Below are 57,671 nucleotides of genomic sequence, written 5' to 3'. Positions count from 1 at the left end.
CCACCCGGGTGAGGTCGTCGCTGTCGTCGGCGAATCGGGCTCGGGAAAATCGGTGACCTCGCTCTCGGTGCTCGGCCTTCTGGCCTCCAACGCGCGGGCGAACGGCAGCATCCGGTGGCGCGGACGCGACCTGCTGGGCTCCAAGGAGAGCGAGCTGCGTTCGCTGCGCGGCGAGGAGATCGCGATGATCTTCCAGGAGCCGATGACCGCGCTGAACCCGGTGCACACCGTCGGCGCACAGATCATCGAAACGCTGAGACTGCACCGGCCGCTGTCGAAGGCCGAGGCCCGCAAGCGGGCGATCGAGCTGCTCGGCATGGTCGGCATCCCCTCCCCCGAGACTCGTGTCGACCACTATCCCCACCAGCTCTCAGGCGGACAGCGCCAGCGCGCCATGATCGCCATGGCGATCTCGTGCGAGCCGAAGCTGCTGATCGCCGATGAGCCGACCACCGCGCTCGACGTGACCGTGCAGGCCGAGATCCTCGAGCTCCTTCGCTCACTGCGCGAGCGGCTCGACATGGCGATCCTGCTCATCACGCACGACATGGGGGTCGTCGCCGACCTCGCCGATCGGGTCGTGGTCATGCGCAACGGCGAAGTGGTCGAGGAGGCCGAGGTGCACCGACTGTTCGAAGCGCCCCAGCACGAGTACACGCAGGCGCTGCTCGCGGCGGTTCCCCACCTGGGCCAGACCCTGCAGACGAACGAGCGCGACGCCTCTCCGGATGCCGGCACCGCATCCCGCGATGCGGCGACCGAGCCGGCGCTCGTGCTCGAGAACATCGTGGTCGAGTACCCGGGATCGCGCGGCAAGGAACCGTTCCGAGCGATCGACGACGTGTCGCTCACCGTTGCCGCCGGCGAAGTGGTGGGACTCGTCGGCGAGTCGGGGTCGGGCAAGTCGACGCTCGGGAACTGCGCCGTCGGGCTGGTGCCGGCGGCATCCGGACGGATCCTGCTGCACGGCACCGACGTGACCGCGCTTTCGCCGGCGAAGTTCCGGCCGCTCCGCCGCGATATCGCCATGGTGTTCCAAGATCCGGGCTCCTCGCTCGACCCGCGGCGCTCGATCGGTGACAGCATCGCCGAACCCATGCGCGTGCACCGCACCGCTCGCGGCGCCGAACTGGATCGACGCGTCGGGGAACTGCTCGACCGCGTTCGCATTCCCGCGGCTTGGCGCAACCGCTACCCGCACGAGCTGTCTGGCGGCCAGCGCCAGCGGATCGGCATCGCGCGAGCCCTCGCGCTCAAGCCGAAGCTCCTGGTGGCCGATGAGCCGACATCCGCGCTCGATGTCTCGGTGCAGGCTTCGGTGCTCGACCTCATCCGTGAGCTGCAGAGCGAGCTGCGCTTCTCCTGCCTGTTCATCACGCACGACCTGGCAGTGGTCGAGCTGCTCGCGGACCGCATCGCCGTCATGCGCAGCGGCCGACTCGTCGAGCTGGGAACCACGCAGGAGATCCTGCGCGCTCCCGAAGAGGAATACACTCGTCGCCTGATCGCATCTGCCCCGGTACCCGACCCGGTCGAGCAGCGAATGCGCCGAGAAAGGCTGGTGCTCGCACCGTGACCGATTCCCGCACCCTGTTCGTGCGGATCCGCGCTGCGGTGCCCTCGCTGCGCCCATCCGAGCGGCGCATCGCCGAGTTCGTTCTCGAGCATCCTGAGCAGGCCGCGTCGCTCTCGATCACCGATCTCGCGGAGGCGTGCTCGACGTCGACGACGACCGTCGTGCGCTTCACGAAGAGGCTCGGGTACGACCACTACCGCGAGCTGCGCATCGACCTCACGCGTGAATCGACTCGCGAGACCCTCGAGCGCAATGCGCCGCCCGAGATGTCGAGCGACATCAACCGCACCGACACGCTGCCCGACATCATCGCGAAAGTGGCGATGAACGAGACGCTCTCAATCGGCGACACCGCGCAGGCGATCGATGTCGTAGCGCTCGAAACCGCCATCAGTGCGTTGGCCGGCGCCTCGCGCATCGATATCGTTGGCGTGGGCGCGAGCGCGTTCGTGGCCGCCGACCTGCAGCAGAAGCTCATCCGGATCGGCTTCGCGGCGTTCGCCTGGCGCGATGCGCACTCCGCGTGGACCGCGGCCTCACTGCTGGATGACAAGGCCGTCTGCATCGCCATCTCGCATTCGGGAACCACGATCGACACTGTGAATGCACTCCGCATCGCAAAGGAGTCGGGCGCGACCACCATCGCCATCACGAACTTCGGCGGGTCGACGCTCGGCGAGGAGGCCGACATCCTGCTGACGACAGCCGCTCGCGAGACGCAGTTCCGCTCGGGAGCGCTCGGCAGCCGCATCGCGCAACTCATGGTGGTCGACTGCCTCTTCATCGGCGTCGCCCAGCGCGCGTACGACGAGTCGCTCTCGGCCCTGCACCGCACCTACCGCGCGGTGCAGAGCCGCAAGCTCGACGCCTGAGCACCAAGGGCCTCTCAGCGGCCGGAACCTCCATGCCGTGGTGCATCGAGAATCGCTCGAAGCATCACCGCGAGCTCCCCAGCGCTTCCGGCGACCGCCTCGGCCCCGGCCTCGGTGAACCCGCCGGCGCCCTGATGGTCGACCGCCCACACCCGGCATCCGGCAGCGACCGCCGCCGTGACGCCCACAACGGTGTCTTCGATCGCCAGCACGCGGTCGGCAGGATGCCTGAGCAGTGACACCGCACGCCGATACACCTCGGGGTGAGGCTTGCCGTGCGTGCAGTCCGCACCCGTGATGATGCCGGCGAACGTGTGAGCGAGCGGGCCGAGCAGCGCATCGACCACATGCGGCGGCGCACTCGTCGCCACAGCCAACGGCAGCGCCGCGGAGAGGTCGTCGAGCACTGGACTCAATTGCGGGAAGACGAGGTCGACGCCTCTGCTGCGCTCGAGGAAGCGCTCGTGCAGTCCGGCGACGATCGCGTCGATCTCGGCCGGGGGCAGACGATGCCCCAGCACTTCACCCAGCACATCTCGCGAGCGCCGCCCCGTCGCCCCTGGCGCGAAGGCGCGCAGCTCATCCCACGGCGCATCGCGCACGAAGTCGAGCCACACGCCACGGTGCACCGACGGGGTGTCGACGAGCACGCCGTCCATGTCGAACACGATCGCGTCGATCGCCTCGAGCCCCGCCACTTCCGCGAGCCCGCCCCCGTGCATCTCCCCCTCGTGCACGGCAGAGACGGGAAGCAGTCCCTGTCCCTCATCCGCACGCTCACGCATCGCGACTCCCGACACCGTGTCGCCTCACGCCTCGGCAGGCACGGCGCCGGCGGAGCGCCGGAGCTCACCGTACACAGCCGTGTAGTCGGCATCCGGATCGTGCTTCGCCGCCCGTGCGAACAACCCGGCGAGCGCGGGCGCGACGGCCAGCCCTGCCTCGGCCTGCTCGTTGAGCACCGACAGCAACGCGAGGTCCTTCGCCGCCAGACGCAGGGCGAACCCCGCCTCCTCGGGCGGCTGGAGCATGGTGCGGCCGATATCAGCCAGCCCGACCCCACGGCCGCCGGTCGCACCGAGCGCGTCGAGGAAGACCTCCTGGTCGACCCCGAGGCGGTGCAGCAGCGTCATCGCCTCAGCCATGGCCGCGACCTGTGCTGTGAACAACTCGTTCGCCGCGAGCTTCGCTGCGTGTCCCGCGCCGGTCTCACCGAGGAAGAAGCAGCGCTTGCTCACGAGTTCGGCGACCGCGGCGAGGTCGCTGCCTTGGGGGCAGCCGAGCAGCAGGAGCAGCGATCCGGTGCGTGCCAGGGGCGGGTTGCCGAGCACACCGGCATCGGCGTAGTCGATTCCGGATGCCGCGAGCTCTGCGGCGACGCTTCTGCTGACGGTCGGGTCGCTCGTCGTGAAGTCGAGGACGCCGCGCACAGTACCGTCAGCGGCGAGGATCGCGTCGACGGCCTGGCGTACTTCGGTGGGCCCGGGCAGGAACAGGAACACCCAGTCGGCCGCAGTGCACAGCTCCGAGATGGATGCTGCGACGGGACGCCCGGCATCCCGCGCTCGCGCGCGCGTCGACTCGAGCGCGTCGTACTCGATGGTGTCGCGCCCGCTCTCGAACAGGAAACGCGCGACGCCGCCGCCCATCGCGCCGAGGCCGACGATGCCGATGCGCCCGCCGATCATGCGAACTCACCCGCCTCGGCCATCTCGCCGATCTGCTCGGCGATGGTGTCGAGCGCGCCGAGCCACTCGGCCTCGTCGATCACGAGCGGCGGCATGAGGAGAAGGGTCGAGGTGTACGCGGAGGGCTCGGCGAAGATGCCGCGCTGCAGCAGCCGGCGGGTGAGGGTCTCCATCGGCGGCCGCGGCAGCGGATCGCCCGACTCGTCGGTGAACTCGATGCCGAGCTCGAGCCCGATACCGCGCACGGCGGCGATACTCGAGTGCGCGTCAACGAGGGGTCGCAGGCGCTCCAGCGCCAGCTCTCCGAGGTGACGGGCTCGCAGCGCGAGCTGCTCGTCCTCGAGCACGTCGAGCGAGGCGGTGGCGGCTGCGCAGGCGAGCGGCACCCAGCCGAAGGTCGACGAGAACCCGGGGCCCGACACGGCGTCGGCGAGTTCACTCCGCATGAGGGCGCCGGCCATGGGAACGGCTCCTGAGGTGAGCGCCTTGGCGACGACCACGATGTCCGGTTGCAGCCCCCAGTGCTCGAACCCGAAGGTGTGGCCCATGCGGCCGAAGCCGGTACCGACCTCGTCGATGATCAGCAGCGCCCCAGCCTCGCGCGCCGCCGCTTGCACGGCCTGGTAGAACTCGCGATCACCGTGGATCACTCCGGGGTTGGTGAAGGCGGGTTCGAGCAGAATCGCCGCGGGCGGCGGGCCGCTGAGCAGCGCCTCGCGCACCAGGGCAGCGTAGTCGCGGCCGTTCGCGCGCAGCATGTCGGGAATCGGCGCGTGCCGGTGGAACTGAGAGGTCGGCACGTCGACGCCCTGCACCTGGGGCACACCCCCCGCCTGAAGCGCACCGAGCGTTCCGCCGTGATACGCCTCGGTGAACCCCACGGTCGCCTGCCGACCGGTGGCACGACGAGCCACCTTGAGCGCCGCTTCGACGGCTTCGCTGCCCGTCGCGCCGCTCAGGGCTTTGAACTCGCCGTCGACACCGGAAGCGGTCGAGAGCATGCCGCTGAGACGTTCGGCGACGCGCGAGCGGGCATCGTGTGTGCACCACGGCGGCGCGAACGCCAGTTCCTTCGCCTGTTCCACAACCGCGGCGACGATGCGAGGGTGGTTCCAGCCGGCGTTCGCGACGTTCCAGCCAGAAGTCAGATCGAGCACGCGCCGGCCGTCCTCATCGATCAGGTGCGCGCCCTCTCCGCTTCGCACTGCGAGCGGGATGCGGGTGGTCGGTCTGGCGACGAAACGGCGGTCGCGATCTGCGAGCCGTCGTGAGATTCCGTCGAGCGCGTGGACATCATCGAGCACGGTGGTCATCGTGCACCTTCCTCATCTGTGACTGGTCGGTCAGTGGTCGTTCGGTCTGTGGTCGTTCGGTCAGTGGTCGTTCGGTCTCGGTCGCGTGTCGTTGCGCTGGCCGTGTGGCCCCGGCACCGGTCGCGGCCACAACCGCGAGCGCGGCGAGCGAGACGAGACCGGCGCAGCCGAGCGACCAGGCCGCAGCGCCGGCCCCGGCCGCATCGATGAGCGCCCCCATGACGGGCCCGCCGAGTGCTGCGCTCAAGGCTTTCGCAAGCGATGCCGCCGTCGCCTGGCGGAGCGCCGCCACCGCTTCTGAGGCGAGCGACGCGACCATGGTCACTTGCGCGCTCGCCCAGAACGCGACGGCGAGGGCGTAGACGGCGATTCCTGCGCCCCGCACCAGCGGCTCGGACGAGACGACGATGAGCATCCAGGCGGCGACGAGTGCCGTGAGCGACGCCGCATACGCAGCGATCGGGGTGAGTCGTCTGCGCAGCGCGTGAACGATGAGGAAGGCAGGGACCTCGAAGACGGCGAGCGCCATCAACGTGACGAACGGCAGCGATGGCACCACGAGCCCGAGCTCAGCGGCCGCCGTCGACGAGAACAACGTCAGCACGAACGCCGAGACCGGCACAGGCAACCCGATGATGACGAACAGCACGATGCGCCCGCTGGGCGGTACTTGGGTGCGGCGCGCGGCGGTGGTGGCAGCGGTGCGGGAGAGCGCGAGCGCTGCGAAGCAGGCGGCCGCTACCGCGAACGCTGCCGCGGGCGCCGCTATGCCGAATGCGGTCGTCGCCATGGCGAGGCCGGCGATCCAGCCGATCGAACCGAAGACTCGGATGCCGGAGTAACCCGCGAGACGTCGAGCGCGCTGGAGCCGCGCTGACAACAAGGGCTCCACTCCGCCGGCCGAGAAGCCGAAGACGACCAGCACGCTCGCGAAGAGCAGCGGCAGCACGAGTTCCGCGGGGCTCGATGCGGTCGCGGCGGGTGCCGTCGCGATGACGGCCAGCGCGGCGCAGGCGCTCGCGGCGAGGAATCCAGCGACACGCATTCCCCGCCCGGGTGCCCGGTCATCCATCCGGCCCCAGAGGGGCGCCCCCGCGACTCCTGCGAGCGTTGACGCGGCGAGGGCCGCGCCCGTGAGCGGCGCAGGCGTTCCCCATACGAGCATCAGGTGAGCGCTGCCGGGCACGGCGATCGCCATGCCCGCGAAGAGAGCCGCGAAGCCGGCGCGATGCCCGTGGTCGCCGGCCGTCGGCCGCTCGATGGCTCGCGCCGGCACCAGCGCGGAGGCGGGCGAAGCCGACACGTCCCGCTGCTGCGCAGCGCCGCGCACGGGCTCCGGTTCGCCCGACTCAGTAGGCGCGGTCACGGGTGATCTTCGTCAATTGCAGGCCCGACTCGTCGCAGAGGTAGTCGTAGCCGACGGATTGGTACTCGGCATCCGGGTCGACGGACTGGTAGCGCTCCATGCGTGCGCGGCGGTCATCGGCATGCAGCATCTTCAGGTGGTAGAGGTCGAAGTCGACCTTCTGGATGCGGTCGGTGCCGTGGCACTGCATCGGATACCACTCGCCATGCCACTGCGCGGGGTCGAACTCGTGGTCGTCGCCGAGATTTCGGAACACGGCCGCCTTGCGCTTGAGACCCCAGAGTCCGTCGCTGCGGTAATGATCGGGCTCATCCCACACCTCGCGCAGGGCGAAGTCGAGCACGTCAATGCCGTGCCGGTCGGCGTCGGCGAGCAGTTGCGGCATCCGCTCCCAGAGTCGCCGTTCAGGCCGCTCGTCGGCGTCGAAGGCGATGAACCACTCGCCCTTCAGCTCCTGGCCCGCTCGCACCAGGCGCTCGCGATTGAGGGGCTCGTTCCAGCCGACCTTTTCGGCCGGGTCGACGGTGAGCAAGCGCGTGACGCACGGCGCTGCCCGCAGCAGCTCTCGTGAGGCGTCGGTGCTGCCGTCGTCGAGCGCCACCACGGCGTCGACCTGCGAGCCGACGCGGTCGAGCCAACCGGCGAGGTAGCGAGCGTCGTTGAAGACGGCCAGGAGCGCGACGAGGCGCGGGGTCATACGAAGGTGGGGTCGCTGAGCGGTGTACGACGAGCGGATGCCGCTTCGACCGCCACGAGCCTGGTTCCCGCCTGCGTGCTCACCCGGTGCGCCTCCCCTGCGCTGATGAGCGCCACATCGCCGCTGCGGAGCGTGGTGGGGCCGTCGATCGTGTCGACAGTGCAGGCGCCCTCGATCACCACGAGCAGTTCGTCGCTGTCCTGCGAGTGCCAGGCTCCGTCGAGCTCCCCGCCCCCGCTGTGGATGACGGTGCCGGTGTTGAGATGCCCGATGAGCGCGTTCGTCCACGCGGGAAGCGCAGTGGGCGGCGACTGCGCGATGCTTTCGCCGACATTGAGAATCGTGGCCATGAGTTCCCCCTCGAACTGTGACTGGACCCCGCTGTTGGAACGTTGCCGGAAGCGACTTCCGTGACCGTTGCCGAAGACCCCAGGTATTTTTTGTACCAGCAGAAACCCTAGCAGGGCAATGATTCACCATCGAGGCCTCGGCCGCCCCTCCGAGCCAATACCCTTGAGGGGTGACCTCGACTGCCCCTCACGCGGCCGCCGCCGCAGCGCCTTGGCCCAATCACTGGATCCTCACTCTCGTCTGCGACGACCAGCCGGGAATCGTCCACGCCATCAGCGGGGCCATCGTGCAGGCCGAGGGCAACATCACGGAGTCGCAGCAGTTCTCCAGTGAAGACACCGGGCGCTTCTTCATGCGCTTGCAGGTGGAGTCTTCGACCGACCGCGAGCACTTCGAACAGGCGCTTCGGCCGGTGACGGAGCGCTACGACATGACTTGGGCACTCGACGTCGTCGGGCGTCCACTCCGCACGCTCGTGCTGGTCTCCAAGGCGGGGCACTGCCTCAACGACCTGCTCTTCCGACAGCGTGCCGGCCAACTGCCGGTCGAGATCCCGCTCGTCATGAGCAACCATCCAGACCTCGGCGAGCTCGCGGCATTCTACGGAGTGCCGTTCGAATCGGCGCCAGTGACCGATGCCTCACAGAAGGCCGCCTTCGAGCGACGCATCCTCGAGGTCGTCGAGCAGCACGACATCGAACTCGTCGTGCTGGCCCGCTACATGCAGATCCTCTCCCCGGAGCTGTGCGATGCGCTCGAGGGCCGCGCCATCAACATCCACCACTCGTTCCTGCCCGGCTTCAAGGGCGCGAACCCGTACCGGCAGGCGCACGCCCGCGGCGTGAAGCTCATCGGCGCGACCGCCCACTTCGTGACCAGCGACCTCGACGAGGGCCCGATCATCGAGCAGAACGTCGTGAGGGTCGACCACTCGCAGAGTCCCGCCGAACTCATCTCGATCGGGCAGGACGAAGAGAGCCGCACGCTGACGCAGGCGGTGCGCTGGTTCGCCGAGCACCGCGTGCTGCTCGACCGCCACCGCACCATCATCTTCAAGTAGCGCGTCTACGACTGGCGCGCCACGGCCGAGCTGTGAGCGGCGGATGCCGGAGGCCGAGCCCCCGGCATCCGCCCTCGCTCAGGTCTGCGAGGTGGTCCCCGTCAGCGTCGGCACGGCGCCGGTGGGCGCGCCCGCGCCCGTGTCGGCTTCTTCACCGCCGCGGAACTGCGACATGTAGAGGTCGTAGTACGCACCGCGGCGCTCCAGCAGCGTCTCGTGGTCACCCTGCTCGACGATGCGACCCTGCTGCATCACCAGGATCGTGTCGGCGTCGCGGATCGTCGACAAGCGGTGGGCGATCACGAACGAGGTGCGATCGGTGCGCAGCGCGGCCATGGCGTGCTGCACGAGCAGTTCCGTACGGGTGTCGACCGAGGAGGTGGCCTCGTCGAGGATCAGCAGCGACGGATTCGCGAGGAATGCGCGCGCGATCGTGATGAGCTGGCGCTCGCCGGCCGACACGCTGCCTCCCTCGGCGTCGATGATCGTGTCGTACCCCTCGGGCAGCTGCCGCACGAAGCGGTCGACCATGGTGGCCTCTGCCGCTTCGACGACTTCCTCATCGGTCGCGTCGAGGCGGCCGTAGCGGATGTTCTCGCGGATCGTGCCGCCGAAGAGCCAGGCGTCCTGCAGCACCATGCCGATGCGCGAGCGCAGGTCATGCCGCGAGAGGTCGGTGATGTCGACGCCGTCGAGCAGGATCCGCCCGCCGGTGAGCTCGTAGAAGCGCATGACGAGGTTGACCAGGGTCGTCTTGCCGGCACCGGTCGGCCCGACGATCGCGATGGTGTGCCCCGGCTCCGCCGAGAACGAGAGGTCTTCGATGAGCGGATGCTCGGGGTCGTACGAGAACGTCACGTGCTGGAACTCGACGCGGCCGTCGGTGCGGGCGGGCAGCGTCGCGGTGGCGGTCTCAGGCTGCTGCTCATCGGCATCCAGCAGTTCGAAGGTGCGCTCGGCCGAGGCGACACCCGACTGCAGCATGTTCGCCATGCCCGCCATCTGACCGATCGGCTGCGAGAACTCGCGCGAGTACTGGATGAACGCGGTCGCGTCGCCGAGCGTCATCTGCCCCGAAGCCACCCGCAGCCCGCCGACCACGGCGATCAGCACATACGACAGGTAGGAGACGAAGGTCATCGATGGCATGATCATGCCCGACACGAACTGGGCCCCGAACGACGCCTTGAAGAGCGACTCGTTGCGGCGGTCGAACTCCTCGAGCATCTCGCGGTCACGGCCGAAGGCGCGAACGATGTCCTGCCCGGAGAACGATTCCTCGATATGACCGTTGAGCGCTCCCGTGTTCTTCCATTGCGCGGTGAACAGCTTCTGCGAGCGCACCCCGATCACACCGGCGATGATGCCGGAGAGCGGTAGGGCGATCAGCGCGATCAGCGCCAATTGCCACGAGACGATGAACATCATCGCGGCGATGCCGACGACCATGAGCACCGATTGCACGAGCTGCGAGAACGCCTGCTGCAGCGCGGCCTGGATGTTGTCGACGTCATTCGTCACGCGCGACATGAGGTCGCCGCGCTGTCGGGTGTCGAAGTAGCTCAGCGGCAGCCGGTTCAGCTTCTCCTCAATGTCCTGCCGCAGGCCGTAGACGGCGCGCATCACGAGTCCGTTGAGCAGGTAGCCCTGCAACCACATGAGCACCGACGCGACCGTGTACATGGCGAGCACGACGATGATGAGCCGGCCGAGTACCGCGAAATCGATGCCCTCGCCGGGCACGACCGATGTGCCCTGCAGCATGTCGGCGAACTGGCCGTTGCCGTTGGCGCGCGCCTGCTCGATGACCTGGTCGAGAGTCAGGCCCGCGGGCAGTTGAGCTCCGATGATGCCGTTGAAGATGGTGTCCATCGCCATGCCGAGGATCTTCGGCGCGATGACCGTGAGCACCACGGAGATCGCGACCAGCGCGACCACGACCAGCATCGCCGCGCGCTCGGCGCGCAGCAGGCCGAACAGACGCTTCGCCGAGGGCCAGAAGTGCTTCGGCTTCTTCGGCGGAGTGCCGCCGAACATGTCGCCGTCGGCCTCGGTCGGCACGAACTCCTCCGCGAACTCCTCACCGGCACCGTCGGATGCCGCATCCTTCTCGGTCTCGTCGATCACCGTGTCGCCGCCCACGCTTGAGCGACGGCCGCCGTTGCGCATGCGCCTGGCCATGTCACACCACCTCCGCGCTCAGCTGCGACTCGACGATCTCCTGGTACGTCGGGTTGTCGGCGAGCAGTTCCTCGTGAGTGCCTGAGCCGACGATGACGCCGCCGTCGAGCACGATGATCCGGTCGGCATCGACGATCGTCGAGACCCGCTGCGCCACCACGATCAGTGCGGCCTCGCCGGTCACGCGACCGAGCGCCTCACGCAGACGCGCGTCGGTGGTCACGTCGAGGGCCGAGAATGAGTCGTCGAACAGGTACACCTTGGGCTTCGCGAGCAGGGCACGAGCGATCGACAGCCGCTGGCGCTGGCCGCCGGAGACGTTCGAGCCGCCCTGGGCGATCGGTGAGTCGAGCCCCTTCGGCATATCGCGCACGAAGTCCTCGGCCTGCGCCACGCGCAGCGCCTCCCAGAGGTCGTCATCCGAGGCGTGCTCATCGCCCACGCGCAGATTCGACGCCACCGTGCCCGAGAAGAGATACGGCTTCTGAGGCACCAGGGCCACCGTGTCTGCCAGTTGCCTGCGGGTGAGCTCTGCGACGGGCACGCCACCGATCGTCACCTCGCCCTGCTGGGGATCGTAGAGGCGGGGCACGAGCGCGACCAGCGTGGTCTTGCCCGCGCCGGTCGAACCGATGATGGCCGTGGTGCGGCCGGGTTCCGCCACGAAGCTGACGTCATCGAGCACGGGGCGTTCGGCGCCCGGGTAGCCGAAGGTGACATTGCGGAACTCGACCCGTCCCTCGGTGGGGCTCGGCACCCGTTCCGTCTCAGGAACGACCTGGTGCGTCTCGGTACGCAGCACCTCGTCGATCCGCTCGGCGCAGACGACGGCGCGCGGAATCATCATCACCATGAAGACGCCCATCATGACCGCCATCAGGATCTGCAGCAGGTACTGCAGGAACGCGGTCAGGGCGCCAACCTGCATCTCGCCGGCATCCACCCGCTCGCCGCCGAACCACAGCACCGCTGCGGTGGCGAGGTGCAGGATCATCATGATCGCCGGGAACATCAGCACGAACAGGTTGCCGACTTTCACCGACACATCGGTGATCGCCTTGTTCGCACGGCGGTAGCGATCCGACTCGAACGGCTCTCGCACGAACGCCCGCACGACGCGGATGCCGGTGATCTGCTCACGCAGCACGCCGTTGATGCCGTCGATGCGGTCTTGCATCAGCCGGAACAGCGGCATCAAGAAGTAGACGAGCACGCCGACCACGAGGGCGAGCGTCGGCACCGACACCCACACGAGCCACGACAGGCCGAGGTCTTCGCGCAGCGCCATGATGATGCCGCCGATGCACATGATCGGGGTCGACACCATGAAGTTGAGCGTCATCAGCACCAGCATCTGCACCTGTTGCACATCATTCGTGCCACGGGTGATCAGCGTTGCGGCGCCGAACCGGTTCACTTCGAGCGCGCTGAGGGAATCGACCTTGCGGTACACCCAACGGCGAAGGTCGCGCCCGACAGCCATGGCCGTGCGAGCGCCGAAGTAGATGGCGGTGATCGCTGCGGCGGCCTGCACGAGACACACGGTGAGCATCAGCATCCCCGTGTTCCAGATGAACTCGAGGTCGCCGGAAGCGATGCCCTTGTCGATGATCTGAGCGTTCAAGCTGGGCAGATAGAGCGCGGCGATCGTCGCGATGAGTTGAAGGACCACGACCGCTGCGATCCACGCGGCGTACGGGCGCGCGGCACGCAAGGTCAACGAGAGCAGTGCCAAGAGTGTTCCTCGAGAGTGAGCGCGAGAGCGCAGCGCTGGTGATGGTGTGGGGACCGCGCATTGGAGGCCGCGCGGCCGTGCGGCCCAATAACACTACTGCGGAACCGAGCGCAAGGCTCGGATTCCGAGCGCGCTCACAATGATCTCTCTACTCTCGTAGCAAGCGTTCCCCAGACGCTGTGGAGGTTGGTCTCCGGTGCCGCAACCGCTCGCTTCGCAACGGCCCGAATGGCACGCGCTCGACGGCGAGCGCGTGCGGGAACTGCTGCGCACGCCCGATAGCGGTTTGACAGCGGTGGAGGCCGAAGAACGACTCAGCGACTACGGGGCGAACGCGCTGCCGGTCGCCCCGCCGACCCCATGGTGGCGCGTGCTGGCTCGACAGTTCGTCAGCCCTCTCATCGCCATCCTGGCGATCGCCGCAGCCATCACCGCCGCTCAGCAGCACTGGGTCGATACCGCGGCGATCGGGATGGTGCTCGCCCTGAATGCCGCGCTCGGCTTCGCGCAGGAGCGGAAGGCGGAGCACGACGTACGCGCTCTTCAATCGCTGGCGAGCACCAATGCGCTGGTGCTCCGCGATGGGGTCGAGCACGTCATCGAGTCGGCAGCGCTCGTGCCTGGGGACCTCGTGAAGCTCGAGAGCGGCGCTCAGGTGCCCGCCGATCTCAGACTGATCGCCGTCAACGGCCTGAGCATCGATGAATCGATGCTCACCGGTGAGTCCATCGCGGTCGCCAAAGGGGCCGACCCGGTAGCCGCCGATGCGGCGACGGGCGACCGCCTCAGCCTGGCGTTCAGCGGGACGTTCGTCACCTCGGGCCGCGGCACCGGGATCGTGGTGGCGACTGGCGCCGAGACGCAATTGGGCGCGATCAGCGGCCTCGTCGTCGGCCGCGCGAGCAAGACGCCCCTGCAGAAGCTCACTCATGCACTGGAGCGCCGTATCGGACTGATCGTGCTCGCCACGATCGTCTTCGTGTTCGGCGTCGGGTTGTTGAGCGGATACGCCGTCGACGAGATGTTCCGCACTGCGGTGGCGCTAGCCGTCGCGACGATTCCGGAGTCGCTGCCCATCATCCTCACGGTCGCGATGAGCGTCGGGGTCTCCCGGATGGCGAGACGCGGGGCCATCGTGCGCACTCTTCCCTCGGTCGAGACGCTGGGGTCGACCACGGTCATCGCGTCTGACAAGACTGGCACGCTCACCCAGAATCGATTGACGGTGGAGCAACTCTGGACCGCGCACGGCTTCGAGTCGCCCACGGGGCCGCTCAGCGACCTCGCGCTGCAGACTCTGCGTGGCGGCGCGCTCACGAACGAAGCCCAGCGCGGTCACGACGGAACGCTCCACGGGGATGCTGTCGACGTGGCCATGGCGGAGGCGGCGCTCGCCACGGGCGCCGTTCATGAGACCGAGCGCGCGGCCGATCCTGTCGCTCACACTCCATACGAACCGCAATTGCGCTACTCCCAGACGGTGCGACGACGAGCCGACGGCCGATCCGTGCTCTACGTCAAGGGGTCGCCCGAGACCCTGGCAGCGATGAGCACATCGCTCTGGGGCGAGGAAAACGGGTACTCGCCCGGCAGGGTGCTCGAGGCGAACGAGACGATGGCGCAGGAGGGGTTGCGCGTCATCGCGGTGGCGTTCCGGGTTCTGGAGCCTCATGAGGACGCGACGGCCGCGCTCGCCGACCCTGCCGGGCTGACCTTGCTCGGCATGGAGGGCATGGCCGACCCTCCTCGGCCGGATGTCGCAGCCGCCATCGCCGACTGCCGTCGTGCGGGCGTCGCTGTGAAGATGATCACGGGGGATCATCCGATCACGGCAGAGGCCATCGCCCGGCGCCTGGGCATCGAGACATCCAGCCCGCCCCTCACCGGCGCCGAGATCGCCGTGCTCAGCGATGACGAACTCGCTGCTCGCTTGACGAAGACCAATGTCGCAGCGCGCGTCTCGCCGCAAGACAAACTGCGCATCGTGCGCATCCTCGAGGACGGCCCGGACACCGTGGCCGTGACCGGCGACGGCGTGAACGATGCGCCCGCCCTCAGGGCCGCGGCGATCGGGGTCTCCATGGGGCGGTCGGGCACTGACGTGGCCCGGGAGGCATCCGATCTCGTGCTCACTGACGACAACTTCACCACGATCGTGCACGCCATCGAGCAGGGTCGGGTCACGTTCGCAGCGATCCGAAAGGCCACGTTCTTCCTGCTGTCGAACGGCGTGGCCGGTGTCGTCGCGCTCTCCATCAACTTGATCCTCGATCAACCGCTGATCTTCCTGCCGGTGCAGATCCTCTGGATCAATCTCGTCACCTGCGGCATCCAGGACATCGCGCTCGCGCTCGAACCCGCGGAGGGCCGCGAGTTGCATCGGCCACCCCGTTCGCGAACCGAGGGCGTGCTCTCGCGAACGCTGTGGATCCGCACCTTCGTCACGGGAGTGTGGATGGGCGCCTTCGTCGTGCTCGTGTACGGGTGGGCGCTGCACCAGGGCTACGACGACCAGCGGGCGCGAAGCCTCGCGATGGTGACGTTCGTGCTCTTCAACTTCTTTCAAGTCGGCAGCGCCCGCGCCGAGTACAAGTCGCTGTTCGCGCTCAGCCCCTTCCGCAACAAGGTGCTGCTTGCAACGGCGGTGGGGGCCGTCGTGCTGCTCTGGGCAGTGATGAGCTGGCCCGTCTCAGCAGAGCTGCTCGGGCTCACTCAGCTGTCGTGGGCGGAATGGCTGGGTGCTGGAGCGGTCGCATCGACAGTGCTGATCATCGTCGAGCTGGAGAAGCTCGCGCGCCACATGCGCGGCGCATCTCGCTAGCGCTCGAGCGCCTGGTCGACGCCCGATCTCGCCTGGTCTCGCGTGGTCGCCGGCGCCGCACCCTGGCTCACGCCAGCCAAGCGGCGGTCGCGACCCGGCGCGAGCGCCCGAAGAGCGGCGACGATGGTCACCAGGTCGATGACCTCTTGCAGCGTCGCGCCGACGATCGCGGGCAGCAGCCCGAAGGCCGCCACGACCATCAGCACGACGCTCAACGCGATCCCGATCCAGATGCTCTGCAGCGCGATCGCTACGGTGCGGTGCCCGATGGCGACGGCGGTCGCAACACGGCTGAGGTCGTCGATCAGCACCACGACGTCGGCCGATTCGCTCGCCGCTGTCGAGCCACGCGCGCCCATCGCGATGCCGACGTCGGAGACGGCGAGCACCGGCGCGTCGTTCACACCGTCGCCGACCATGACCACGGGTTTCGGTGTCGCCCCCTTCACGATGCGCACCTTGTCCTCGGGAAGCAGGTCGGCCGCCACCTCCGTGATGCCGATCTGGGCGGCGATCTGTCTGGCGGTCGCCTCAGTGTCACCGGTCAGCATGAGCGTCTCGGCCACGCCGAACCGCGTGAGCGCGTCGAGCGTGTCATGCGCCTCGTGGCGCAGCCTGTCGCGCAGCACCACCGCGCCCGCGTAGCGGCCATCGACGCCGACATACACGGCGAGTTCACCGGCGCCGAGCTCGACCGGGTCGAAGCTGCCGGTGTTCTCGGCCACGAACCGCGGCTTTCCGATCACCACTCGACGACCGTCGAGCACGGCGGCCACCCCGTTGGTCGCGACCTCGCTCGCGGACTCCGCCGCGATCAGGGTGAGACCGCGCTCGTTCGCCGCACGCATGAGCGACTCGGCGAGCACATGCGACGAGTACTGCTCGGCCGAGGCGACAAGCCGGAGCAGCTCCGCGTCACCGATACCCGTGCCGGGTGCCGGCAGGATCGAGACCACCTCGGGCTGGCCGTGAGTGAGCGTCCCAGTCTTGTCGAATGCGACGGTTCGGGCTCTGGCGAGCCGCTCGAGAGTGCCCGCGTTCTTGACGACGACACCCGCCTTCGCCGCACGACTCATCCCCGCCATGAACGCCACGGGCGCGGCGATGAGCAGCGGGCAGGGAGTCGCGACGACCAGCACTTCGGCGAATCGCACCGGGTCACCCGAGACCAGCCAGGCGACACCGGCGATCGCATACGCGACGAGCGTGAACGGCAGCGCGTAGCGGTCGGCGAGCCGCACGATCGGGGCTTTGCTCTCGGATGCCTCGCGCACCAGGTCGATGATCCGCTGGTACTGGCTGTCGGCCGCAGAGGCGGCGGCGCGCACTCGGATCGCCGAGGATCCGTTGACCGAGCCGCTCAACAGCAGCTCACCTTGGTGTCGCTCGACCGGCAGGCTCTCCCCGGTCAACGACGACTCATCGACGGTCGCCTCGGCGCTGACCAACTCGCAATCGACCGGCACGATCTCAGAAGGACGGATCAGCAACTCGTCGTCGGGCTCGACATCGCCGACGAGGATGTCGCGAACCCGCGTCTCGTCTCCGTCGACGATGAGGTGCGCCTGCTGCGGCACTCGCTCGAGCAGCGCATTGAGCTCGCGCTTCGCGCGCCCAGCGGCATAGTCCTCGAGCGCCTCGCCACCCGAGAGCATCAAGACGATGACGAGGCTCGCCCAGTACTCGCCGACTGCCACGGTCGCGATGATCGCGGTGACCGCCAAGAGGTCGAGCCCGATCTGGCCCGACAGCAACGAGCGGACCATGCTCCACCCCGCGCGGGCTGCCACGGCGAGGGTGTAGACGCTGACGATCCAGGGCACAGCGGCGGCAGCATCCGTTTGTGTGAGCACGAGCGACACCGCGCCGATGGCGAGCGTGATCGCCACTACGGGGTAGTGACGCACCGCCTGCCCGAACCACCGCATGACTCAGTTCTACGCGCACCGGTCGCCGAGTTCCAGCAAGCTCAGGCTTGCCTCAGCGCGCTGAAGCCACGAGCGACGAGCATTTCTGGTCGTCGCCGCGACGCCAGCCCCTGGCGCCGTCTCGGCGCCCGGCTCGGTCGTCTCGGCCATCGCACGACCCCACCGCAAACGAGAACGGCGCCCGCCTCCCGAGGGAGGGGCGCCGTTCTCGGCGGTGCGCTCGGCTCAGGCGAGCCGCGCCTTGAGGTTCTCGTCGAGGGTCGCGAGGAACTCCTCGGTTGTCTGCCACTGCTGCTCGGGGCCGACGAGCAGGGCGAGGTCCTTCGTCATCGCGCCTGACTCGACGGTCTTGATGACAACGTCTTCAAGCGTCAGCGCGAAGTCGATCAGGGCCTGGTTGCCGTCGAGCTTGCCGCGGTGCTGCAGGCCACGGGTCCACGCGAAGATCGAAGCGATCGGGTTCGTCGAGGTGGGCTTGCCCTGCTGGTGCTGGCGGTAGTGGCGGGTGACGGTGCCGTGCGCCGCCTCCGCCTCGACGACCTTGCCGTCAGGAGTGCTGAGCACGGAGGTCATGAGACCGAGCGAGCCGAAGCCCTGCGCCACCGTGTCGGACTGCACATCGCCGTCGTAGTTCTTGCACGCCCAGACGTAGCCGCCCTCCCACTTCATGGCCGATGCGACCATGTCGTCGATGAGCCGGTGCTCGTAGGTGAGCCCCTCCGCCTCGAACTGCTCCTTGAACTCGGTGTCGTAGATCTCCTGGAAGATGTCCTTGAACCGGCCGTCGTACGCCTTGAGGATCGTGTTCTTCGTCGACAGGTACACGGGGTACTTGCGGCTGAGGCCGTAGTTGAGCGACGCGCGAGCGAAGTCGCGGATCGACGCGTCGAGGTTGTACTGCACCTGCGCGATGCCGTCGCCGGGCGACTGGTACACCTCGAACTTCTGCGGCTCCGAGCCGTCCTTCGGGGTGAACTCGACGGTCAGCGTGCCCTCGCCCTGGAAGCGGAAGTCGGTCGCGCGGTACTGGTCGCCGAAGGCGTGGCGCCCGATGATGATGGGCTTGTTCCATCCGGGCACCAGGCGCGGAATGTTCGAGATGATGATCGGCTCGCGGAAGATCACGCCGCCGAGGATGTTGCGGATCGTGCCGTTCGGGCTCTTCCACATCTTCTTGAGGCCGAACTCCTCGACGCGGGCCTCATCTGGGGTGATGGTGGCGCACTTGACGCCTACGCCATGCTTCTGGATGGCGTGCGCGGCGTCGATCGTCACCTGGTCGTCGGTGGCGTCACGGTGCTCGATTCCGAGGTCGTAGTACTCGAGGTTGAGGTCGAGATACGGGTGGATGAGCGAGTCCTTGATCTTCTGCCAGATGATGCGCGTCATCTCGTCGCCGTCGAGCTCGACGACGGTGCCTTCGACCTTGATCTTTTCCACGGGCAAGTCCTCTCCTTTGACCGCCGACCATGTTACGCGACCTCGCTAGATCTCTCGATGTCGAGATATTTTTCCGGCACGGCGGATGCTGGGTTGCCGTCTTCCGATGGCCGAGACGGCCATCGGCGCTGGCGTCGCGGCGACGACCAGAAATGGTCGTCGCTCCAAGCTCCAGCGCGCTCGTGTCGAGATATCTTCTTGGAGCGTGGCGGCTCCTTCACCTCGAGGACGACGAAGATCCACCGCGAAGATGGGCAGAAGGATTACCCTGTGGCCATGACCGAGCTGCGACTGGAAGAACTGTCGGCGAAGAACATCGTCGCGGCGAACAGCCTCACGCTGCGCCCGGGGCAGGAGCAGTTCATCTCCCCGCCCTCGTACGCGATCGCAGACGCATACATCAACCCGGTGACCTCCTGGCCGCGCGTGGTGGTCGACGGTGACGACCACGTCGTCGGGTTCATCCGCGGCAACTTCGATCCGGATGCCGAGCAGGAGTACTTCCGCAGCTGCATCTGGCGCATCCACGTCGCGGCCGACCAGCAGGGGCTCGGTGTCGGCCGGTTCGCTGTGCTCGCGCTCGCCGACGAGGCGCGGTCGCGCGGCTTCAAGCGGCTCACCGTGATCTGGGAGCCGGGCGACAAGGGGCCGGAGCAGTTCTTCAAGAGCGTTGGCTTCAAGGTCATCGGTGAAACCGCATACGGCGAGAACATCGGGGCCCTCGAGCTATAAGTAAGCTGGACGAATGATCGAATCCACGGGTTTCACGATCCGGGTCGTCGAGATCGTCGTCTCGATCCCGGTTGGTCGCGCGCTCGCGATCTCGAAGGTCGCCGACCTCGCTGAGTCCGACGCCGACGCCATTCGCCACGTGCTCAACGCGCACCGCGAAGAAGGCCTGCCGTGGTGGCGCATCACGGGCGACGACGGTTCGCCGCTCTTCGGAGAAGAGGCCCCCGGCCGTGCGCTCGAGCGCTACCTGACGGAGCGCACGCCGATCATCCCCTCGAGCTCCGACTTCGGTTTCGCGGTGGATCTTCGCGCCGCCAGCCCGGAACCCACTGTGGTCGACACGATCGAAGCCGTCGCGGCCCCGATCGACCTGGCCGCGCCGGCCGTCCAGCCGGTCTCGGCAGCGGCCGCAGCGCACAACGCCTCGTTCGCGGCCGGCACGGGTGCCGACGCGGTCGCTGAAGACATCACGACGGATGCCGCTGCATCCGTCTCATCCCCCGACTCCCCTGCCTCGCCTCCGTCGCCCGAATCGGCGCCGTCAGCACCGTCCGCGCCCTCGGCCCCGGGTGACGCACCGACGCAGGTCATGACGCTCGACGCCGATGTGGAGTCGGTGCCGAGCGCTCCGGCGGATGTCGCTCCCCCGGTGTCGGCCGCTCAGCAGAGCGCTCAGGATGCCGCGGCGCAGCCCAGGCCCGTGCCTGCTGCAGCCGAGTTCTCGTTCGATGCTCTGCTTCGCGGCGATGACGAACGGAACAACGGCGAGTCGCGCTGATCGGCTCCGTTCTCCGGCCGGCGGTGCGCCGACGGGAGACGCGTTCACGGCTGCCGTGCTCGAGATCGTTGCGGCGATCCCCGCGGGGCGGGTGATGAGCTACGGCGACATCGCCGCTGCGCTTGGATCGAACGCGGCACGTCGCGTCGGACAGATCATGGCCTGGCACGGGGATGGACTCCCCTGGTGGCGCGTGGTTCGCGCATCGGGCGAGCCCCCGGCATGCCACGAGGGTGAGGCTCTTGAGCACTACCTCGCTGAGGGCACCCCGTTGACGCGCCGGGGCGAACGTCCTCGCATCGACATGCTCAGCGCTCGTCACCGAGAATGGCTTGAGAGAGCCGATGTCAATCAGCGCGTCGCGCGGTGAGTCCGCCGTCGACTACGATTTGCTGTCCTGTGATGTACCCGCTGTCGTCGGAGCTCAGAAAGCGGATCACCCGGGCGACATCGTCGGCCACTCCGACGTGACCAACAGGGATCACAGCACCGGCGCGTGCGAGGTTGTCACGCCCGAGCGAGTTCGCGCCGTCAAGAGTCTGCGGCGTCTCGATGAGCCCTGGAATGACAGCGTTCACGCGTACGCCTCGGTCGCTCAGCTCCAGCGCCAGAGCGCGGCAGAGACCGAGCACTCCAGCCTTCGCAGCAGCATAGTGAGCATGACTGCTCCAGCCATAAATGCCGCCCGCGATGGACGAGATGGCGACCATCGCTCCCGGGCCCGTCATGCGGGCCGCACCCGACCGGAACGTGCGCATGACCCCGGTTAGGTCCACGTCGATGGTGTCATTCCACAACGAGTCGACCATTTCCTCCAACGGAGACCTGCGGGCGATGCCCGCCGCGGCGACCACGATGTCGAGCCGCCCGTACCGGTCTATCGCGGCCTGCGCGAATTCATCGACCTGACTGCTCTCGCGCACGTCGAGCGGAACCGCGATGCACTCGCCGCCCGCTTTTTCCACGGCGGCAATGGCCGAGGTCGCATCGTGGGGATCGCCGGGGTAGTGGCCGATGACTGTGCGCACCCCCGCCCGAGCGAACGCGACGGCCGTCGCCCGGCCGATGCCGCTCGCCCCACCGGTAATGAGCGCGACTCTTCCTTGGAGACCGTCGTCGCGAGGGAGCCCGCTTCCGCTGGCCGTTTGCAACCGCGCTTCCGTGCTCAAGTCAGCACCCGTGCCGGGCGGGTGGGATTGCGACGCTCCCCCTCGAGAAAGACCATGTCGCCCCGCGCGATCGTCGCCCAGACCCGGTGGCCGAACGTCCTCCCATCGTAAGGAGAATGGGTAGCTACGCCCCCTAGCTCGGCGGAGTCGAACACCGCAGGGGTGGCGTCGATGATCGCGAGGTCGGCGTCAGCACCGAGCGCTATCGTCCCTTTGCCTGCAAGCGCGAACCGAGCGGCGGCGTTCTGCGACGTGAGCTCAGTGATCATCGCGGCAGAGATTTCGGGATCGCCGGCTCGGCGATCGAACATCATGGGCAGGATCACCGCGCTGCCATTTGGAATGCCGGGCCGGGCCTCCCAGATCGTCCTGTCGGCCTGCTTCGTTTTCGCATCGAAGGGGCAATGGTCGCTCCCCAGCACGTCGAGCGCGCCGCCCTTCAAGGCCGCCCACAGTGCGGCCTGGTCGAGCGCGCCTCGAAGCGGCGGATTCGCCTTACCCCACACACCGATCGGGGACTCACAGGTGAAGAGGAGGAAGTGGGGACACGTCTCGAACACCGCATCGACACCCACAGCGTGCTCCCGCAGCAGCGCGATGTCTTGGCCCACGCTCATGTGAGGGATGGTGACCGGGCAGCCCGTTTCGCGAGCGAACTGGAGCACACGCTGTACCGCTTCGGTCTCAGCCAGGCTCGGACGCGCCCTCGTCCACGCAGCAAGCGATCCATCGGGCTCATCGTGTTGCACTCGTGCTCGCGCCGCTTCGATGATCTCCATGTTCTCCGCGTGCACTGCCAGACGACCACCGGGAATCTTGGCAACCTCGGACATAAGCACGACGATGGAAGCGTCGTCGATTCCTCGGATGCCGCTCGGCGACGCCTCGGCCCCCTTGTACCCCATGAAGCACTTGAACGCGCGCACACCGAACTCGCGATGCAAGCGGGGGACTTCTGAGATCTGATCGGGCGACACGATTCCCAGCTGTGGGAACACGTCCACCGCGCTGCGCTCGGACACCGCGTCTGCGAGCTGGCCCATGATGTCGTCGTAGCCCCCAGCGGAGATGATGTACGGGCAGATCGTCGTCACGCCGCCCGACGCGGCCATGCGGGTTTCGGTAACGAGATCTTCGATCACCGTCTGGGGCCCGTTACCGAGGTGCACGTGCACATCGACCGCCCCGGGCACGACCGTGCGCCCGGCCGCGTCGAGCTCTTCGGGTGCCGACAGCATCCCGGGTTCAGTCATCGCGACGATCTTGCCCTCGGCGATGCCGATATCGATCAACTGCTCGCCATCCCGAGAGCCATCGACGCGCGCGTTTCGAATCAAGTAATCGCATCGGGCATCAGAGTCCATGCCGAACAGCGTGCCAAACTGCGCGCCAGACATCCAAGACCGAATACTGCAGTGAGTGAGACAACGGGAGTCCTAATCGTCCGGACACGATTATGTAGCAGCGCGTCCGAGTAAGGGATGAACTCGGTATTGGACATGACTGATACCGCGGTGACAGCGTGGCACGCATCAGTTCCAACGACGATCAGGAGCCACCGTGGTAACGACGCGCATTGCTGTCGCCCAGTTCGAAAGCACCGCCGAAGTACAAGCAAATCGCGACAAAATGGTCGCTCTGACGAAGGAAGCGGCGGCCGGCGGCGCCGATCTCGTCATGTTCCACGAACTGGCGACGACCGATTATTTCTGTTACGACGACGAAGAGAGCAAGCACTTCGCACTGGCAGAGCCAGTGCCGGGTCCATCGACGGACGCCCTGCTCGAGGCGGCCAGATCCACGGGTGTCGCGGTACTGCTCCCGCTGTACGAGGTTGATGCCGCAACCCGGTACAACACCGTGGTGTACCTGGACCCCGAACGCGGAATTCTCGGGAAATACCGCAAGACGCATATCCCCGTGCTCGGCGCAACGAATGGACAGAAGGGCGCGAACGAGGGCTTCTATTTCGATGCCGGCGACACCGGATTCGTGCTGCCCGGTCCCATAGCAGGTCTTTCGACCGGTTCTGCGATCTGCTACGACCGTCATTTCCCAGAAAGCGGCCGCGCCTATGCCATGCAGGGGGCCCATCTGCTGTTCGTACCGACCGCCTCCTATCGCGACTCCATTATCAAGGAGATCTGGAAAGCAGAGCTTCAGACCTTCGCCTTCCAGAACAGCATCTATGTCGCCGGTGTCAACAAGATCGGCCCCGTGCTCGGCGATGGAGTGAAGCCCGGCTCGCGTTACCCCGGTGGCTCCGTGATCTTCAGCCCCGAGGGTCGAGTGCTTGCCGAGTGCGGTGACGGCGAGGAGATCGCCTACGCGGATGTCGATGCGGAGCACTGCGAGCGAGTGCGCGCTGGAGCCATGAACTTCCTGAACGCGCGCCAACCGCAGCACTACGGGCTGCTCGTATCTTCAGGCGCGGAATAGTGGCTGACAGCGCGACAAGCGTTACGAGCCCCGGGAGCCTGCTCGGCTGGCGGGCACGTCGCGAGCTGCCGTATGTGCGTCGAGGCAGTGGCGTCTTCCTCGAAGCAGAAGACGGCGTCAATTACTTGGACGGCAGTTCCGGCGCGCTTGCCGCCGCGCTCGGACACGGGCGCGGCGACATGGCAGCGGTGCTGAGCAACCAGGCGATGTCCGTCGCGTTCGCGCACCGCACTCAGTTGAGGAATCGGGCGACCGAGGAATTGGCCGATCTGCTCGCCCAGCGGGCGCCCGGTGATCTCTCGAGCTCGATGTTCGTGAGCAGCGGCTCGGACGCCAACGAGCTCGCCCTCGCGCTCAGCATCAGATATTGGCATGGCGAGGGGCACCCGGAACGGCAGCATGTTCTAGCCCGAGGGCGCAGTTATCACGGCGCGACATTGGGTGCGCTGTCGCTCACGGGACTCGCGGAGCGCCGGGCGGTGATGGAACCGCTCCTGTTCGAAGTGCCACGGCTGCCTTCCCCGGGCCCCGATCTCGACGCCGAGGGTGAGAGCCGCCTCCTTGCAGAGTTGGAGACCGCTCTTTGCTCGGTGCAACCCCACCACGTCGCAGCGGTGATGATCGAGGCCGTGAGTGGAACGTCGGGCGGTGCAATTGTTCCGCCGCGTTCGTACACCGATCGAATTCAGCGCTTCTGCCGCGAAACCGGAGCGCTACTCATCGTCGATGAAGTCATGAGCGGGTTCGGCCGCACCGGAAGGCTCTTTGCATTCGAGCACCTCGGCCTCGAACCGGATGTCGTCACGTTCGGCAAGGGCGTCAGCGGTGGCTACTGTCCCCTCGGCGGTGTGATCGTCACTACTGCAGTGGCGGAACGACTCGACGAGCTCGGTGGCGTCGGTCTCGGGCACACGTACATGAACACGCCCCTGCCGAGCGCCGTCGGCCTCGCCGCGTGCAGAATCATCCTCGCTGAACAGTTCCTGTCGTCGGTTCACGCAAGAGGAGAGGAACTGCGGACACAACTCCGCCTGCTCCGAGAGCGGCACTCCGAGCGGATCAGCAGTGTTCGCGGTGTCGGGTTGATGAACGCGGTCGAGATAGTGGCACGCCCCGACGATCGACAGTCAAGCGCGGGTCTGCTGTTAGGCGCGATGAGGGATGCGGGTCTGCTGCTCTACCCGGCCACGTCTCATGTGCCTGGCTCTTCGACCACCCATGTCGTGATGGTGGCGCCTCCCCTGGTCATCACCGCCGAGGAGGTGAACGAGTTGGTCCGAAGGTTCGACCGAGGGCTGACACGGTACTTCGAATAGCTGGAGGGCCGAAGCCGGCGAATGCAACGGGAGCGTCAATGCCGACGCCCCGCCTACCAAGACAAAGGAGTTCAGGTGAGCACACAAGACAACGCGAGCGGGGAACCAATGGTCACCTCGCCGTCCATGATGCGCCGAGTCATCATTTCCTCTACGGCGGGCACCGCCCTCGAATGGTTCGATTACTTCGCGTACGGCACGGCCGCCGCCCTCATCTTCAATGCGGTCTTCTTCTCGAACCTCGACCCGGTAACTGGAACGCTCGTCGCGTTCCTGACTTTCGCAGCCGGATTCTTGATGCGGCCCCTGGGGGCGATCTTCTTCGGCCACTTGGGCGACAAGCGCGGTCGCCGTTTCACCCTGATCCTCACAATGACGATCATGGGCGGCGCGACCGGCCTCATTGGATTGTTGCCGACCTACGACGCAATCGGGGTGGCCGCGCCGATCCTGCTGCTCTTGCTGCGTCTTGTCCAGGGCTTCTGCCTGGGCGGTGAGTGGGGCGGCGCCACCACTCTCGTGCTCGAACACGCTCCGAAGAAGCGGCGTGCTCGTTACCAGATGTTCGTGCAGCTCGGGGCGCCGTTCGGCACCCTGATGTCAACCGGGCTCTTCAGCCTGTTCAGCAATCTTCCCGGCGACGGATTCGCCACGTGGGGTTGGCGCGTCCCGTTCCTCGTGTCGTTCCTGCTCTTGGCGATCGGCCTCTATATGCGACTCGGCATCGAGGAGTCGCCGCTGTTCGCGCGAGCGGCGCGTGCTCAGCAACTCGAGAAGGTACCGCTCGCCGCGCTGCTGCGGACCGCCTGGGGACGGGTCATCGCCGGAATCTTCATGGTGCAGCTCAGCGCGAGCGGTTTCTACGTTGTGACGACGTTCATGACCAACTACGGAACGGCCACGCTGAACCTTCCCCGCGATCTCATTCTGAATGCAATTCTCATCGGCACTGTGGTGCAGATTTTCATGATCGCGATGTACTCGTGGCTGGCGGACCGCTTCGAGGTGACCAAGGTATTCATCGTCGCCGCAATCGCGGCCTCAGCCTGCGCCTTCCCTGTCTTCGCCATGGTCGAGACGAAGGAGACCGCGCTGGTGCAGCTGGGAATCGTGATCGGCATCGCGCTGGTGACTTCGCCGTTCGGGATCGTCGGAGTGATCCTCGGTCGCTTCTTCACGGACGCGATCCGATACAGCGGCCTCGCGGTGACGTACAACATCGGAAGCCTGGTGGGTGGCTTCATGCCAGCGCTCGGTGTGACGATTCTTGCTACGTCGGGAGGCAGTTCGTGGGGCGTAGCGCTCTTGCTCGCGATAATCGGGCTGGTCTCGCTCGCCGGGTGCTTGCTCGGCATGTTGCTGATGCGGCGCCACCACGCCCGCAGTGGCGCTCGAAGCCTCTACGCGAGCGATGAACTGGATGCAGAAGCGATCGCCTAACCTCGGCATGTTTCGAGTCCCGTCCTAACGCTATACCTATTAGGACGGGACTCGTTATGCTCCCGCAATGGAACTGAGACACCTCACCGCATTCGTCGCGGTGGCCGAAGAACTGCATTTCGGTCGTGCCGCGGCCCGACTGCAAATGGCCCAGCCGCCCCTCAGCCAGCGGATTAGGCAGTTGGAGCGAGAGTTGCGGGTGGAACTCTTCGAACGAACGACTCGCGCTGTTCGCCTCACAGAGGCGGGCGAGGCGTTGTTGAAGCCCGCGATTCGGGTGCTGGACGATGTCGACGTCGCCATTCGAGCCGCACGATCGGGCGGGCGGGGTGAGCTCGGTCGAGTATCACTCGGGTTCTCAGGCGCTTCGAGTCACCTTCACCTTCCGCGACTCGCAGGCGCGGTGCGAGAGCACCACCCGGGACTGCGGCTGGTCCTCTCCCGCCAGAACTATGCCAACGATGCGCTCTCCGAAGTGGCTGATGGGTCGCTCGATCTCGCCTTCGTGCGACTGCCGATCAATCGGGACGGTGTGGCCCATCGCATCATCGAGCAAGAGGAACTGGTCGTGGCGCTGCCGGCCCATCACCGCCTGACCTCACTACCTCGCATCGATCTTTCGGATTTGGCAGAAGAACCGTTCGTCACATTTCCGGGTATCGTCGCGTCCTCGGTGCGCGATGCGCTCGTCCACGCGTGTGTCGAAGCCGGATTCAGCCCCCAGATCGCACAGGAAGCGCCTGATACCTACACGATCCTTGCGCTGGTGGCCGCTGGAGTCGGCGTGACATTGACACCGTCGTCCGTGCAGCACGCGCGCGATGACCTCATCTTCCGGCCGCTGTCCGGGCCTCCCCGAGTGCTGCACGCCGCGCTGGCTTGGCGCAGCAACAACCACTCCCCCGCCCTGCAGAAGGTGCTCCGAATCGCGGAAGAGGTCCTCCCGACCCCTGCCGCCGGCGATTAGGTGCGTTGCTCTCCTCAATGAGAGACGAATTCGATATTGGACACGTCCCAACGCCGTCAGCAGGCTTGAAGGCCTAGGCCTCCCGCCCGGGGATGCCACGACAGCCGAAGGTGACGATGAAGACGCCGAATGAGATCGCGGAGCTTGCCGGATCGCTGAGATCGCCGATGAAGTACGGATTCGCAGTCCTCGATCGCCCATCAGTTCCGGAACAGCTCGAACTCGCTCAACTCGCTGAAGAGAACGGCTATTCCTCGATCTGGGTCTGCGAGACTCGGCTCGCGCGGGACGCGATCTCGGTGATGGGCGCGATCGCCGCCCGCACACAGCGGATCCAGATCGGTTCGGGAGTAGTGAACACGTGGAACCGCAACCCAGCACTCATGGCAATGACGTTCGCCACATTGAACAACCTTGCTCCAGACCGCGTCATCATGGGGCTCGGTGCCTATTGGGACCCGCTGGCAGCGAAGCAAGGGATCGTTCGGTCGAAGCCGCTGACGCAGATGCGTCAATACGTCGACGTTGTGCGCCGGTTGCTCGCCTTGGAGGAAAACGTTACGTTCAAGAGCGATCTGTTGAGCGTCGACGGACTCAGCCTTGACCTCGGGCACGGGGATCCGCGAGTACCACAGAACGTCCCCATCTATCTGGGACCTACGGGTCCCAAGATGATGGAACTTGCGGGCGAAGTCGCTGACGGCGCACTGATCAACGGCCTGCTGAAGCCCGACTACATCGTCGAAAGCATCGAACACATCCGGATCGGCGCCGAGCGCGCCGGCCGGGCGCTCGATGACATTGCCAAGCCCGTGTACGTCAACGTCGCGCTGGACGAAGACGGCGACAACGCCAGGCGCGCGGCACGGCGGCTCTACGCCATGTACCTCGGGCAGCAGCCGCATATTGGCCTTGCCAGCGGGCTTCCCGAGGAATTTCTCGCGGAGGTGAAGCGCGTGGTCGGCCAATGGCCCTCCCGGCCCGAAGCCCTCGACGAGGCGACCGAGCTCGTCACCGAAGATATCGCATTGAACTACATCGCCGCTGGTACCCGTGAGGAGTGCCAGGAGCAGCTGAAGAAGTGGGAGGCGACGGGCGTTGACGAAATCGTCATTCTCCCGTTGACCGAGAACTACGAAGCGATGATCGAGGCGTTCCGTCCGGCGCCAGCACTCTCATCTGTGTAACGGCGAAGCGCAATAAGGATGGTTCATACATTGAACCGGTGGTTCATTCTGGTGGCACTCGCTCCCCATGATCAGCGATACTGAGAGGGGCATCGCTGACCGGCGCCTTACCACTACGGCAACGCCGCCGACCAAGGAGAGATCTGTGCTGAAACTGGGACTCAAGGCATCCGCTGAGCAATTCGCACCGCGCGAACTCGTCGAACTCGGAGTGATGGCCGAGGAGTACGGCCTCGACAGCGTGACCGCGAGCGACCACTTCCAGCCCTGGAGGCACAACGGCGGGCACGCACCGTTCTCGATCTCGTGGATGACGGCGGTCGGTGAGCGCACCAAGCGCGTCATGATCGGCACGTCGGTGATGACGCCGACGTTCCGGTACAACCCGGCCGTCGTCGCGCAGGCGTTCGCGACCATGGGGTGCCTGTACCCGGGACGGGTGATGCTCGGAGTCGGCACCGGCGAGGCGCTGAACGAGATCGCCACCGGCTTCGCCGGCGAGTGGCCCGAGTTCAAGGAGCGCTTCGCGAGGCTCCGTGAAGCCGTCGACCTGATGCGCGAGCTGTGGGTCGGCGACCGGGTCAGCTTCGACGGCGAGTACTACAAGACCGACGGCGCCTCGATCTACGACGTGCCGGAGGGCGGCATCCCGGTGTACATCGCTGCCGGCGGGCCGATGGTCGCCCGCTACGCCGGCCGTGCCGGCGACGGCTTCATCTGCACGTCGGGCAAGGGCATGGAGCTCTACACCGAGCAGCTCATGCCCGCCGTCGCGGAGGGCGCCGCGAAGTCGGGCCGCGAGCTCGAAGACCTCGACCGGATGATCGAGATCAAGATCTCGTACGACACCGACGCGGATGCCGCGCTGGAGAACACCCGCTTCTGGGCACCGCTCTCGCTGACCGCCGAGCAGAAGCACTCCATCGAGGACCCGATCGAGATGGAGGCCGCCGCCGACGCGCTGCCGATCGAGCAGGTCGCCAAGCGGTGGATCGTCGCCTCCGACCCCGACGAGGCCGTGGAGCAGATCAAGCAGTACATCGACGCCGGTCTGAACCACCTGGTGTTCCACAACCCCGGTCACGACCAGAAGCGGTTCCTCGAACTCTTCCGCCGCGACCTCGCACCGCGCCTCCGCGCACTCTCCTGAGCGTCGCGTGACCGCTTGCCCTGCGGCTCGCCGCTCGGAGGTGAGGCGCAGGGCAAGCGCATGGCTGCGGCACTCGCGCCCGCGGCGACTCAGACCAGCGAGTCGCGCCAGGCGCTGTGAAGCCGAGCGAAGCGGCCGTCACCGGCGATGAGGTCGTCAGGAGCGCCGTCTTCGACGATGCGGCCGTGCTCCATCACGAGCACACGGTCGGCGATCGCGACGGTCGAGAGACGGTGCGCGATGATGATCGCCGTCCGGTCGGCGAGCAGCGTCTGGAGCCCGCGCTGCACGAGCCGTTCGCTCGGGATGTCGAGCGACGCCGTCGCCTCGTCGAGGATCAGCACCGCCGGATCAGCCAGGAACGCCCGTGCGAACGACAGCAATTGTCGCTGGCCCGACGACACGCGCCCGCCGCGCTTGTTCACGTCGGTGTCATAGCCGTCGGGCAACGCGACGATGAAGTCGTGCGCGCCCACCGCTTTCGCGGCATCCGTGATCTCCTCCATGCTCGCGCCCGGCTTCCCGAGAGCGATGTTGTCGGCCACCGAGCCGCTGAAGAGATACGCCTCCTGCGTCACCATCACGATGGCGCGGCGAAGGTCATCCGGCTTCAATCGGCGCAGGTCGACGCCGTCGAGCCTGACGGCGCCTTCGCTCGGGTCATAGAAGCGCGAGATGAGCTTGGCGAGCGTCGACTTGCCGGCACCGGTCGTGCCGACAAGGGCGATGGTCTGCCCGGCCGGGATGTCGAGCGAGAACTGCGGCAGCACCACCCGCGCCGGTGTGTAGGCGAACGTGACCGAGTCGAATTCGAGGTGCCCCGCGGGATGACCGAGCGGTTCCGGATCGGCCGGGTCGGGCACGCCCGGCAGCTCTTCGAGCACGCCCGAGATCTTCTCGAGCGCGGCCGATGCCGATTGGTACGAGTTGTAGAACATCGCCATGTCTTCGGCCGGCGCGTAGAAGTTGCGCGTGTACAGCAACGCGGCGAGCAGCACACCGATCGCCAGTGAGCCGTCGACCACTCGGAACCCGCCGATCAGCAGCACCGCGGCGAGCGCGAGATTGCCGATGAGGATGAGTCCCGGTTCATAGGTGCCGAAAGCGCCAATCACCTTCGCGTTCGCGGAGCGATACTCCTCGACCTGCTCGGCGAACTCATCATCGTTGCGCCGTTCCTTCCGGAACGCCTTGACGGCACGGATGCCCGTCATGGTCTCGACGAATTGCACGATCAACCGGGCAGACGCCACCCGCGTACGCCGGAACAGCCGCTCGCTCTTGAGCTGGAACCACCGCGTGAGCACCGCCAGCGGCACGATCGATGCGAGCAGCACCAGGCCGCTCACCCAGTCGACGATGAACATCGCCACGCCGACGAACAGCATGTAGAGCCCGCCCTGCACGAGCTGGTTGAGTCCGGAGTTCAGCAACTCCTTGATCGCGTCGAGGTCGCTAGTCTGACGCGCGATGATGCGACCTGAGGTGTAGTTCTCATGGAACTCGAGGCTCAGCTTCTGCGTGTGCAGGAAGATGCGACGACGCAGATCGATCAGGATCGCCTGGCTCACGCGTGCCGTCAGCACGGTGTACCACGCGATGAGCACCGCGCCCAGTACGCCCGTCGCGATGTACGCGCCGACGGCAAGCCCGAGGGGCAGCCAATCATTGCGCAGCAGCGCGGGCAGTCCTGCATCGATGCCATAGGCGATCAGGGCAGGGCCGGCGACCTGCGCCGCGGAGCTGATCACCACCACCGCAGCCGTGAGCGCGACGGTGCCGCGTACGGGGTGCAGCAGTGAGCGGAGCAGCGCGAATGAGCGCCGCCTGAGGTGACGCCGCTCCTCCTTCGACAGGTGCTCGCGGTCTTCGCCTTCTACGCCGATGACGCTCATGCGGGGGCCTCCTCGCGCTCGGGTCGTGTCTCGTGCTCGAGCGAACTGAGCACGAAGCGGTAGTGGTCATTGCCGGCGAGCAACTCGGAGTGCGTGCCGACGGCCGTGACCCGCCCATGCTCCAGCAGCGCGACGCGATCCGCGAGCATCACCGTGGAGGGCCGGTGCGCAACGATGACCGCGGTCGTCGAGGCGAGCACTTGGCGAAGCGCCTGCTCCACGAGCGCTTCGGTGTCGACGTCGAGCGCCGAGAGCGGGTCGTCGAGCACCAGCACGCTGGGCTTCGCCGCGACCGCTCGAGCCAGGGCGAGGCGCTGGCGCTGCCCGCCCGAGAGGCTCAAGCCCTCCTCGCCGACCATGGTGTCGACCCCTTCTGGCAGCTCGTACACGAAGCCGGCTTGCGCGATCTCGAGCGCCTCGCGCAACGCGTCGTCGTCGGCATCCGGATTCCCCAGCAGCACGTTGTCGCGCACGGATGCCGAGAACAGCGTCGCGTCTTCGAACGCCATCGCGATGTGGCTGCGAAGTTCTTCACGGGTGAGGTCGCGGATGTCGATGCCGTCGAGGAGGATGCGCCCGCCTGTCACGTCGTAGAGCCGCGTCGTCAGCGCGGTGACGGTCGACTTACCCGAACCGGTGAGGCCCACAAGGGCGATCGTCTCGCCGGGCCGGATGTCGAGGTCGATGCCGTCGAGCAGATCGCGCTGGCCCGCCGGGGCGTCGTGGTAACGGAAGTGCACGTCCTCGAACGTCAGACGTCCCTGCGGACGCGCCACTGTCGAGGGCGCAACGGGGTCGACGATCGTGTTTCGCTCGTCCATCACCTCGAAGAACCTGTCGACGGCCGTGCGGGTATCGAAGGTCATCGACAGCAGGAATCCGATGGACTCGACCGGCCACCGCAAGACGGTCGCGGTCGCGAAGAAGGCGACCAGCGCGCCGACCGACACCTCGCCGGCGACTGCCAGCAGCACGCCGCCGAAGAGCGAGAGCGCGAAGGTGACATCCGGCACGAGCAGCAGCCACAGCCAGATGCCCGCGATGGCACGCGCCTTCTCCATCTCGGTGGTGCGGAGCTCCTCGGCCTGCTGCGAGAAGCGCTCCAGCGCGTGATGCCCGCGGCCGAACGCCTTGAGCACCCGGATGCCGTGCACCGACTCCTCGACCGTGGTGGCCAGGTCGCCCGCCTGGTCCTGGCTGCGGCGGGCGACGGCCGAGTACTTGTTCTCGAAGCGGTAGCCGTACACCCAGAGCGGCACGGAGCAGATGAGGAACAGCACCGCGAGCTGCCAGCTGAGCTGCCAGAGCAGCAGCATTCCGATGAGGATGGTGACGGTGTTCACCACAAGCAGCACGACGCCGAACGAGAGCCATCGGCGGATCAGGTTCAGGTCGCTCACCACACGCGAGAGCAGCTGACCGCTTGGCCATCGATCATGGAACGAGACCGGCAGGTCCTGCAGCTTCGCGTAGAAGTCCTGGCGCATGGCCGCTTCGACCCGCGTGCCCGGAACGAGCACGAACCACCGTCGGAGAGCGACCATGCCGGCTTCGAGCACACCGAGTGCGGTCACCAGTCCGACAGCGGGCCAGATCGCGGCGGGGTCGCCATCCGATAGGCCGCCGTCGACGAGTGAGCGCAGCACCTGCGGGATCAGCAGCGCCACCACCGCGCCCGTGAGGGCGGCGACGGCGCCCAGCACGATGCGCGGCAGCGCCGGTCGCGCCCAGGGGTAGAGACGCGCGATGGCGCGCGCCGTTGAGGGGCGTGACTGGCGGGGGTCACGTGGCTTGCGGCGGTCACGTGGCTTGTGGCGGTCGGTCGAGTGCGGTCGGGGCGACATCATGCTTCCTGAGAGCGTCGTGGTGTGACGCGGCTGCGGCGGACCATCGTGCGGCCTGCCGGATCGGCGGATGCTGCGGGCTCCCACGGCGTCGGCGCGAGGCGTATAGCCCCTGCACCGCTCGCGATGATCCCGCCTGCTGACGGGCGTCCTTCGGTCGCGGACGCGCGGCAGCAGCCGATCAGCTTATCGAGTCCGCAGGGGTGCCGACAAGCCCCGCTCAGTGCGGCTTTCGGCAGCGCTCGGCGCCGAGCTCAGTTCAGCGCGCAGTGCCGCGCTCAGTGCAGCGCTCAGTGCCCCCTCAGTGGAAGAAGTGGCGCTCGCCCGTGAAGTACATGGTCACGCCAGCCTTCTCGGCGGCCTCGATCACTTCGGCGTCACGCACCGACCCACCGGGCTGCACCACCGCCTTCACACCCGCGTCGATGAGCACCTGGAGTCCGTCGGCGAACGGGAAGAACGCGTCGGATGCCGCGACACTGCCCGCCGCGCGAGCGCCGGCGCGCTGCACCGCGAGGTGGCAGGAGTCGACCCGGTTCACTTGGCCCATGCCGACACCGACCGACGCTCCGCCCGAGGCGAGCAGGATCGCGTTCGACTTCACCGCGCGCACCGCTCGCCACGCGAACTCAAGATCGGCGAGGGTTGCGTCATCCGCCGGTCGACCGGTCGCCAACGTCCACTCGGAGGCCGGGGCGAAGTGGTCGTCGGGCTCCTGCACGAGCAGCCCGCCCGAGATCTGACGCAGCTCGAGCTCGTCGCGCTCGTAGTCGTCGGGAAGCTGCAGCAGGCGCAGGTTCTTCTTCTGCGTGAGCAGTTCGAGCGCTCCCGGCTCGAACCCCGGGGCGACGATGACCTCGGTGAAGATGTCCTTGATCGACTCCGCCGCCTCACGCGTGATGGTGCGGTTCGCGGCGATCACTCCGCCGAAGGCCGATACGGGATCGCACTCGTGCGCGAGCCGGTGAGCCGCCGCGATCGTGTCGCCGATCGCGATGCCGCAGGGATTGGCGTGCTTGATGATGGCGACCGCCGGCTGGGTGTGGTCGTACGCTGCGCGCAGCGCGGCATCCGCATCCACGTAGTTGTTGTACGACATCTCCTTGCCGTGCAGCTGCACCGCCTGGGCGATCCCGGCGGCGCCGTCGCCCACGTAGAGGGCGGCTGACTGGTGGGAGTTCTCGCCGTAGCGCAGCACCTGACCAAGCTCCGCGTCGAGGCCGATGCCGTCGCCCCACCCGGTGTCGTCGGACTCTTCGCCCTCGACGTCCGCTTCGAGGTCGGCGTCTTCGAATACCTCGTCGAGCTCTTCCCACGGGTCGTACACGTTCGCGGCGAACCAGCTCGCGACGGCGGCGTCGTACGAGGCGGTGTGGTCGAAGGCGATCGAGGCGAGCTGCCGCCGAAGGCCGAGCGGGGTTCCGCCCTGACGCACGGCATCGAGCACTTCGGCGTAGTCCTCGGGGTCGACCACGATCGCGACGTTCGCGTGGTTCTTCGCTGCCGCGCGCACGAGCGTCGGGCCTCCGATGTCGATGTTCTCGATGACGTCGGCGTCGGCGGCCCCGCTCATCACCGTCTCGGTGAAGGGGTACAGGTTGACCACGACGAGCTCGAAGGGCTCAATTCCGAGCTCGCCCAGCTGGCGCTCGTGATCTTCGAGCCGCAGGTCGGCGAGGATGCCGGCGTGCACGGCGGGGTGCAGCGTCTTGACACGGCCGTCGAGCGACTCCGGGAACCCGGTGAGCTCGGCCACATCGCGAACGTCCACGCCGGCCTCACGCATGGTGGCGGCGGTGGAGCCGGTCGACACCAGCTCGACGCCGGCCTTCGCGAGCTCGACCGCGAAGTCGGCGAGACCGGTCTTGTCGCTCACGGAGATCAGCGCTCGCTTGACCGGCACGACGTCGCGGTCGCGGTAGAGGCTTGGATCTTGGCTACGAGGCGCGCTCATGATCGTGCGAGCTCCTTCAATTCGAGACGGCCGGTGGCGATGTCGAGGATGACCTGCCGAAGCAGTTCGCGCTCGACGGGCTTGATGCGGTCGTGCAGGGTGGCTTCCGTGTCGCCCGGCAGCACTGGCACGCGCTGCTGGGCGATGATCGGCCCCGTATCGACTCCGTTGTCGACGACGATCACGGATGCGCCCGTCTCGACCACTCCGGCGGCCAGCGCGTCGCGAACGCCGTGCGCGCCGGGGAACTCGGGCAGGTAGGCGGGATGAGTGTTGATGAGCGCCGGGCTGAGCGCCGCGACCATCCGTTCGGGCAGCAACCGCATGAAGCCGCTGAGCACGACGAGATCAGGCTGCCATCGCTGGATCTGCTCGAGCAGTTCCTCGCCCCAGGCCTCGCGGGTCGGAAACCCGGATGGCGCGACCACAAAGGTCGGGATGCCGAACTCCTCGGCGTGCGCGAGCCCGCCTGCGTCTCGGTCGGCGCCGACCGCGACGATGCGCGCGGGGAACCCGGCATCCGCTGCGGAGTCGAGCAACGCGCGGAGGTTCGACCCGCCGCCGGAGATCAGGACGACCAGGCGCAACACCGTTCTAGCCTAGCGGCACGGCCTCGCTGCTCATGCGGCGGCGATCACGCGCGAACCCGGTCGCGAGGCTCCCCAGCGCGGCGGCCACGCCGATCTCCAAGGCCGCCCACAGCGCGACCGCGAGCGGGTCGGGGCCGACCGTGGCGAGCCGTCCGGGCCCCGCAGAACCAGCGGACGCCCAGGCGAGCAGACCCAGCGAGAGACCCGCCACGATGCCCGCTCCCGCTCCCCCGGCCAGGTGCATGAGCGGAGCACGATCACGCGAGGTCACGACAGTGAGCGCCCCTGCGAGGAACCCCGCTACCACGGGAACCTGGAGTCCCAGCACACCCCACTCGAGCTCGCCGGTCGGCAGCGCTCCGAGCACCGGCACTGTCGGCAGCGGGCCGAGTGCTGTGCCGAGCGGACCGACCGATGATCCCGCACCGATGGCGAACCCGGGGCCGATGAACCAGGCAGCCGTCCAGATGACGAAGTTCGGAAGGAGCGCGAGCTGGGCGAAGGTCACCACCGCGCCTCCGAGCATGCCGGTCTGTCCGGCCTCGTAGAGACGGATGATCTCGGCGTAGTGCGTGACGATCTGCACTCCCAGAGCGACAGCGGCCACCCCGACCACGATGGCCGCGGCGGCGGCGCCGGTGCGGAGAGCGGATGCCGCGACGTCCCTCACCGTGGGCGGCCAGTCGTCGATCCAATCGCGGATGCTGCTGCCGTGCTGCTCGGCCGGGTTGCGCAGCCTCTCTCGCGTCGACCCGATGAACAGGCCGATCGCGAACACCACCGTGGGCAGCAGCGGACCTTGCCAGAGCGAGGGGCTGACCGCCGGGAAGTCGGCACTCACCGTCAGCAGCAGCGACAAGAGGGCGAACGTGCCGAGCGCCACCGATTCTCCGATGAACCGGTGCGGGGTCTCGGCGATGCGCCGGCCCGTTCGGAGCGCGAGCAATACCGTGAGCAGCGCGAAGCCGAGCGCCGCGATGGTCACGACGAAGGCGGCATCCCCCTCCGCGATCCCCATCGACGCGGCGAGTTCCGGATCGACTCGGACGAGCACGTCCACGCCGTGGCCGACCAGCCAGAGATCGACGGCGGCCCGCCAGAAGACGTCCCAGCCGAGGGCGAGCTGAAAGTGGAAGCCCCAGAGCACCGTGGTGACCGCGAGCGGGATCGCCACCCCGACGGCGACCACGACCGCGGTCTCGAACGCGGCCAGAAGCATGGTGAAGCGGCGGTTCATACGCGCTCGACCCTAACCCCCGCGCGGTGCTCTCTCCGCGCGGCGCGCGGTGACACCCGGTGCCGTTGTCGCCTCACCGTTGCTCCGCGGCGTCCAGCCGGGAGACGACGCGACGAGATGACAGGAACTGCAACGAATGCTGCGGATCGTGTGCACTTCGTGGCATCTCGATGGCGAGTCCGGTCTGGGCGGAAATGACGGATGCCGGGGCGCGAACTCGCGGCCCCGGCATCCGGTCGACAGCCGGTGAACCCGACCCTGTGTGTGCTTAGAGCGACTGCAGGATCTCGCGCATCAGCTGCGCGGTCTCGGACGGCGTCTTGCCGACCTTCACGCCTGCGGCCTCGAGCGCTTCCTTCTTCGCCTGGGCGGTGCCGGCGGAGCCGCTCACGATGGCGCCGGCGTGACCCATGGTCTTGCCCTCGGGCGCGGTGAAGCCTGCGACGTAGCCCACCACGGGCTTGGTCACATTGGCCTTGATGAACTCGGCCGCGCGCTCCTCGGCGTCGCCGCCGATCTCGCCGATCATGACGATCGCCTTGGTCTCGGGGTCGGCCTCGAACGCCTCGAGTGCGTCAATGTGCGTCGTGCCGATCACGGGGTCGCCGCCGATGCCGATGGCGGTCGAGAAGCCGAAGTCACGCAGCTCGTACATCATCTGGTAGGTCAGGGTGCCAGACTTCGACACCAGGCCGATGGGGCCCTTGCCCGTGATGTTCGCCGGGGTGATGCCGACGAGCGCCTCGTCGGGCGTGATGATGCCCGGGCAGTTGGGGCCGATGATGCGCGTCTTGTTGCCCTTGGCCTTCGCGTGCGCCCATGCCTCAGCGGTGTCGCCGACGGGCACACCCTCGGTGATCACGACGAGCAGCGGGATCTCAGCGTCGATGGCTTCGATCATCGCGTCCTTGGTGAATGCCGGCGGCACGAACGCGATCGACACGTCGGCGCCGGTCTTCTCCATCGCTTCGGCGACGCTCGCGTACACCGGCAGTTCCTTGTCACCGTGCAGCACCGTGGTGCCGGCCTTGCGGGCGTTGACGCCGCCGACGATGTTGGTGCCGGCCTTCAGCATGAGTGCCGTGTGCTTGGTGCCCTCACCGCCCGTGATGCCCTGGACGATGACCTTGGAGTCCTTGTTGAGGAAGATTGACATTGTTCCGGAGTCCGTTTCTCGTTCAGGCAGCGTTGTGGGCGAGCTCGGCAGCCTTGTCGGCGCCCTCGTCCATGGTCGCGGCGAGGGTGACCAGCGGGTGGTTCGCCTCGGTGAGGATGCGGCGGCCCTCCTCGACGTTGTTGCCGTCGAGTCGCACGACCAGCGGCTTGTTGGCGGTCGAGCCCAGTTCGGCGAGCGCACCGACGATGCCCTTCGCAACCGCGTCGCAGGCGGTGATGCCGCCGAAGACGTTCACGAAGACGCTCTTCACCTGCGGGTCGCCGAGGATCACGTCGAGGCCCGCAGCCATGACCTCTGCTGACGCTCCGCCGCCGATGTCGAGGAAGTTCGCCGGCTTCACACCGCCGTGGTTCTCGCCCGCGTAGGCGACGACGTCGAGGGTGCTCATCACCAGGCCGGCGCCGTTGCCGATGACGCCCACCTCACCGTCGAGCTTCACGTAGTTGAGGTCCTGCTCCTTGGCCTTCGCCTCGAGCGGGTCGGCAGCCGACTTGTCTTCGAGCTGCTCGTGCTTCGGGTGGCGGAACTCGGCGTTGTCGTCGAGGGTGACCTTGCCGTCGAGCGCGATGAGCTCGCCGTCTTCGGTGAGCACGAGCGGGTTCACCTCGACGAGGGTGGCGTCTTCGCCCTTGTACACCTCGTAGAGCTTCACGAAGACATCCGCGACCTTCTCGACGAGGTCGTCATCGAAGCGAGCAGCCTTGGCGATCTCGAGAGCCTTGGCCTTGTCGATGCCGGTGAGCGGGTCGACCTCGATGCGGGCGAGCGCGTCAGGACGCTCCACCGCGAGCTGCTCGATCTCCATGCCGCCCTCGACACTGCAGAGCGAGAGGTAGGAGCGGTTCGCCCGGTCGAGCAGCACCGAGAAGTAGAACTCCTTGGCGATGCGCGCGCCCGCCGCGATCATGACGCGGTTGACCACGTGTCCCTTGATGTCGAGCCCGAGAATCTGCTCTGCCGCGGCATACGCGTCATCGGGGTTGTGCACGACCTTCACACCGCCGGCCTTGCCGCGGCCGCCGGTCTTCACCTGCGCCTTGACGACGACCGTGCCGCCGAGCTTCTCGGCCGCAGCCTTCGCTTCGTCGGGGGTGTCGGCCACCAGGCCGGGCAGTACTGGCACGCCGTAGGACTCAAAGAGGTCCCTGGCCTGGTACTCGAAAAGATCCACAGTGCTCTTCCAATGCTCCGTCGAGGGCGATGATCTTCCAGTGTCTTGACCTCGAGATAGTTCGATGTCGAGACAAATGGGCCGCGGGCCAGTTTACCCCCGCCGCTGAGCGCGCCACGGCCCGTGACGGTGGAGGCCCGTCCACCCCGCCCGGATTGACGAACTGGACGCCTAGAGCTTCTCGATCGGCGCGATCTTGATGAGCAGTCGCTTGCGGCCGACCTGGTCGAACTGCACTTCGGCGATCGACTTCGCGCCCTGCCCGCTCACGGAGGTGACGCGGCCTTCGCCGAAGTCGGTGTGGCGGATGCGGTCGCCCGCTGCGAGCGTGAGGTCGCCGTTGTCGCGCATCTTGCCCGTGACCTGGTTGGTCCACTCGGTCTTCACGCGCGGCTTCGAAGGCGCGGGCGGCAGCGAGTCGCGAAGGTTGAAGCCGCGCTCGCGGCGCGCATTGAGCGCCCTTGGCTGGCTGCCGCCGCGCGAGTTCGCCATGCCGGGCGACTGCTTCCACTCGATGAGCTCGGCGGGGATCTCCTGCAGGTAGCGGCTGGGCATCGCCACTGTCACATCGCCGAACTGCGCCCGGGTCATTGCAAGAGACAGGTAGAGCTTCTTGCGGGCGCGGGTGATGCCTACGTAGAAGAGCCTTCGCTCCTCGGAGGGGCCGCCGGGCTCCGAGGCCGACATCCGGTGCGGGAGGAGGTCTTCCTCGACGCCCGTGATGAAGACCGCGTCGAACTCGAGCCCCTTCGCGGTGTGCAGCGTCATGAGCGAGACGGTGCCACTGGAGTCATCGAGTTCGTCGGCGGCCGCGACGAGCGATACCTCGGTGAGGAAGTCGAGCAGCGTGCCATCGGGGGTGCTGCGTTGGAACTCTCGCGTCACCGCGACCAGTTCCTCGACGTTCTCTGCGCGCGCCTCGTCTTGCGGGTCGCGTGAGTTGCGAAGAGCTTCGAGGTAGCCGCTGCGCTCGAGCAGCGCCTTGAGCGTGTCGGGAACGGGCGTGCGCGGCGCGCGCTCCATCTCTTCGTCGAGCAGGGTTGCCAGCTCTCGCAACGCACCGGTGACCTTCGGCCCGAGCCCGAGCTGGTCTGCCTCGCGCATCGCCTCGCGCAGTGTGATGCCGCGGGTGTCGGCGTGCAGTTGCAGGGCCGCCTCGGTGGCGGGCCCGATGCCCCGCTTGGGCACATTCATGATGCGGCGCAGCGCCATCGGGTCGTCGGGGTTCGCCACGGTGATCAGATACGCCATCGCGTCTTTAATCTCGGCCCGCTCGTAGAACTTCGTGCCGCCGAGCACCCGATACGGGATCGCCGAGCGGATGAAGATCTCCTCCAGCGCGCGCGTCTGGGAGTTCGTGCGGTAGAACACCGCGATGTCGCGGTAGTCGACACCGCGGTCGTGCAGCGCCGTGATCTCGTCGGCGACGAACTGCGCCTCGTCGTGCCCCGAGTAGCCGGTGTAGCCGACGATCTTGTCGCCCCCGCCGACCGTCGTGAACAGCTTCTTGTCTTTGCGGTCGAAGTTGTTCGAGATCACCGCGTTGGCGGCGTCGAGGATGTTCTGGGTCGAGCGGTAGTTCTGCTCGAGCAGGATGACCTTGGCGCCTGGGAAATCGCGCTCGAACTCGACGATGTTGCGGATGTCGGCACCACGGAAGGCGTAGATCGACTGGTCGGAGTCACCGACCACGGTGAGCGACGCCGCTGGGATGGCGCCGTCGGCCGCGCGCTGGCTCGAGGAGTAGCCCTGCTCGGCTTCCAGCTCTGCTGCGACATGCGCTTCGACCGGTCGGGTCAGCTCTCTGATCAACGAGTACTGAGCGTGGTTGGTGTCTTGGTACTCGTCGACCAGCACATGCCGGAAGCGACGCTGGTAGAGCGCCGCGACCTTCGGGAACGCACGGAACAGGTAGACCGTCTGCGCGATGAGGTCGTCGAAGTCGAACGCCTTCGCGCGCTCGAGCTCCGAGCTGTAGCGCCGGAAGATCTCGACGAAGAGCGCCTCTTTCGGATCGTTGAAGTTCGCCTGTCGGGCGAAGCTGTCGACGTCGGCGAGCTCGTTCTTGAGCTTCGAGATGCGGGCCGCCACGCTTCCAGGCGTGAACCCCATCGTGTCGGCATCCGTCTCCTTGAGAATGCGCTTGATGAGCGCGCGAGAGTCGGCCGAGTCGTAGATGGTGAACGTCTTGGTGTAGCCGATCGTCTCGGCCTCGCGACGCAGGATGCGCACGCACGCCGAGTGGAAGGTAGAGATCCACATGCCGTCGGCGGCCTCGCGCCCGACGATCGCCTCGACCCGCTCGCGCATCTCGTTCGCGGCCTTGTTGGTGAAGGTGATGGCGAGGATCTGGCTCGGCCACGCTTCACGGGCCTGGAGGAGGCCGGCGATCCGACGAGTGAGCACGCTGGTCTTGCCCGAACCGGCGCCGGCGACGATGAGCAGCGCCTCGCCGCGGTAGAGCACGGCCTCGCGCTGCTGCGGGTTCAAACCGCTGAGGAGGCGTTCTTCGGGGGTGGTGACGCCGTCGAGGATGAAGGTCATTGCGCCGTCAAGTCTAGGTACCCCTGCCGACAATGAGCCCGACTGGCCGCCTGAGGTCGGCTGCGGGAAGATCCGTCCGCTCCCTGCCTCCGCCAGCACCGGTCGCCTTGTCGGTGCTCAGTCTCCGGTTCGCTCCCGACTCGTGCGACTGAGCCGCTCGTCGCGCGACAGCCGCGAACGCTCGATCGCATCGAGCACCAGGTCGGGGTGGTCGGCGAAGACGCCGTCGACGCCGGTGCTGAGCACGGCCTCGAACTCCGCGCGCCAATCGCCCCAGTCGGCCGCACTGCCCTTGCCGCGGTGCCGTTTCAGGAGGAAGCGGTTCTCGGGGCGAAGCGTCCAGGAGTACACCTCGAGCCCGTGAGCGTGCGCTCGTTCCACCAGGGCGCGACCGGTGAGGGGCTCTCGGGTGAGGCCGCCGAGCCTTATTGAAGATGCCGGCTCGCCGGAGCCACGGCCTCGCGGCTGCCGGGATGCGGCATCCTCGAGCAGCACCGCCTTGTCGACGCTGATGCCATGGATGCCGTTCCGTGCCAGCTCGGCGAGGTCGGCCTCGCTGCGCTGCTGCTCGTACGTGCGGGCCGAGCGACCGTCGCGCGCGACGAGGTCGGCGGCGGCCCCCGTCGCTTCGTGCAGGTAGATCTTCTTGCCGGGCACTCCTCGAATGATGAGCTTGTCGAGCACTGACTGCTCGAACGATTCGGTGATCAGCGTCTCGTCACGGACCCAACCTGCGACCTCCGTCGCGAAGAGCTCATCGAGGGGCAGGCCGATCGACTCGAAATAGGTCGCGTGCTTGAGCTCGGCGACGAGTCGCAACGGCCGGCCGGCGGCATCCGACGCCTCATCGATGAGTGGCAGGAGATCGCTCAACCGCATGATCGGGTCGAGCCCGTCGAAGGTGGCGTTCGAGCTGCGGATGCCGGGCAGGCGCTCCACCGCACGGAGCGTCGCGAGCTCGGGCCAGGTGAAGTCCTCGGTGAACCAGCCGGTCACCGACTCGCCGTCGATCGACTTGGTGGTGCGGCGGTCGGCGAATTCGCGACGCGTGGCGACGTCGGTCGTCTGCGAGATCTCGTTCTCATGGCGCAGCACGAGCACGCCGTCGCGCGTCGCGACGATGTCAGGCTCGACGGCGTCGGCCCCGAGCGCGAAGGCAAGACGGTAGGCCGTGCGCGTGTGCTCGGGCCGGTATCCGCTCGCGCCACGGTGACCGATGACGAGCGGGGTTCCGAGTGCGCGCACACCAGAACCCTAAACTGGCGGCGTTCGCGAGAACTGGGAGCGGGATGGGCAGCTCGGAACCGGGCGGGATGAGACGCGGCGCCACCAGGCGACGCGCGATGCCGCGCCGTGCCCCGAAGCAAGTCGCCGACGAGCCACCCCGCGGCGGCGGGCAGATGGCAGAGCCCACCATGGCCCTTCCGCTGCGCTGGGGCACCTGGCAGGGCCGCTCGATCGCGGGTGCGGCGCTCATCGTGGGGGGCATGATCGGGCTGCAAGCGGCCAGTACGACCTTCCTGCTGCCGTTGATCACCGGGACCGTGGCGCACGTCGTGGGCTGGTGGATCATGCCGGCTGCGGGATGGCGGCGCCACGTCGTCGTGTTTCCCTGCGGCGTGCAGATCTGGTTGATCCTCACCGGACCGCAGTCGATGTGGACGCTGATCGTGCCCTACCTCGCGTGGCTGCTCGTGCGCCATCGCCCGCTGCGCAGCTACGTGACGGGGCTGTTCGTCATCGCGTACGGAGTGTTCGCGGCATCCGTCTTCTCCGAGTACTCGCAACTGCTCCCCGCCCTCGCCGGGGCGATGGCAGTCATCGCCGGATCGGCCCTGGTTGCGCGGAAAATCGCGGGAGTGAGGCGAATCCACAGCCACCGGACACCATCGTTCCGATAGATTGTCATGAAGACTCGCACGGCGATCGAAGGAGACCCCTCGCCATGGCCAACCCTGCATTCAGCAACTCGCCCGCGTTCAGCGGCAAGGCGCCGAGCATGACCGTGGAGCAGCTCAACGAGCTCTACGGCCGCCCCTCGGCGACCGACCAGGACCGCCCCGCCGGCACTGCACCGCTCGCGCCCGCAGCCCCCGTGCTGCCCGAGGCGGAGCGCATGACGTACGAAGACACGATCATGAAGATCGTCATCAGCTTCGGTGTGCTGCTGCTCGGCGCTGCGGTGGGCTGGTTCGTGCCTGTGCTAGCGCTTCCCGCCGCGCTCGTCGGGCTCGTGCTCGGCTTCGTCAACGTCTTCAAGAAGCAGCCCTCGCGGGGGCTGATCCTCGCCTATGCGGCTGTCGAGGGCGTCTTCGTCGGCGGCATCTCGTACCTCTTCTCGACCATGTGGGAAGGCATCGTCACGCAGGCGCTGCTCGGAACCCTCGCGGTCGTCGGCGTGACCCTCGCGCTCTTCGCGAGCGGCAAGGTGCGCGCCACTCCGAAGCTCACGCGGATCTTCCTCGTCGCGATGATCGGCTACGCGGCGTTCTCGCTCGTGAACTTCGGCCTCATGATCTTCGGCGTGACCGACGGCATGTTCGGCCTGCGCAGCGTCGAGTTCCTCGGTCTGCCCCTTGGCGCCTGGCTCGGCGTGCTCGTCGTGCTGCTCGCGGCGTACTCGCTCGTGATGGACTTCGAGAACATCAAGACGGGCGTCGAGCGCGGCGTGCCCCGCGTCTACGGCTGGCAGGCGGCCTTCGGCATCCTGGTCACCGTGGTGTGGCTGTACCTCGAGATCCTGCGCCTCATCGCGATCCTGCGCGGTTCGGAGTGATCAAGCTCCCAGCGAGGGCCATTTCTGGCCGTCGCGCTTGATCACTCGGTCGGTCGTCTCGACCGACCGTCGCGGCCGCAAGCACTCGCGACCGCACGCCTGCCAGGTTCAACCGGACTGGTGCAAGGTTCTCGATGGTTCAAGAGAGAAGGCTCGGCTTCGGCCGGGCCTTTTCCCGTTCAGGGAGGATTGATTCATGACAGAACGACGGCAGGCGGATGCTGAAGTGCAGCTCGACGACGACACAGTGCGCGTCACGCGGTGGCGCTTCGCACCCGGCACCGAGACCGGGTGGCACACGCACGAACTCGACTACGTCGTCGTGCCCGTGACGGACGGCGCGCTCGTGCTCAACGAGCGGGGTGCGGACTCGCGGTCGTTCACCCTGGCGGCCGGAGCGTCGTACACCCGCACACCGGGCACTGAGCACAACATCGTCAACGAATCGGATGCCGAAGTGGTGTTCGTCGAGGTCGAGGTGAAGCGCTAGCCGGCTCCTCTGCCGGTGCAGCCGCTCGAACTCGGCGGGGGTTCGATGCAGCGGCGGTGGTTGCAACCGGGGCCGGCGCGGCGAACCCTCGCCGGGCTCGCGAGGGCGTGAGGCCGCGTAGGTCGGGCGCCGGGACGGCGCATGAGGGTCCGAAAGGGCTTGAGCCCGGGTTCGCCTGGCCAGCCCGGCTACACCTGGCAGACGTGCTGTCGCGAGTGCCTGCGGCCGCGACGGTCGGGCGAGACGCCCGACCGGGAACGAACACGCGGACTCGGCGATCCCGAGGGCCCGCCAAGTCGTGGGGTTAGACCTGGCAGGCGTGCGGTTGGCGAGGTTGAAGCCGCGACGGTTCGCCGAGACGTCGAACCGGGAATGACGGCGCATGAGGGCCCGAAAGGGCCCTCATGAACGCGCCGTCATTCCCACTCGATGGTGCCGGGGGGCTTTGAGGTGACGTCGAGCACGACGCGGTTGACGTCGCGCACTTCGTTGGTGATGCGGTTCGAGATGCGCGCGAGCACGTCGTAGGGCAACCGCGTCCAGTCGGCGGTCATCGCGTCTTCAGACGAGACAGGGCGCAGCACGATCGGGTGACCGTAGGTGCGTCCATCGCCCTGCACACCCACCGAGCGCACATCGGCGAGCAGCACGACCGGGCACTGCCAGATCTCGGTGTCGAGCCCCGCCGCGGTGAGCTCCTCGCGCACGATCGCGTCGGCATCCCGCAGCAGTTCCAGACGGTCCTTCGTCACCTCGCCGACGATGCGGATGCCGAGACCAGGGCCCGGGAAGGGCTGACGGTTGACGATCTCCTCGGGGAGCCCGAGTTCGCGGCCGATCGCGCGCACCTCGTCCTTGAACAGCGTGCGCAGCGGTTCGACCAGCTCGAACTGCAAGTCTTCAGGCAACCCGCCGACATTGTGGTGGCTCTTGATGTTCGCCGTGCCGCTGCCGCCGCCCGACTCGACGACGTCGGGGTAGAGCGTGCCCTGCACGAGGAAGCGGATCGGCTCCCCTTCCGAGGCCGCTTCGGCGACGAGCTCACGCTCGGCCTGCTCGAAGGTGCGGATGAACTCGCGCCCGATGATCTTGCGCTTCTGCTCAGGGTCGCTCACGCCGACGAGCGCGTCGAGGAACTGCTGCTCGGCGTCGACCGTCACCAGGCGCACGCCCGTCGCCTTGACGTAGTCCTCTTGTACCTGGCGGCGCTCATCCTTGCGCAGCAGCCCGTGGTCGACGAACACGCAGACGAGCTGGTCGCCGACCGCCTTGTGCACGAGCGCTGCGGCCACTGCCGAGTCGACGCCACCGGAGAGTCCGCAGATGACCTTCCCGTCACCGATCTGGGCGCGGATACGCTCGACCTGCTCGGCGATGACATTGCCCGCGTTCCAATCGGCCGGGATGCCGGCCGCTCGATGCAGGAAGTTCTCGATGACGCGCTGGCCGAACTCGGAGTGCTTCACCTCGGGGTGCCACTGCACGCCGTAGAGCTTTCGCTGGTCGTGGGCGAATGCGGCCACCGGCGTCGACGCCGTCGACGCCAGCACAGAGAACCCTTCCGGCGCGCGCACGACCGAGTCGCCGTGGCTCATCCAGGTGGTCTGGGTCGCGGGCTGCCCGGCCAGCAGGTCGCCGCCGTCGCCGCTCACCGCGACAGGAGTCGCTCCGTACTCGCGCTGGCCGGTCTTCGCGACCTCGCCGCCGAGTTGCTTCGCCATGACCTGGAATCCGTAGCAGATGCCGAGCATCGGCACACCGAGCTCGACGATGCCCGGATCGAGCGCGGGCGCACCGGTCTCGTACACACTCGACGGGCCACCGCTGAGCACGATGCCGGCCGGGTTCTTCGCCGCGACCTCCGCCGCGCTGATCGTGTGCGGCACGATCTCCGAGTACACGTTCGCCTCGCGCACGCGCCGCGCGATCAGTTGCGCGTACTGCGCACCGAAGTCGACGACGAGCACGGGCCGCGCCGCGGTGCCAGGGGCGCCGACCGTCGCGTCGGGAGTGTTCGCGGCACCGGATGCCTCGGCATCCGCCCCCGCATCCGTCTCAGCGGAAAGTGCGGTGTCGACGAGGTCGGTGTCGCTCTCGCCGGTATCGATCGAGGCTGCGACGGCGTCGCCTGGAGCCCCGTCGGAGGGCTGTTCGGAGCGGTCTGCGGCGCTAATCAGCAACCTCCACGAGCTCGGCTTCTCGGCTGGCGAGATAGCGCTTGATGCGCCGGGTCACATTGACCTCGACGATGAACGACAGGAATGGCACGACGCCGCCGGTGGCGAGCAGCACGAGCTGCAGGAACGGCCAGCGCATGAACGTCCAGAGACGGAAGCAGGCGATCAGGTACACGACATAGAGCCAGCCGTGGGCGATCAGGATGCCGATGCTCAGGTTGACGGCCTGCACCGTGCCCGAGGGCACGAACGCGATGAGACCGTATGCCCCGCCGAACTCGATCTCGGTGCCGAACGCGTACTTCAGCACCATCTCGACGCACAGGAGCAGCAGCATCACACCGGTGATGTAGGCGGTCACCTGGTAGAACTTCAGGCTGCCCCGGATCTGCGGAAACGTCTCGAGGCGGGGAGCAAGGGCCATGCCGGTCATTCTACCGGCGCACGCTGCAGCGGCTCCTGAGCGCCGGATGCTGCCCGCGAACCGCTGGAGGTCACTGCGGGGGAATGCGCGGCGCCGCCTGCCGCCGCGTTCGCCCGGGTCTCTGCGTTTGCTTCGGCCTCCGCGCTCGCTCCGGCCCCTGCCGCCTCGAGCTCGGCAAGTTCGACCTCGCGCTCCCAGGCATCCTTCACCAGCCGGTACCAGAGGTACACGGCGAACACGGCGAAGAGCGCCCACTCGATGGCATAGAAGATGTTGAGCCAGTTGAGCTCGAACTCGGAATCCGGCTTGGGCGAGTCGATGGCCTCCATACCGGATGCCGAGACACCGAGGTCGGTGTGCGACACGACGTAGCCGCTGTACACGCCGTCGACCTCGCTCCACTCATTGATGAGCTCGGCGACCGCGAGCGCCGACCGCTGGCCCTCCTCGTACTCCGATTGGGTCGGAGAGTCGCTCGGCAGGTAGCGCCCCTCGATCTCGATGGCCCCGAGTGCGACGAGCTCGTCGGCGGCCGAGTCGAACCCCTTGTCGTCGGCCTGCCATCCGACCGCGACCGCGAGGCTCGCGCCCTCCGTGGTGAGGAAGTGGCCGACCAGCCAATCGCCCGGCTCGCCGTGCTGCAGCCGCTCGGTGAGCGTCACGAAATCGCCGGCGACGAATGACCCCTCGACCGTGACCACCAGGCCAGCGAGCGTCTCGGAGACGGGCTGCTGGGGAGCGGTGACCGCCTCGATCGGATGCGGGGTCTCAGTGTCGCGCTCGATGACCACGGCCTGGTCGAAGCTGCGCTCGAGCTGCCATTGGCCGAGCAGCGCGAACGCCGCCGCGACGGCCAGACACGCGACCAGCACGCCGATCCACTTGGGCCGTCGGGCAACTCTCCACACGGGCCACAAGCCTAGTTCGCGCCGCTGCGCACCACCTCACAGCCGAGGCTCGGCATCCGCTCTCCTGCTGTCTGCGGACTCCGCCGAAACCAGCCGCCGACATGACAGGAAGTGCGCCCCCGGCGGCGAATCTGCAGCACTTCTTGGCATCTCGACGAAGGGATGCGGGGCGACCGCGCGACGAAGGGATACGGGGTGACTGCGCGACGGAGAGGCGCAGCAGCAGCGCGCTCGGCCAAGAGAGTCGGGCCCCCGCGCGACGGCGGTCCGGGTGCGCGGTCGCGAGGAGGAGGGCAGCGGCTACCGCGACGCGATATCGGGCGCCGAGAGCCGCACTCGATCGGCCGACTCGTCGTCGGGCTGCTCCTGGCTGGCGCGCTCGGCGGCGACCCGCTTCAGGTAGTGCTCGATCTCGCGGTCGATTCGAGCGGCATCCCAGCCGAGCGTCTCGCCCATCAGCCGAGCGGCGATCGGCGCCGCCGAGACCCCGCGGTCCCACGCCTCGATCGAGACGTGCGTGCGACGGGCGAGCACGTCATCGAGGTGCAGCGCGCCCTCGTGGGTCGCCGCGTACACCACCTCGGCCTGCAGGTAATCGTCGGCGCCGGGCAGGGGCTCGGCGAGCTCGGGCCGCGCGCGGATCAGATCGAGCAATTCGTCGGTGAGCACGCCGTGGCGATTGAGCAGGTGCTCGATCCGCGCGGTGTGCACTCCGAAGGCTCGCGCGATCTTGGCGCGCTTGTTCCACGCGGCGCGATAGCCCTCGGCGCCCAGCAGCCCGATGTCTTGAGTGCAACTGGGCGGGATGTTGCCGTCGAGGGCGGCAGCCGCCTCGTCGATCGCGTCCTTCGCCATCACACGGTAGGTGGTGAACTTGCCGCCGGCGACCACGACCAGACCGGGCACCGTGTGCGCGACCACGTGCTCGCGGCTGAGCTTCGACGTCTCCTCGCTCTCGCCGGCGAGCAATGGGCGCAAACCGGCGTAGACGCCCTCCACGTCTTCACGGGTGAGCGGCACGGCGAGCACCTCGTTCACTCGCTCGAGCAGATAGTCGATATCGGCCGCGGTCGCGGCGGGATGCGCCTTGTCGAGGTTCCAATCGGTGTCAGTCGTGCCGATCAGCCAATGCCTTCCCCAGGGGATGACGAACAGCACGCTCTTCTCGGTGCGCAGCAGCAGCCCGAGCTTCGAGTGGAACCGGTCACGAGGCACGACGAGGTGCACGCCCTTCGAGGCTCGCACCTTGAACTGGCCGCGCTCGCCGACCATCGCCTGGGTGTCGTCGGTCCAGACCCCCGTCGCATTCACGATCTGCTTGGCGCGGATCTCGAAGCGCTCGCCCGTCTCCAGGTCGTGCGCGACCACCCCGACGACCCGCTGGCCGACTTTGAGGAACTCTTCGACTCGCACGCGGTTGGCAGCGTGCGCGCCGTAGAAGGATGCCGTGCGGGCGAGGCTCGCGACGAACCGCGCGTCGTCGACCTGGCCGTCGTAGTAGCTGATGCCTCCGATGAACGCGTCACCCGCGAGGCTCGGAGCCGCACGCCGGATCTGCCGCTTCGTCAAGTGTCGATGCCACGGCACGCCCGGCGGACGACCGCCCGTGTAGCTGAAGAGGTCGTACAGCAGCATCCCGGCGCCGATGTACAGCCGCTCGAAGATCGGCTTGGTCAGCGGGTACAAGAAGCGCACCGGCTTCACCAGGTGGGGTGCGATGCGCTGCAGCAGCAGACCGCGTTCGATGAGCGCCTCTCGCACAAGCCTGAAGTCGAGCTGTTCGAGATACCGGATGCCGCCATGGACGAGCTTCGACGAGCGGCTCGAGGTGCCGCTGCCCCAGTCGCGCGCCTCGACGATGCCGACTCTGAGGCCGCGCGTCACCGCATCGAGCGCCGCGCCCGTGCCTACGACGCCGCCGCCGATCACGAGGATGTCGAGTTCCTTCGTGCGGAGCGCATCGATCGCGGCGGCCCGCTCGTCCGGTCCGAGCTTCGACGACCGGCTCACCGTACGCTGATTGACCGCCATTCGTCCTCCGTCATGCGCTCGTCTCCCTCACGCCGCCGGGAGCCCTCGGCATCCGCGCGGCTGGTGTCAGCGTCGGAACGACCCGACGACGACCTCGACCCGTTGGAACTCCTTGAGGTCGGAGTAGCCCGTGGTGGCCATCGACCGCCGAAGGGCTCCGACCAGGTTGGCACGCCCATCAGAGGTGCGCGAGGGCCCGAACAGCACCTGCTCGAGCGACGCGATGGTGCCGACCTCGACGCGGTGGCCGCGCGGCAACTCGGCGTGGTGCGCCTCGGCGCCCCAGTGCCAGCCTCCGCCCGGCGCCTCCTCGGCACGCGCGAGCGCGGTGCCGAGCATGACCGCGTCGGCACCGCAGGCGATCGCCTTGACGATGTCGCCGCTGGTGTTCAACCCGCCATCGGCGATGACGTGCACGTAGCGTCCGCCCGATTCGTCGAGGTAGTCGCGGCGAGCGCCGGCGACATCCGCGACCGCCGTCGCCATCGGCGCGTGGATGCCGAGCGAGGTGCGGGTGGTCGACGCCGCTCCCCCGCCGAAGCCGACGAGCACGCCAGCCGCGCCGGTGCGCATGAGGTGCAGCGCCGCCGTGTAGGTGGCGGCGCCGCCGACGATGACCGGCACATCGAGTTCGTAGATGAACTTCTTGAGGTTCAGCGGCTCGACGTTCTTCGACACGTGCTCCGCGCTCACCGTGGTTCCGCGGATCACGAAGAGGTCGACACCGGCCCCGATGACGGTCTCGTGGAACTCCTGCGTGCGCTGCGGGCTCAGCGAGCCGGCGACCGGTACACCCGCCGCGCGGATCTGCTCGAGGCGCTGCGTGATCAGCTCCGGCTTGATGGGCTCGGAGTACAGCTCCTGCATGCGCTCGGTGGCCGTGTCGTGCGGCAACTGGCGGATCTCGGCGAGCACCTCCTCGGCATCCTCGTAGCGCGTCCAGACGCCTTCGAGGTCGAGCACTCCGAGACCGCCCAGGCGGCCCATCTGGATCGCCGTCTCAGGCGAGACGACGGAGTCCATGGGAGCCGCGATGATCGGCGTGTCGAACTGGAAGGCGTCGATCGACCAGCTCACCGACACGTCGCGCGGGTCACGAGTTCGACGGCTCGGCACGACGGCCACATCGTCGAAGGCGAACACCTGGCGGGCACGCTTCGCGCGGCCGATCTCGAGCTCATTCACGAAACCAGCCTATCTGCGCGCGCGCTGGAGCTTGGAGCGAAGGCCCTTTCGGGCCTTGGCCGCGGCGCCAGCGCCGATGGCCGTCTCGGCCATCGGGTCAACATTCACCCCGGCAGTGACCAGCTTCAGCGCCAGATGGAGACAATCGCGCCAGCGCGTTCAGGCGCAACCGTCTCAAGTTGGCGCGCACGCTGGCGCTTGGAGCAGTATGGGCGCCTTAGGTCAGCGGCGGTAGTTCGGCGCCTCCGCGACCATCTGGATGTCGTGGGGGTGCGACTCCTTGAGACCCGCGGCGGTGATGCGCACGAACTTGCCCTTCGAGCGCAGCTCCTCGATCGACCTAGCACCCACGTAGAACATCGACTGCCGAAGTCCGCCGAGCAGCTGGTACACGACCGTGCCGACTGCGCCGCGGTACGCGACCTTGCCCTCGATGCCCTCGGCGATCAGCTCATCGTCGCTCGGCACATCAGCCTGGAAGTAGCGGTCGCGCGAGTACGAGGTCTTCTTGCCGCGCGCCTGCATCGCGCCGAGCGAGCCCATGCCGCGATACGTCTTGTACTGCTTGCCGTTCACGAAGATGAGGTCGCCGGGGCTCTCGTCGGTGCCGGCGAGCAGCGAGCCGAGCATGACCGACTCGGCTCCAGCCACGAGCGCCTTGGCGATGTCGCCCGAGTACTGCAGTCCGCCGTCGGCGATGATCGGAACGCCCGCCTCGCGCGCCGCGAGCGACGCCTCGTACACGGCGGTGACCTGGGGCACGCCCACGCCTGCGACCACTCGGGTGGTGCAGATGGAGCCGGGGCCGACGCCGACCTTGACGGCATCCGCACCGGCATCGATGAGGGCCTGAGCGCCCGAGCGCGTAGCGATGTTGCCGCCGATCACGTCGACGTTCTTGAACGCGGGATCGGCCTTGATGCGCTTGATGATGTTGATCTCGCCGGCCGACTCGCCGTTCGCGGTGTCGACCACGAGCACGTCGACACCCGCGTCGACGAGCGTGCCGGCGCGCTGCCAGGCGTCGCCGAAGAAACCGATCGCGGCGCCGACGCGCAGCCGCCCGTCTTCGTCCTTGGTGGCGAGCGGGTACTGCTCGGTCTTGTCGTAGTCCTTCACCGTGATGAGTCCGGTGAGCTTCCCGTCGCCATCGACAAGGGGCAGCTTCTCGATCTTGTGCTCGGCGAGGATCTGCATCGCGTCGTCAGCGGTGATACCGGTCGGTGCGGTGATGAGCGGCATCCGCGTCATCACCTCGTGCACCTTCGTGGTGGCCTTGGCGGCCGGCCGCACGAAGCGCATGTCGCGGTTGGTGATGATGCCCACGAGTTTGCCGTCGGGCTCGACGACAGGCAGCCCGGAGACCCGGAACTTGCCGCAGAGCTCGTCGACCTCGGCCACCGAGGCATCGGCGGTCGTGGTCACGGGGTTCGTGATCATGCCCGATTCGCTGCGCTTGACCTTGTCGACGTGGTTCGCCTGGTCTTCGATCGAGAGGTTGCGGTGGATGATGCCGATTCCGCCTTGACGCGCCATGGCGACCGCCATGCGCGTCTCGGTCACGGTGTCCATCGCGCTCGAGAGCAGCGGGGCATTGACGCGGATGCGGCGGGTCAGACGCGTGGAGGTGTCGACCTCGCTCGGGATGACATCCGTCGCCCCGGGCAGCAGCATCACATCGTCATACGTGAGGCCGACGAAACCGAAGGGGTCTGGCTGTTCCATTGTTCTCCTGGGCTCGGAACGAATCAGGGTCCCGGATGCCGCGCCGAACCCGGTACTCGATGTTAACCGACGGGCGCGCCAGGTATTCCGAGTGCGCCCGGCCGATGGATGCCGTCAGTGTTGAACAGGCGGCGAACGGTCAGCGCGAGGGCCCGGCGAACGCCATCGCGAACCCGGCCGCCCGAGCGCTGATGCACTCACCGAAGCTGAAGCATTCGGCGTCTCCCGCAGACACCTGCGCCAGTTGCGCCTCGATGGAAGCTCCGCCGTCGTCCTCGGCGAGCACGGCGGCGAGGGCCGCTTCGACCGCCGCCGCGTAGGCCTCGCTCGCTCCGGTGAAGTCGGCGAGCGCCGGCTCGAGCTGCTGCAGCACGGCGAGCATCTGCTCGCTCGGCGCGGTCGAGGGGGTCACGACGATGACCGGCAGACCCTCGCGCGCCTCGAGCACGACGGATGCCGGCGCGATGACGACGTCGGCACCGCGAGCAACCAGTTCATCGACGGCCGATGGGTTGCTCGCCGCCCGGTGGTAGACCTGGACCGGCCCGTCGCCGATGCTGCCCGCCTGGTTGATCTCGCGCACGGCGAGCTCGACCCCGGCAACGATCGCGGCGCCGCCGGCTGCGGCATCCGTCACCGTGCCGATCACGAGAACCCCGTCACCGCTCGGTTCGACCTCGATCGCGGGGGCGGCCGTGGGCTCCGGCTCGGCTGGAGTCTCGGGCGCGCAGCCCACCGCGGCGAGCGCGATGAAGGCGGCGAGGCCGATTGCGGCGGAGGTGCGAGCGCGCGACATGCAGTTCTCTCTCGTCGAGCCCGCCGCGGCACGCCGTTCGTGCTGGTTCACGAGGGGGCGCCGGGCGGTGGCCATCGACCGGCATTCGGACGGTCGGGGAACACGGACGAAACGACGCTATCGCCAGCTCATGCCTGGGGCGGGCAGCGAAACGGGCTCATCGGGATCGTGACGGATGCCGGGTTGTCCGCGGTGCGGCCGACGAGCCCAGCACGCGATGCGGCGTGTCAGAGACGGCCGCGCGCCCGTGCTCAAGCGCGCGCCGGTGCTCAAGATTGCGCAGAGACGGCGAACGGCCCGGAGGCGAAGCTCCGGGCCGTTCGAGAAGTGGTGCTGACCGTCAGCTCAGCGCACGACCACCGCGAGCACGTCGCGGGCCGAGAGCACGAGGAGGTCCTCGCCGCCGTACTTGACCTCGGTGCCGCCGTACTTCGAGTAGATGACCTTGTCGCCGACAGCAACGTCGAGCGGGATGCGGTTGCCGTTGTCGTCGATGCGACCGGGGCCGACCGCCACGACCTCACCCTCCTGCGGCTTCTCCTTGGCGGTGTCGGGAATGACGAGACCCGAAGCAGTCGTCTGCTCTGCCTCGACCTGCTTGATGACGATGCGATCCTCGAGCGGCTTGATGGAGACCGACACGGTTGTCCTCTTCTTTCTGACAAGATCCAGGGGTTAGCACTCTCCGCTGGAGTGTGCCAAAACACAGTGTAGGGGCGGCCTGGCACTCACGCAATCCGAGTGCCAACGCAGTTCGACCGCTAGCCCTCTCTCCGGAACGCGCGCCCCAGTGGGCCAAGATTGAACGATGGATGCGGGCGAACTGCGCGAGCTGCTCTCACTCGACGGGCTGCGGTTGCTTGATGAGCTGCCGCCGGCCGAGTCGAAGGAGGATGTCGTCACTGCGGTCGCCGGCCTGCGTCGGCAGGGGCACCCCCCCGCGCTCGTGGCGGCCGTGCTCTCGCAGCGCAAGCTCCGGGCCCGTGCCCGCGCGAAGTTCGGCGAGTTCGCGGAACGGATGCTGTTCACCGAAGCGGGTCTCGAGCAGGCCACTCGACTGCAGGTCGCCGCACTCCACGCCGGTCGTTTCGCGGACGCAGGTGCGACGCGCGTCGCCGACCTGGGCTGCGGCATCGGCGCCGACGCGCTCGCCTTCGCGAGCCTAGGACTCGACGTGGTCGCCGTCGATCGCGACGAGGTGACGGCTGCGATCGCGGGCTTCAACCTCGCTCCCTTCTCGAACGCCACCGTTCGCCAGGGCGAGGCGGAGGGCTTCGACCTCGCCGGATTCGACGGCGTGTACCTCGACCCCGCACGCCGGTCGGGCTCGCGCCGTCTCAATGACGCGGCCGACTGGTCGCCCTCGCTCGATGTAGCGTTCGGACTGGCGCGAGCCACGGCATCCGGTGGTGTGAAACTCGGCCCAGGTATCGACCGCGAGCTGATTCCCGCTGACTGCGAGGCGCAGTGGGTGTCGGTCGACCGCGAGGTGGTCGAACTCGGGGCGTGGTTCGGCGCGGCCGCTCGGGAGGGCGTGCGACGATCGGCGCTGGTGCTCGGCAAGCACGGAGCCGCGCGCCTCGACGGCGCCGCCGACAGCGAAGACGAGCCGCCTGGCGGGCTTGGCGAGTATCTCTACGAGCCGGATGGCGCTGTGATCAGAGCCCGGCTCATCGGCGACCTGGCGCGGAGCCTGGATGCGCGGATGCTGCATCCCACGATCGCGTACGTGACCGCGGATCGTCTCATGCCGACGCCGTTCGCGCAGGCGTTCCGCATCACGGCGACGCTCGCGCTCGACATCCGCTCATTGAAGCGCGAGTTCGCCGCCCGGGGCATCGGCTCACTCGAGATCAAGAAGCGCGGCGTGGACGTCGACCCGGCAGCGCTCCGAACGAAGCTCGGGCTGCGCGGCGATGCGGCCGCCACGCTGATCCTCACGCGGGTCGGCGAGCGCCGTCTCGCGCTGCTCGCCGAGCGCGTCTGAACGACCGTCGCCTCGCCGGAACGCGACGTCGCCCCCGCCTGGTGAGACGGGGGCGACGGAACCGTCCGAGCGCGTGGCATTCACCTCGCGACGACACGGAAGGCCAGGCCCGGAGCGAATGCCCCTGTCGGGCTTCACTCCGGCGCTCAGAGCATCAGTAGTTGTAGGTGTATCCCGAGTTGCCGAAGGCGGCGAACAGGGCGATCCACGCGATGATCGAGATCAGGCCGATCGCGATGCCGGCGAAGCCCAGGATGATGCCGGTGAGCCAGAGGCCCTTCGACGCCCAGGGCTCGCGCTTCTTGCCCAGGAAGCCGAGCACGACGGCGGCAGCCGGGATGAACAGCTGCAGGATGCCACCGATGATCGGAATCCAGACGACAGCGAGCGAGCCGATGACGCCGACGATTCCGGCGATGAGCGAGATGATGCTCAGCACCGGCGCCTTCGTGCCAGCGCCCGGCTGCGAGTAGGAGTACGGGGCGTTGGGGCCGCCAGGACCAGCGGGTGGGGTCGCGTACGGCGAGGCCCCCGAGGCTCCGTAGGGACTCTGC

Annotated in this window: 47 protein-coding genes (2 of these 47 only partly in view); 17 read left to right on the top strand and 30 right to left on the bottom strand. The window is 67.6% G+C overall.

The window, feature by feature from the left end:
• Together QF206_RS06780 and QF206_RS06775 are read left to right on the top strand one after the other, a co-directional pair.
• Positions 1-1,576, top strand: partial view of an ABC transporter ATP-binding protein gene (locus QF206_RS06780; protein WP_281488449.1) — the 3' portion only. 143 nt of this gene lie to the left of the window's left edge; 1,576 of the gene's 1,719 nt are visible here — the last part of the coding sequence; its start codon lies off the left edge, out of view; it ends in the stop codon at positions 1,574-1,576.
• Positions 1,573-2,448: a MurR/RpiR family transcriptional regulator gene (locus QF206_RS06775; protein WP_281488448.1), complete on the top strand. Its 876-nt coding sequence runs from the start codon at positions 1,573-1,575 to the stop codon at positions 2,446-2,448. The genes QF206_RS06780 and QF206_RS06775 overlap by 4 nt, the downstream gene beginning before the upstream one ends.
• Positions 2,449-2,462: 14 nt before the next feature.
• On the opposite strand, the gene QF206_RS06770 is transcribed toward QF206_RS06775, so the two are convergent.
• From QF206_RS06770 to QF206_RS06745, 6 genes are read right to left on the bottom strand one after another with little or no spacing between them, the layout of a single operon-like run.
• Positions 2,463-3,233, bottom strand: coding sequence for an HAD family hydrolase (locus QF206_RS06770; RefSeq protein ID WP_281488447.1), 771 nt, complete (start codon positions 3,231-3,233; stop codon positions 2,463-2,465).
• A gap of 24 nt (positions 3,234-3,257) precedes the next feature.
• Positions 3,258-4,136 carry an NAD(P)-dependent oxidoreductase gene (locus QF206_RS06765; RefSeq protein ID WP_281488446.1) on the bottom strand — a complete coding sequence of 293 codons (879 nt, stop codon included), beginning with the start codon at positions 4,134-4,136 and terminating at the stop codon, positions 3,258-3,260.
• Entirely contained in the window at positions 4,133-5,449 is a 1,317-nt protein-coding gene (locus QF206_RS06760) for an aspartate aminotransferase family protein (RefSeq protein WP_281488445.1), read from the bottom strand. The genes QF206_RS06765 and QF206_RS06760 overlap by 4 nt, the downstream gene beginning before the upstream one ends.
• Positions 5,430-6,815 (bottom strand): hypothetical protein, encoded by a 1,386-nt coding sequence (locus tag QF206_RS06755; protein ID WP_281488444.1) that lies wholly within the window; start codon positions 6,813-6,815, stop codon positions 5,430-5,432. Before QF206_RS06755 ends, QF206_RS06760 begins: the two co-directional genes overlap by 20 nt.
• Complete coding sequence (locus QF206_RS06750; protein ID WP_281488443.1) at positions 6,799-7,512, bottom strand: glycosyltransferase family A protein; 714 nt, start codon at positions 7,510-7,512, stop codon at positions 6,799-6,801. Before QF206_RS06750 ends, QF206_RS06755 begins: the two co-directional genes overlap by 17 nt.
• On the bottom strand, positions 7,509-7,862 hold the full coding sequence (locus QF206_RS06745) for a cupin domain-containing protein (RefSeq protein WP_281488442.1): 354 nt from the start codon (positions 7,860-7,862) through the stop codon (positions 7,509-7,511). Before QF206_RS06745 ends, QF206_RS06750 begins: the two co-directional genes overlap by 4 nt.
• Before the next feature lie 170 nt (positions 7,863-8,032).
• On the opposite strand from QF206_RS06745, the gene purU reads away from it, so the two are divergent.
• Positions 8,033-8,923, top strand: coding sequence for a formyltetrahydrofolate deformylase (gene purU, locus QF206_RS06740; RefSeq protein ID WP_422785366.1), 891 nt, complete (start codon positions 8,033-8,035; stop codon positions 8,921-8,923).
• A gap of 78 nt (positions 8,924-9,001) precedes the next feature.
• Here purU and QF206_RS06735 read toward each other — a convergent pair whose 3' ends face one another.
• Both QF206_RS06735 and QF206_RS06730 read right to left on the bottom strand, forming a co-directional pair.
• Entirely contained in the window at positions 9,002-10,960 is a 1,959-nt protein-coding gene (locus QF206_RS06735) for an ABC transporter ATP-binding protein (RefSeq protein ID WP_281488599.1), read from the bottom strand.
• A 145-nt stretch (positions 10,961-11,105) separates the two neighbouring features.
• Positions 11,106-12,839, bottom strand: a complete 1,734-nt coding sequence (locus tag QF206_RS06730) for an ABC transporter ATP-binding protein (protein WP_281488441.1) — start codon at positions 12,837-12,839, stop codon at positions 11,106-11,108.
• Positions 12,840-13,035: 196 nt separating this feature from the next.
• On the opposite strand from QF206_RS06730, the gene QF206_RS06725 reads away from it, so the two are divergent.
• On the top strand, positions 13,036-15,660 hold the full coding sequence (locus QF206_RS06725) for a cation-translocating P-type ATPase (RefSeq protein ID WP_281488440.1): 2,625 nt from the start codon (positions 13,036-13,038) through the stop codon (positions 15,658-15,660).
• On the opposite strand, the gene QF206_RS06720 is transcribed toward QF206_RS06725, so the two are convergent.
• Both QF206_RS06720 and QF206_RS06715 read right to left on the bottom strand, forming a co-directional pair.
• Complete coding sequence (locus tag QF206_RS06720) at positions 15,657-17,588, bottom strand: heavy metal translocating P-type ATPase (RefSeq protein ID WP_281488439.1); 1,932 nt, start codon at positions 17,586-17,588, stop codon at positions 15,657-15,659. The two genes, QF206_RS06725 and QF206_RS06720, sit on opposite strands and share 4 nt — an antisense overlap.
• Positions 17,589-17,813: 225 nt before the next feature.
• On the bottom strand, positions 17,814-19,028 hold the full coding sequence (locus QF206_RS06715; protein ID WP_281488438.1) for an NADP-dependent isocitrate dehydrogenase: 1,215 nt from the start codon (positions 19,026-19,028) through the stop codon (positions 17,814-17,816).
• A 276-nt stretch (positions 19,029-19,304) separates the two neighbouring features.
• Between QF206_RS06715 and QF206_RS06710 the strand changes: the two genes are divergently transcribed.
• From QF206_RS06710 to QF206_RS06700, 3 genes are read left to right on the top strand one after another with little or no spacing between them, the layout of a single operon-like run.
• Positions 19,305-19,760: a GNAT family N-acetyltransferase gene (locus QF206_RS06710; protein ID WP_281488437.1), complete on the top strand. Its 456-nt coding sequence runs from the start codon at positions 19,305-19,307 to the stop codon at positions 19,758-19,760.
• Between the two features lie 13 nt (positions 19,761-19,773).
• Complete coding sequence (locus tag QF206_RS06705; protein ID WP_281488436.1) at positions 19,774-20,538, top strand: MGMT family protein; 765 nt, start codon at positions 19,774-19,776, stop codon at positions 20,536-20,538.
• Complete coding sequence (locus QF206_RS06700; RefSeq protein ID WP_281488435.1) at positions 20,507-20,908, top strand: MGMT family protein; 402 nt, start codon at positions 20,507-20,509, stop codon at positions 20,906-20,908. Before QF206_RS06705 ends, QF206_RS06700 begins: the two co-directional genes overlap by 32 nt.
• Here the strand turns inward: QF206_RS06700 and QF206_RS06695 are convergent.
• Positions 20,886-21,689: an SDR family NAD(P)-dependent oxidoreductase gene (locus QF206_RS06695; RefSeq protein ID WP_281488434.1), complete on the bottom strand. Its 804-nt coding sequence runs from the start codon at positions 21,687-21,689 to the stop codon at positions 20,886-20,888. The genes QF206_RS06700 and QF206_RS06695 overlap by 23 nt on opposite strands.
• 14 nt (positions 21,690-21,703) lie before the next feature.
• On the bottom strand, positions 21,704-23,104 hold the full coding sequence (locus QF206_RS06690; protein ID WP_281488433.1) for a dihydroorotase: 1,401 nt from the start codon (positions 23,102-23,104) through the stop codon (positions 21,704-21,706).
• A gap of 163 nt (positions 23,105-23,267) precedes the next feature.
• On the opposite strand from QF206_RS06690, the gene QF206_RS06685 reads away from it, so the two are divergent.
• The 6 genes from QF206_RS06685 to fgd all read left to right on the top strand — a co-directional run bounded on the left by QF206_RS06685 (position 23,268) and on the right by fgd (position 30,206).
• Positions 23,268-24,146 (top strand): carbon-nitrogen hydrolase family protein, encoded by an 879-nt coding sequence (locus QF206_RS06685; protein WP_281488432.1) that lies wholly within the window; start codon positions 23,268-23,270, stop codon positions 24,144-24,146.
• Positions 24,146-25,462, top strand: a complete 1,317-nt coding sequence (locus QF206_RS06680; RefSeq protein WP_281488431.1) for an aminotransferase family protein — start codon at positions 24,146-24,148, stop codon at positions 25,460-25,462. Before QF206_RS06685 ends, QF206_RS06680 begins: the two co-directional genes overlap by 1 nt.
• Before the next feature lie 75 nt (positions 25,463-25,537).
• Positions 25,538-26,902, top strand: a complete 1,365-nt coding sequence (locus QF206_RS06675) for an MFS transporter (protein ID WP_281488430.1) — start codon at positions 25,538-25,540, stop codon at positions 26,900-26,902.
• A 67-nt stretch (positions 26,903-26,969) separates the two neighbouring features.
• Positions 26,970-27,869: a LysR family transcriptional regulator gene (locus tag QF206_RS06670; RefSeq protein ID WP_281488429.1), complete on the top strand. Its 900-nt coding sequence runs from the start codon at positions 26,970-26,972 to the stop codon at positions 27,867-27,869.
• Positions 27,870-27,985: 116 nt separating this feature from the next.
• On the top strand, positions 27,986-29,056 hold the full coding sequence (locus tag QF206_RS06665) for an LLM class flavin-dependent oxidoreductase (protein WP_281488428.1): 1,071 nt from the start codon (positions 27,986-27,988) through the stop codon (positions 29,054-29,056).
• A gap of 145 nt (positions 29,057-29,201) precedes the next feature.
• Complete coding sequence (fgd, locus tag QF206_RS06660) at positions 29,202-30,206, top strand: glucose-6-phosphate dehydrogenase (coenzyme-F420) (protein ID WP_281488427.1); 1,005 nt, start codon at positions 29,202-29,204, stop codon at positions 30,204-30,206.
• A gap of 89 nt (positions 30,207-30,295) precedes the next feature.
• On the opposite strand, the gene QF206_RS06655 is transcribed toward fgd, so the two are convergent.
• The 9 genes from QF206_RS06655 to QF206_RS06615 all read right to left on the bottom strand — a co-directional run bounded on the left by QF206_RS06655 (position 30,296) and on the right by QF206_RS06615 (position 43,863).
• A complete protein-coding gene (locus QF206_RS06655) occupies positions 30,296-32,101 on the bottom strand; it encodes an ABC transporter ATP-binding protein (protein ID WP_281488426.1) in 1,806 nt (601 codons plus the stop codon).
• A complete protein-coding gene (locus QF206_RS06650) occupies positions 32,098-33,945 on the bottom strand; it encodes an ABC transporter ATP-binding protein (RefSeq protein WP_281488425.1) in 1,848 nt (615 codons plus the stop codon). Before QF206_RS06650 ends, QF206_RS06655 begins: the two co-directional genes overlap by 4 nt.
• A gap of 301 nt (positions 33,946-34,246) precedes the next feature.
• The gene (purH, locus tag QF206_RS06645) at positions 34,247-35,899 is read right to left on the bottom strand and encodes a bifunctional phosphoribosylaminoimidazolecarboxamide formyltransferase/IMP cyclohydrolase (RefSeq protein ID WP_281488424.1); all 1,653 of its coding nucleotides are present in this window, start codon (positions 35,897-35,899) and stop codon (positions 34,247-34,249) included.
• On the bottom strand, positions 35,896-36,489 hold the full coding sequence (gene purN, locus QF206_RS06640) for a phosphoribosylglycinamide formyltransferase (protein WP_281488423.1): 594 nt from the start codon (positions 36,487-36,489) through the stop codon (positions 35,896-35,898). The genes purH and purN overlap by 4 nt, the downstream gene beginning before the upstream one ends.
• Positions 36,490-36,493: 4 nt before the next feature.
• Positions 36,494-37,726, bottom strand: coding sequence for a cell division protein PerM (locus QF206_RS06635; RefSeq protein WP_281488422.1), 1,233 nt, complete (start codon positions 37,724-37,726; stop codon positions 36,494-36,496).
• 268 nt (positions 37,727-37,994) lie between these two features.
• A complete protein-coding gene (gene sucD, locus QF206_RS06630; protein ID WP_281488421.1) occupies positions 37,995-38,882 on the bottom strand; it encodes a succinate--CoA ligase subunit alpha in 888 nt (295 codons plus the stop codon).
• A gap of 22 nt (positions 38,883-38,904) precedes the next feature.
• Positions 38,905-40,074: an ADP-forming succinate--CoA ligase subunit beta gene (gene sucC / locus QF206_RS06625; protein ID WP_281488420.1), complete on the bottom strand. Its 1,170-nt coding sequence runs from the start codon at positions 40,072-40,074 to the stop codon at positions 38,905-38,907.
• Between the two features lie 171 nt (positions 40,075-40,245).
• A complete protein-coding gene (locus tag QF206_RS06620) occupies positions 40,246-42,618 on the bottom strand; it encodes an ATP-dependent helicase (protein ID WP_281488419.1) in 2,373 nt (790 codons plus the stop codon).
• A 117-nt stretch (positions 42,619-42,735) separates the two neighbouring features.
• Complete coding sequence (locus QF206_RS06615; protein WP_281488418.1) at positions 42,736-43,863, bottom strand: glycerophosphodiester phosphodiesterase family protein; 1,128 nt, start codon at positions 43,861-43,863, stop codon at positions 42,736-42,738.
• 155 nt (positions 43,864-44,018) lie between these two features.
• Between QF206_RS06615 and QF206_RS06610 the strand changes: the two genes are divergently transcribed.
• The 3 genes from QF206_RS06610 (at position 44,019) to QF206_RS06600 (ending at position 45,884) form a co-directional block, all read left to right on the top strand.
• Entirely contained in the window at positions 44,019-44,519 is a 501-nt protein-coding gene (locus QF206_RS06610; RefSeq protein ID WP_281488417.1) for a hypothetical protein, read from the top strand.
• Between the two features lie 44 nt (positions 44,520-44,563).
• Positions 44,564-45,394, top strand: coding sequence for a Bax inhibitor-1/YccA family protein (locus tag QF206_RS06605; protein ID WP_281488416.1), 831 nt, complete (start codon positions 44,564-44,566; stop codon positions 45,392-45,394).
• A 196-nt stretch (positions 45,395-45,590) separates the two neighbouring features.
• Complete coding sequence (locus tag QF206_RS06600; protein ID WP_281488415.1) at positions 45,591-45,884, top strand: cupin domain-containing protein; 294 nt, start codon at positions 45,591-45,593, stop codon at positions 45,882-45,884.
• Between the two features lie 416 nt (positions 45,885-46,300).
• Here the strand turns inward: QF206_RS06600 and guaA are convergent, their stop codons facing one another.
• The 8 genes from guaA to groES form a co-directional block, all read right to left on the bottom strand.
• A complete protein-coding gene (gene guaA / locus QF206_RS06595; RefSeq protein WP_281488598.1) occupies positions 46,301-47,851 on the bottom strand; it encodes a glutamine-hydrolyzing GMP synthase in 1,551 nt (516 codons plus the stop codon).
• 202 nt (positions 47,852-48,053) lie between these two features.
• Positions 48,054-48,485, bottom strand: a complete 432-nt coding sequence (locus QF206_RS06590) for a DUF3817 domain-containing protein (RefSeq protein ID WP_281488414.1) — start codon at positions 48,483-48,485, stop codon at positions 48,054-48,056.
• Between the two features lie 5 nt (positions 48,486-48,490).
• Positions 48,491-49,393: an SURF1 family cytochrome oxidase biogenesis protein gene (locus QF206_RS06585; RefSeq protein WP_281488413.1), complete on the bottom strand. Its 903-nt coding sequence runs from the start codon at positions 49,391-49,393 to the stop codon at positions 48,491-48,493.
• Positions 49,394-49,693: 300 nt separating this feature from the next.
• Positions 49,694-51,424: a glycerol-3-phosphate dehydrogenase/oxidase gene (locus QF206_RS06580; protein ID WP_281488412.1), complete on the bottom strand. Its 1,731-nt coding sequence runs from the start codon at positions 51,422-51,424 to the stop codon at positions 49,694-49,696.
• Positions 51,425-51,490: 66 nt separating this feature from the next.
• Positions 51,491-52,609, bottom strand: coding sequence for a GuaB3 family IMP dehydrogenase-related protein (locus QF206_RS06575; RefSeq protein ID WP_281488411.1), 1,119 nt, complete (start codon positions 52,607-52,609; stop codon positions 51,491-51,493).
• Positions 52,610-52,831: 222 nt separating this feature from the next.
• On the bottom strand, positions 52,832-54,334 hold the full coding sequence (gene guaB, locus QF206_RS06570) for an IMP dehydrogenase (protein ID WP_281488410.1): 1,503 nt from the start codon (positions 54,332-54,334) through the stop codon (positions 52,832-52,834).
• Between the two features lie 139 nt (positions 54,335-54,473).
• The gene (locus QF206_RS06565) at positions 54,474-55,130 is read right to left on the bottom strand and encodes a hypothetical protein (RefSeq protein ID WP_281488409.1); all 657 of its coding nucleotides are present in this window, start codon (positions 55,128-55,130) and stop codon (positions 54,474-54,476) included.
• A 345-nt stretch (positions 55,131-55,475) separates the two neighbouring features.
• Positions 55,476-55,772, bottom strand: coding sequence for a co-chaperone GroES (gene groES, locus QF206_RS06560; protein WP_173183376.1), 297 nt, complete (start codon positions 55,770-55,772; stop codon positions 55,476-55,478).
• A gap of 166 nt (positions 55,773-55,938) precedes the next feature.
• On the opposite strand from groES, the gene QF206_RS06555 reads away from it, so the two are divergent.
• Positions 55,939-57,117, top strand: a complete 1,179-nt coding sequence (locus QF206_RS06555; RefSeq protein ID WP_281488408.1) for a class I SAM-dependent methyltransferase — start codon at positions 55,939-55,941, stop codon at positions 57,115-57,117.
• Between the two features lie 154 nt (positions 57,118-57,271).
• Here the strand turns inward: QF206_RS06555 and QF206_RS06550 are convergent, their stop codons facing one another.
• On the bottom strand, positions 57,272-57,671 hold the 3' portion of the coding sequence (locus QF206_RS06550; RefSeq protein ID WP_281488407.1) for a DUF4190 domain-containing protein. It continues 221 nt past the right edge of the window; the window shows 400 of its 621 coding nt (coding positions 222-621); the start codon falls outside the window, past its right edge; its stop codon occupies positions 57,272-57,274.

It is taken from the genome of Ruicaihuangia caeni, from assembly GCF_029952955.1.
In the GTDB taxonomy this organism is placed as follows: domain Bacteria; phylum Actinomycetota; class Actinomycetes; order Actinomycetales; family Microbacteriaceae; genus Ruicaihuangia; species Ruicaihuangia caeni.
Note: the sequence above shows the minus strand (reverse complement) of the source record. Positions and strands in the feature narration are given on the sequence as shown.

Excerpts from the sequence above, each read along its gene's own strand:
- QF206_RS06770 (WP_281488447.1), bottom strand. The coding sequence starts at position 3,233 with ATGCGTGAGCGTGCGGATGAGGGACAGGGACTGCTTCCCGTCTCTGCC.
- QF206_RS06765 (WP_281488446.1), bottom strand. The coding sequence starts at position 4,136 with ATGATCGGCGGGCGCATCGGCATCGTCGGCCTCGGCGCGATGGGCGGC.
- QF206_RS06760 (WP_281488445.1), bottom strand. The coding sequence starts at position 5,449 with ATGACCACCGTGCTCGATGATGTCCACGCGCTCGACGGAATCTCACGA.
- QF206_RS06750 (WP_281488443.1), bottom strand. The coding sequence starts at position 7,512 with ATGACCCCGCGCCTCGTCGCGCTCCTGGCCGTCTTCAACGACGCTCGC.
- QF206_RS06745 (WP_281488442.1), bottom strand. The coding sequence starts at position 7,862 with ATGGCCACGATTCTCAATGTCGGCGAAAGCATCGCGCAGTCGCCGCCC.
- QF206_RS06735 (WP_281488599.1), bottom strand. The coding sequence starts at position 10,960 with ATGTTCGGCGGCACTCCGCCGAAGAAGCCGAAGCACTTCTGGCCCTCG.
- QF206_RS06720 (WP_281488439.1), bottom strand. The coding sequence starts at position 17,588 with ATGCGGTGGTTCGGGCAGGCGGTGCGTCACTACCCCGTAGTGGCGATC.
- QF206_RS06710 (WP_281488437.1), top strand. The coding sequence starts at position 19,305 with ATGACCGAGCTGCGACTGGAAGAACTGTCGGCGAAGAACATCGTCGCG.
- QF206_RS06705 (WP_281488436.1), top strand. The coding sequence starts at position 19,774 with ATGATCGAATCCACGGGTTTCACGATCCGGGTCGTCGAGATCGTCGTC.
- QF206_RS06700 (WP_281488435.1), top strand. The coding sequence starts at position 20,507 with ATGACGAACGGAACAACGGCGAGTCGCGCTGATCGGCTCCGTTCTCCG.
- QF206_RS06690 (WP_281488433.1), bottom strand. The coding sequence starts at position 23,104 with ATGTCTGGCGCGCAGTTTGGCACGCTGTTCGGCATGGACTCTGATGCC.
- QF206_RS06670 (WP_281488429.1), top strand. The coding sequence starts at position 26,970 with ATGGAACTGAGACACCTCACCGCATTCGTCGCGGTGGCCGAAGAACTG.
- QF206_RS06665 (WP_281488428.1), top strand. The coding sequence starts at position 27,986 with ATGAAGACGCCGAATGAGATCGCGGAGCTTGCCGGATCGCTGAGATCG.
- QF206_RS06655 (WP_281488426.1), bottom strand. The coding sequence starts at position 32,101 with ATGAGCGTCATCGGCGTAGAAGGCGAAGACCGCGAGCACCTGTCGAAG.
- QF206_RS06650 (WP_281488425.1), bottom strand. The coding sequence starts at position 33,945 with ATGTCGCCCCGACCGCACTCGACCGACCGCCACAAGCCACGTGACCGC.
- purH (WP_281488424.1), bottom strand. The coding sequence starts at position 35,899 with ATGAGCGCGCCTCGTAGCCAAGATCCAAGCCTCTACCGCGACCGCGAC.
- QF206_RS06635 (WP_281488422.1), bottom strand. The coding sequence starts at position 37,726 with ATGAACCGCCGCTTCACCATGCTTCTGGCCGCGTTCGAGACCGCGGTC.
- sucD (WP_281488421.1), bottom strand. The coding sequence starts at position 38,882 with ATGTCAATCTTCCTCAACAAGGACTCCAAGGTCATCGTCCAGGGCATC.
- QF206_RS06620 (WP_281488419.1), bottom strand. The coding sequence starts at position 42,618 with ATGACCTTCATCCTCGACGGCGTCACCACCCCCGAAGAACGCCTCCTC.
- QF206_RS06610 (WP_281488417.1), top strand. The coding sequence starts at position 44,019 with ATGGCAGAGCCCACCATGGCCCTTCCGCTGCGCTGGGGCACCTGGCAG.
- QF206_RS06605 (WP_281488416.1), top strand. The coding sequence starts at position 44,564 with ATGGCCAACCCTGCATTCAGCAACTCGCCCGCGTTCAGCGGCAAGGCG.
- QF206_RS06600 (WP_281488415.1), top strand. The coding sequence starts at position 45,591 with ATGACAGAACGACGGCAGGCGGATGCTGAAGTGCAGCTCGACGACGAC.
- QF206_RS06590 (WP_281488414.1), bottom strand. The coding sequence starts at position 48,485 with ATGGCCCTTGCTCCCCGCCTCGAGACGTTTCCGCAGATCCGGGGCAGC.
- QF206_RS06580 (WP_281488412.1), bottom strand. The coding sequence starts at position 51,424 with ATGGCGGTCAATCAGCGTACGGTGAGCCGGTCGTCGAAGCTCGGACCG.
- guaB (WP_281488410.1), bottom strand. The coding sequence starts at position 54,334 with ATGGAACAGCCAGACCCCTTCGGTTTCGTCGGCCTCACGTATGACGAT.
- QF206_RS06565 (WP_281488409.1), bottom strand. The coding sequence starts at position 55,130 with ATGTCGCGCGCTCGCACCTCCGCCGCAATCGGCCTCGCCGCCTTCATC.
- QF206_RS06555 (WP_281488408.1), top strand. The coding sequence starts at position 55,939 with ATGGATGCGGGCGAACTGCGCGAGCTGCTCTCACTCGACGGGCTGCGG.